This is a genomic window from Paenibacillus sp. FSL L8-0435 (assembly GCF_037965655.1).
Taxonomy (GTDB): Bacteria; Bacillota; Bacilli; order Paenibacillales; family Paenibacillaceae; genus Paenibacillus.
In genome coordinates, this window is sequence record NZ_CP150185.1 from 5,708,975 (window position 1) to 5,766,645 (window position 57,671).

The 57,671-nt window shown below is 46.3% G+C and carries 45 protein-coding genes (1 of these 45 cut by a window edge); 13 read left to right on the forward strand and 32 right to left on the reverse strand.

Translation table 11 applies throughout. From position 1 onward, the window contains the following. Both NST33_RS25410 and NST33_RS25415 read right to left on the reverse strand, forming a co-directional pair. Positions 1 to 612: the 5' portion of an SDR family oxidoreductase gene (locus tag NST33_RS25410; RefSeq protein ID WP_221820997.1), read on the reverse strand. The gene continues 162 nt to the left of window position 1, outside the view; the window shows 612 of its 774 coding nt (coding positions 1–612); the start codon lies at positions 610 to 612; the stop codon falls past the left edge of the window. Between the two features lie 56 nt (positions 613 to 668). After that, positions 669 to 1,127: a chemotaxis protein CheX gene (locus tag NST33_RS25415; RefSeq protein ID WP_211082998.1), complete on the reverse strand. Its 459-nt coding sequence runs from the start codon at positions 1,125 to 1,127 to the stop codon at positions 669 to 671. A 457-nt stretch (positions 1,128 to 1,584) separates the two neighbouring features. Between NST33_RS25415 and NST33_RS25420 the strand changes: the two genes are divergently transcribed. Both NST33_RS25420 and NST33_RS25425 read left to right on the forward strand, forming a co-directional pair. Further along, a complete protein-coding gene (locus NST33_RS25420; RefSeq protein WP_036605798.1) occupies positions 1,585 to 2,487 on the forward strand; it encodes a LysR family transcriptional regulator in 903 nt (300 codons plus the stop codon). 30 nt (positions 2,488 to 2,517) lie between these two features. Further along, a complete protein-coding gene (locus NST33_RS25425) occupies positions 2,518 to 3,327 on the forward strand; it encodes a histidinol-phosphatase (protein WP_221820998.1) in 810 nt (269 codons plus the stop codon). 445 nt (positions 3,328 to 3,772) lie between these two features. Here NST33_RS25425 and NST33_RS25430 read toward each other — a convergent pair whose 3' ends face one another. The 4 genes from NST33_RS25430 to sdhB form a co-directional block, all read right to left on the reverse strand. Beyond that, positions 3,773 to 4,405 (reverse strand): GNAT family N-acetyltransferase, encoded by a 633-nt coding sequence (locus tag NST33_RS25430; RefSeq protein WP_221820999.1) that lies wholly within the window; start codon positions 4,403 to 4,405, stop codon positions 3,773 to 3,775. A gap of 168 nt (positions 4,406 to 4,573) precedes the next feature. Next, on the reverse strand, positions 4,574 to 5,305 hold the full coding sequence (locus NST33_RS25435) for a metallophosphoesterase family protein (RefSeq protein WP_221821000.1): 732 nt from the start codon (positions 5,303 to 5,305) through the stop codon (positions 4,574 to 4,576). A 57-nt stretch (positions 5,306 to 5,362) separates the two neighbouring features. Beyond that, complete coding sequence (locus NST33_RS25440; protein ID WP_221821001.1) at positions 5,363 to 6,337, reverse strand: metallophosphoesterase; 975 nt, start codon at positions 6,335 to 6,337, stop codon at positions 5,363 to 5,365. A gap of 175 nt (positions 6,338 to 6,512) precedes the next feature. Further along, positions 6,513 to 7,277 (reverse strand): succinate dehydrogenase iron-sulfur subunit, encoded by a 765-nt coding sequence (gene sdhB, locus NST33_RS25445; protein WP_036605794.1) that lies wholly within the window; start codon positions 7,275 to 7,277, stop codon positions 6,513 to 6,515. Positions 7,278 to 7,281: 4 nt separating this feature from the next. Here sdhB and NST33_RS25450 point away from each other — a divergent pair, with 4 nt between their 5' ends. After that, positions 7,282 to 7,404: a hypothetical protein gene (locus NST33_RS25450; protein ID WP_260632727.1), complete on the forward strand. Its 123-nt coding sequence runs from the start codon at positions 7,282 to 7,284 to the stop codon at positions 7,402 to 7,404. A gap of 331 nt (positions 7,405 to 7,735) precedes the next feature. Here the strand turns inward: NST33_RS25450 and sdhA are convergent, their stop codons facing one another. Both sdhA and NST33_RS25460 read right to left on the reverse strand, forming a co-directional pair. Continuing rightward, positions 7,736 to 9,478, reverse strand: a complete 1,743-nt coding sequence (sdhA, locus tag NST33_RS25455; protein WP_221821002.1) for a succinate dehydrogenase flavoprotein subunit — start codon at positions 9,476 to 9,478, stop codon at positions 7,736 to 7,738. Between the two features lie 43 nt (positions 9,479 to 9,521). Then, positions 9,522 to 10,190, reverse strand: coding sequence for a succinate dehydrogenase cytochrome b558 subunit (locus tag NST33_RS25460; protein WP_036605792.1), 669 nt, complete (start codon positions 10,188 to 10,190; stop codon positions 9,522 to 9,524). Between the two features lie 295 nt (positions 10,191 to 10,485). Between NST33_RS25460 and NST33_RS25465 the strand changes: the two genes are divergently transcribed. Next, positions 10,486 to 11,409 carry a LysR family transcriptional regulator gene (locus NST33_RS25465; RefSeq protein ID WP_221821003.1) on the forward strand — a complete coding sequence of 308 codons (924 nt, stop codon included), beginning with the start codon at positions 10,486 to 10,488 and terminating at the stop codon, positions 11,407 to 11,409. A 61-nt stretch (positions 11,410 to 11,470) separates the two neighbouring features. Here NST33_RS25465 and NST33_RS25470 read toward each other — a convergent pair whose 3' ends face one another. Both NST33_RS25470 and NST33_RS25475 read right to left on the reverse strand, forming a co-directional pair. Beyond that, positions 11,471 to 12,142 (reverse strand): TrkA family potassium uptake protein, encoded by a 672-nt coding sequence (locus tag NST33_RS25470; RefSeq protein ID WP_017692455.1) that lies wholly within the window; start codon positions 12,140 to 12,142, stop codon positions 11,471 to 11,473. Positions 12,143 to 12,196: 54 nt separating this feature from the next. After that, on the reverse strand, positions 12,197 to 13,537 hold the full coding sequence (locus tag NST33_RS25475) for a TrkH family potassium uptake protein (protein WP_339179093.1): 1,341 nt from the start codon (positions 13,535 to 13,537) through the stop codon (positions 12,197 to 12,199). Between the two features lie 424 nt (positions 13,538 to 13,961). Here NST33_RS25475 and NST33_RS25480 point away from each other — a divergent pair, with 424 nt between their 5' ends. After that, a complete protein-coding gene (locus NST33_RS25480; RefSeq protein WP_221821004.1) occupies positions 13,962 to 15,659 on the forward strand; it encodes a type II CAAX endopeptidase family protein in 1,698 nt (565 codons plus the stop codon). Here NST33_RS25480 and uvrC read toward each other — a convergent pair. Further along, the gene (gene uvrC / locus NST33_RS25485) at positions 15,628 to 17,718 is read right to left on the reverse strand and encodes an excinuclease ABC subunit UvrC (RefSeq protein WP_339305538.1); all 2,091 of its coding nucleotides are present in this window, start codon (positions 17,716 to 17,718) and stop codon (positions 15,628 to 15,630) included. The genes NST33_RS25480 and uvrC overlap by 32 nt on opposite strands. 470 nt (positions 17,719 to 18,188) lie before the next feature. Next, positions 18,189 to 18,506 (reverse strand): thioredoxin, encoded by a 318-nt coding sequence (gene trxA, locus NST33_RS25490; RefSeq protein WP_017692451.1) that lies wholly within the window; start codon positions 18,504 to 18,506, stop codon positions 18,189 to 18,191. Positions 18,507 to 18,768: 262 nt separating this feature from the next. Here trxA and NST33_RS25495 point away from each other — a divergent pair, with 262 nt between their 5' ends. Beyond that, on the forward strand, positions 18,769 to 18,924 hold the full coding sequence (locus NST33_RS25495; RefSeq protein ID WP_017692450.1) for a hypothetical protein: 156 nt from the start codon (positions 18,769 to 18,771) through the stop codon (positions 18,922 to 18,924). Between the two features lie 128 nt (positions 18,925 to 19,052). On the opposite strand, the gene dnaI is transcribed toward NST33_RS25495, so the two are convergent. The 11 genes from dnaI to NST33_RS25550 form a co-directional block, all read right to left on the reverse strand. Further along, entirely contained in the window at positions 19,053 to 20,003 is a 951-nt protein-coding gene (gene dnaI / locus NST33_RS25500; protein WP_076319793.1) for a primosomal protein DnaI, read from the reverse strand. Positions 20,004 to 20,267: 264 nt separating this feature from the next. Beyond that, positions 20,268 to 23,051, reverse strand: coding sequence for an alpha-mannosidase (locus NST33_RS25505; protein ID WP_339305540.1), 2,784 nt, complete (start codon positions 23,049 to 23,051; stop codon positions 20,268 to 20,270). Then, positions 23,048 to 26,227: a beta-galactosidase gene (locus NST33_RS25510; protein WP_339305542.1), complete on the reverse strand. Its 3,180-nt coding sequence runs from the start codon at positions 26,225 to 26,227 to the stop codon at positions 23,048 to 23,050. Before NST33_RS25510 ends, NST33_RS25505 begins: the two co-directional genes overlap by 4 nt. Beyond that, complete coding sequence (locus NST33_RS25515; RefSeq protein ID WP_127547024.1) at positions 26,224 to 27,543, reverse strand: glycoside hydrolase family 125 protein; 1,320 nt, start codon at positions 27,541 to 27,543, stop codon at positions 26,224 to 26,226. The genes NST33_RS25510 and NST33_RS25515 overlap by 4 nt, the downstream gene beginning before the upstream one ends. A gap of 255 nt (positions 27,544 to 27,798) precedes the next feature. Beyond that, positions 27,799 to 31,014, reverse strand: coding sequence for an alpha-mannosidase (locus NST33_RS25520; protein WP_339305545.1), 3,216 nt, complete (start codon positions 31,012 to 31,014; stop codon positions 27,799 to 27,801). A 4-nt stretch (positions 31,015 to 31,018) separates the two neighbouring features. Beyond that, positions 31,019 to 33,373, reverse strand: a complete 2,355-nt coding sequence (locus NST33_RS25525; protein ID WP_221821043.1) for a glycoside hydrolase family 3 N-terminal domain-containing protein — start codon at positions 33,371 to 33,373, stop codon at positions 31,019 to 31,021. Between the two features lie 36 nt (positions 33,374 to 33,409). Further along, positions 33,410 to 34,330, reverse strand: a complete 921-nt coding sequence (locus NST33_RS25530; RefSeq protein ID WP_221821009.1) for a carbohydrate ABC transporter permease — start codon at positions 34,328 to 34,330, stop codon at positions 33,410 to 33,412. A gap of 23 nt (positions 34,331 to 34,353) precedes the next feature. Further along, the gene (locus NST33_RS25535) at positions 34,354 to 35,283 is read right to left on the reverse strand and encodes an ABC transporter permease subunit (RefSeq protein ID WP_036605780.1); all 930 of its coding nucleotides are present in this window, start codon (positions 35,281 to 35,283) and stop codon (positions 34,354 to 34,356) included. A gap of 77 nt (positions 35,284 to 35,360) precedes the next feature. Further along, positions 35,361 to 36,833 (reverse strand): ABC transporter substrate-binding protein, encoded by a 1,473-nt coding sequence (locus NST33_RS25540; protein ID WP_036605779.1) that lies wholly within the window; start codon positions 36,831 to 36,833, stop codon positions 35,361 to 35,363. A gap of 281 nt (positions 36,834 to 37,114) precedes the next feature. Beyond that, positions 37,115 to 38,629, reverse strand: a complete 1,515-nt coding sequence (locus NST33_RS25545; protein ID WP_221821010.1) for a response regulator transcription factor — start codon at positions 38,627 to 38,629, stop codon at positions 37,115 to 37,117. Position 38,630: 1 nt separating this feature from the next. Next, positions 38,631 to 40,418 carry a sensor histidine kinase gene (locus tag NST33_RS25550; protein WP_221821011.1) on the reverse strand — a complete coding sequence of 596 codons (1,788 nt, stop codon included), beginning with the start codon at positions 40,416 to 40,418 and terminating at the stop codon, positions 38,631 to 38,633. 482 nt (positions 40,419 to 40,900) lie between these two features. On the opposite strand from NST33_RS25550, the gene NST33_RS25555 reads away from it, so the two are divergent. After that, a complete protein-coding gene (locus NST33_RS25555) occupies positions 40,901 to 43,723 on the forward strand; it encodes an endo-beta-N-acetylglucosaminidase (protein ID WP_221821012.1) in 2,823 nt (940 codons plus the stop codon). A 321-nt stretch (positions 43,724 to 44,044) separates the two neighbouring features. Here the strand turns inward: NST33_RS25555 and NST33_RS25560 are convergent, their stop codons facing one another. Together NST33_RS25560 and NST33_RS25565 are read right to left on the reverse strand one after the other, a co-directional pair. Continuing rightward, positions 44,045 to 44,695 carry an MBL fold metallo-hydrolase gene (locus tag NST33_RS25560; RefSeq protein ID WP_339305547.1) on the reverse strand — a complete coding sequence of 217 codons (651 nt, stop codon included), beginning with the start codon at positions 44,693 to 44,695 and terminating at the stop codon, positions 44,045 to 44,047. After that, on the reverse strand, positions 44,685 to 45,368 hold the full coding sequence (locus NST33_RS25565) for an NAD(P)H-binding protein (RefSeq protein ID WP_339305549.1): 684 nt from the start codon (positions 45,366 to 45,368) through the stop codon (positions 44,685 to 44,687). The genes NST33_RS25560 and NST33_RS25565 overlap by 11 nt, the downstream gene beginning before the upstream one ends. Positions 45,369 to 45,661: 293 nt before the next feature. On the opposite strand from NST33_RS25565, the gene NST33_RS25570 reads away from it, so the two are divergent. After that, the gene (locus tag NST33_RS25570; protein ID WP_339305551.1) at positions 45,662 to 46,228 is read left to right on the forward strand and encodes a TetR/AcrR family transcriptional regulator; all 567 of its coding nucleotides are present in this window, start codon (positions 45,662 to 45,664) and stop codon (positions 46,226 to 46,228) included. Positions 46,229 to 46,850: 622 nt separating this feature from the next. After that, positions 46,851 to 47,756, forward strand: a complete 906-nt coding sequence (locus NST33_RS25575; RefSeq protein ID WP_339305553.1) for an NAD-dependent epimerase/dehydratase family protein — start codon at positions 46,851 to 46,853, stop codon at positions 47,754 to 47,756. Positions 47,757 to 48,091: 335 nt separating this feature from the next. On the opposite strand, the gene NST33_RS25580 is transcribed toward NST33_RS25575, so the two are convergent. Together NST33_RS25580 and NST33_RS25585 are read right to left on the reverse strand one after the other, a co-directional pair. Beyond that, the gene (locus NST33_RS25580; protein ID WP_221821017.1) at positions 48,092 to 48,757 is read right to left on the reverse strand and encodes a cyanophycinase; all 666 of its coding nucleotides are present in this window, start codon (positions 48,755 to 48,757) and stop codon (positions 48,092 to 48,094) included. A 173-nt stretch (positions 48,758 to 48,930) separates the two neighbouring features. After that, positions 48,931 to 49,275 carry a hypothetical protein gene (locus NST33_RS25585; RefSeq protein ID WP_339305555.1) on the reverse strand — a complete coding sequence of 115 codons (345 nt, stop codon included), beginning with the start codon at positions 49,273 to 49,275 and terminating at the stop codon, positions 48,931 to 48,933. Between the two features lie 195 nt (positions 49,276 to 49,470). Here NST33_RS25585 and NST33_RS25590 point away from each other — a divergent pair, with 195 nt between their 5' ends. Then, complete coding sequence (locus NST33_RS25590) at positions 49,471 to 50,301, forward strand: hypothetical protein (protein WP_339305557.1); 831 nt, start codon at positions 49,471 to 49,473, stop codon at positions 50,299 to 50,301. Between the two features lie 106 nt (positions 50,302 to 50,407). Here NST33_RS25590 and NST33_RS25595 read toward each other — a convergent pair whose 3' ends face one another. Both NST33_RS25595 and NST33_RS25600 read right to left on the reverse strand, forming a co-directional pair. Then, entirely contained in the window at positions 50,408 to 51,943 is a 1,536-nt protein-coding gene (locus NST33_RS25595; protein WP_339305559.1) for a helicase DnaB, read from the reverse strand. Positions 51,944 to 52,329: 386 nt separating this feature from the next. Then, complete coding sequence (locus tag NST33_RS25600) at positions 52,330 to 52,623, reverse strand: YuiB family protein (RefSeq protein WP_221821020.1); 294 nt, start codon at positions 52,621 to 52,623, stop codon at positions 52,330 to 52,332. 274 nt (positions 52,624 to 52,897) lie between these two features. On the opposite strand from NST33_RS25600, the gene hemQ reads away from it, so the two are divergent. Continuing rightward, positions 52,898 to 53,644, forward strand: coding sequence for a hydrogen peroxide-dependent heme synthase (hemQ, locus tag NST33_RS25605; protein ID WP_036605768.1), 747 nt, complete (start codon positions 52,898 to 52,900; stop codon positions 53,642 to 53,644). Between the two features lie 332 nt (positions 53,645 to 53,976). Here hemQ and NST33_RS25610 read toward each other — a convergent pair whose 3' ends face one another. Then, positions 53,977 to 54,231 carry a hypothetical protein gene (locus tag NST33_RS25610; RefSeq protein ID WP_017692433.1) on the reverse strand — a complete coding sequence of 85 codons (255 nt, stop codon included), beginning with the start codon at positions 54,229 to 54,231 and terminating at the stop codon, positions 53,977 to 53,979. Further along, positions 54,228 to 55,421 carry an NAD(P)/FAD-dependent oxidoreductase gene (locus NST33_RS25615; RefSeq protein WP_221821021.1) on the reverse strand — a complete coding sequence of 398 codons (1,194 nt, stop codon included), beginning with the start codon at positions 55,419 to 55,421 and terminating at the stop codon, positions 54,228 to 54,230. Before NST33_RS25615 ends, NST33_RS25610 begins: the two co-directional genes overlap by 4 nt. Positions 55,422 to 55,945: 524 nt before the next feature. Between NST33_RS25615 and NST33_RS25620 the strand changes: the two genes are divergently transcribed. Then, positions 55,946 to 56,947 (forward strand): NAD(P)/FAD-dependent oxidoreductase, encoded by a 1,002-nt coding sequence (locus tag NST33_RS25620; RefSeq protein ID WP_036673343.1) that lies wholly within the window; start codon positions 55,946 to 55,948, stop codon positions 56,945 to 56,947. 76 nt (positions 56,948 to 57,023) lie between these two features. Beyond that, the gene (locus tag NST33_RS25625) at positions 57,024 to 57,275 is read left to right on the forward strand and encodes a hypothetical protein (protein ID WP_074096361.1); all 252 of its coding nucleotides are present in this window, start codon (positions 57,024 to 57,026) and stop codon (positions 57,273 to 57,275) included. A gap of 21 nt (positions 57,276 to 57,296) precedes the next feature. On the opposite strand, the gene NST33_RS25630 is transcribed toward NST33_RS25625, so the two are convergent. Continuing rightward, positions 57,297 to 57,440 (reverse strand): sporulation histidine kinase inhibitor Sda, encoded by a 144-nt coding sequence (locus NST33_RS25630; RefSeq protein WP_017692430.1) that lies wholly within the window; start codon positions 57,438 to 57,440, stop codon positions 57,297 to 57,299. Positions 57,441 to 57,671: the final 231 nt, after the last annotated feature.

Genomic DNA, 57,671 nt, shown 5'->3' on the forward strand with positions numbered 1-57,671 from the left:
CATCCAGCGTACATTATTCACATAATTGCCAGAAGGGTCAGCCCGATGGAAAAATGGTGTATCAATCGGACCTGGATTAATCGTTGTCACCATGACGCCAGTCTTGCGAAGCTCTTGACGCAGCGCATTACTAAATCCGAGTACAGCATGTTTCGTAGCTGTATAGGAAGCGGATTTGGCGGTACCAATTTTGCCAGCCATGGAGGCCACGTTCACAATCTGACCTTTGCCACGTTCCAGCATTTGTGGAAGCACTGCTTTGGTGCAGCGGACAATGCCCATGTAATTAACGTTCATCATCTCATCGAATTCCTGTACAGACATCTCAGTCATCGCTGCGAATTTCCCGTAACCTGCGTTGTTCAGCAAAATGTCGATTCGTCCGTATTTATGCAATATCGCATCCACAGCTGCCTGAACCTGCTCACTATCCGTAACATCAAGTGTGAGTAATTCATGCTGCCCTTTCAGCGAGGCACCAATCTCTTCCAGCTTGTCCCGTGAACGGGCAGCCAGAATTGGGATGGCTCCTTCTTCTATCAGCATCTGCGCACACAGCGCACCGATACCACTCGATGCACCTGTGATAAACACTACCTTATCTTTCAGCATCCGTGATGTCCTCCCGTATTGAACACATATTGCCTTTTGAGGCGTATGGTTCTATTCTACGAGATCATGACCTGAATATCCATCTCACCAATGCCGTCCATCAGCAAAGGAATGCTCAGTGCTTTCGTTGCACTAAATGCAGTCAGGTGTTCGGACTTCATTACTTGTGGAGGTGTAATATCGACCACAACCCCCTGATTCGACAGGATGGTGCTGGCATTACCACTGATCATATTACCCAGTTCGGAAATCGCACTTTTGCTCATTTCATCCATTTCTGTAATGACAAAACCACCCATCATCGCAGATACAATTTTCAATGCAACTTGTTCATTGATTCCAAATACAATGTTTCCGCTAAGTTGTCCGGTCATTCCGATCACGATCCAGACATGGTCTGCAATGTACTCTACGTTTTTCACGCCAAGACTCCCGGTGGAAGGCGAAACCTGGATGAGCTGTTCGAATACGTTCCGTGCCGATTCCAGGAAAGGATTAATCACTTCCGCTTTCACTGTCTATGTCCCCCTCACACTGGGTTATTGGTCACACACCAAAAGTCCCATATTCATTAAATTTATTATACTTTATCACGTACAAGAATTCATTAAGAATTCGTTAAACCATGTGTACTATAATTTATCGTCATCCGTGGGGCAAATGTTTATAGCTGATTCTAGCGAATAAACAGAGCTTTTTACTTCTTTTGAAGAAAGATTTTCGTTCATTGTGCGTGGTAAAAGGCATTTAGGACTTTATTACTGTTTTCTCACAACTGTTAAAAAAATCAAATTCTTGTATTCGCGTTTTTTTCACAGTCTCTTGAACTACTTTTGATCCTGAGAATTACCTTCATTGCTCTGCTGTCCTGAATCACCTATAATTTAAGATAACGGAACAATAACCAGTTACGGGATTACATCGCACCAAACACTACATAATCAAGTTATTTTGCCTGCAAGGAGGTCACCTATGAACATAAGCCAACTGGAGACACTAATTACCATTTCCAAAACGATGAGCTTTCGCAAAGCGGGAGAACTTCTGAACCTGACCCAGCCTGCCGTCTCAGCCCAGATCAAAAGTCTGGAGGACGAATTCAGCACCGTTCTTGTAGATCGGAACCAACCCGTTACCCTGACAGACCGTGGACAGGTATTCCTGGAGCACGCTGAACGGATGCTCGACATCGTTGATGAGTTGAAACAAAAATTGTCCGATCTCGATGAAACGCCTCAGGGACGTATCGTATTAGGCACAACAACTTCCATTGCGATTCAGATCTTGCCAAGGGTGTTATCCTATTTCCAAGATCAATTCCCGCTGATCAAAACCAGTATCCAATCCCTTCCTTCATCACAGATCTATACCCAGGTCGAGAATGGTCTGGTTGATATTGGTATCGGTTATCTCACGGAGCGTAATCCCAACCTGAATACATCTGTGCTGTACTATGACACATTTGAACTCGTTGTATCGCCTTCCCATCCGCTGGCGAAGAAAAAACATGCTGCAGTGGATGTGCTCCGCAGTACACCATTGATTCTGCTGTCCCCTGACACAGTAGGCCGACGGTTTACGGAAACCATCTTCAAGAAACATAACATTGAACCTAATATTGTAATGGAGTTGTCTAGCAGCGAAGAAGTGAAACGGATGGTCGAGATTGATCTCGGAGCAGCTGTCATCTCCAAACAATCTGTTGCGCATGAGTTGCGTCAAGGTACATTGCGAATGATACCCTTAAGTGAGTTGGAGGTCAGTCATCCTGTTGGTGTCATCTATAAGTCCAGTCGGTACCTTAATTCAGCGATGCAGCAATTCATAAGTGACCTCAAAGGTATGCCGGAAACTCAATTCATCAGTTCAGAATGACTATGAGCCATGAGAAAGGAAGGATTCCATATGAAATTTGATCTTCATACACATCATTTTCGTTGTGGTCACGCAGACGGCAACATCCGCGATTATATAGAGGCAGGTATTAAGGCAGGACTTCAGGCCATCGGTATCTCGGATCATACGCCATACTTTGGCAGTGAGCTTGAGCAGGCATTTCCCCGGATCGCAATGGGCAAGTCGGAATTGCAGCATTATGTGGAAGAAGTCCTTGCTTTGAAAGAAGAGTACGCTGGTAAAATCGATGTACTGCTCGGCATTGAATCCGACTACTTCCCTGCTTATGCAGAATTGTACCGTACCACACTGGGACAGTATCCTTTTGACTATATTATCGGTTCAGTTCATCATACCGAGGATGTGAGTATCTTCAACAAAACCCGGTGGAAAGGACTGAGCGATGCTCGCAAAGTTGAAGTGAAAGAGAGTTATTATTCATTGATCCGGCAATCGGCTCAGAGTGGTATGTTCCAGATTCTTGGACACATTGATGCAATGAAAGGAAATTATCCACCTTTCTCCGAAATTATCGCTGATCAGGCTATTGATGAAACGTTGCAGGTCATTGCAGAATCCAACGTAGCGATCGAGATTAACACATCTGGCAAAACCAAACTCAGCGGAGGCTGGTACCCTTCAGATGCCATTTTGGAACGCGCCCATCATTATGGAGTGAAGGTGACATTTGGATCGGACGCTCATAAACCACAGCGCGTTGCAGACGAGCTGGATGACGTTCGTACACGTCTCAAGGAGATCGGATTCACCGACTGGGTATACTTCAAGCAGAAACAGATGCAGGTTGTATCACTGTAAAATATAGGACCACATAGAAACCCCCACAGCGTTAACAAGCGCAGTGGGGGTTTTGGGTTTAATTCTAAATAAAAAATATTATATAAAGTTAAACTACATATTTACACGATAACGGAGAGGACAGAAATAACCAGAAGAAACGAAGTGTTCGCGTTTATCCCCGGATTTACCCTTTTCAAAAGGGAATCAAAGAATCTGGGGATAACAGCGATCGAAGGGTTATTCTGTCATCGGAGTGGCCAGTGTAAATACTTCACAGTTAACTTATATGGGCAAAAAAAATGAACCCGCTCGCGCGGGTCCCAACAGCATTATCTATTATCAAAAAGGGGGTCATGAGATAAGTTTACCCCCTGTCTGTTAGAGTTCAATTGCAGCTATATTTCAATTGTGTAACAAATGATTGAAGTTCGATTCATTCACGTTTGACTACTCTTACTCTATGTCATTGCGGCTTGTCAGATACCAGGGTTTGCAGGTCTTTTTCCTGAAGAGGGCGGGCGTATTGTTCCCGGTACATACTGTACACTTTAACATCCATCAGGGATTCTGATCCTTCGTCATCCTCATCATGCAGTCCAAACGAGGGAAGAGACCGCTCATAAGACATCCCTATTTTGCTTAGCACCCGTTGTGAAGATACATTGGCCTCATAACAACGTGCTTCCACCCTCCCCAGATGAAGATCGTCAAATCCAAACTGCAGCAGCCGCTGTACCGCCTCGGTAGCCACACCCTTGCCCCAACAGGACCTGTTCAGGATATAACCAATCTGTGCGGTACCATTCTGATCATTCCAGTGCTGGAATGAGGTGATCCCAATCACCTGTTCCTTGCCTCTCCAGCAGATCCCATAATGTAACGAATCCAGCTTGGCACTACTGCTCCGTATCTGGTTCAATAACCGTCTCGCCCTGATTGGCGTGGGCTGGCTTCCCCTATTCACATATCTTATGACCTGAGGATCGGAAAAGAGTTCCGATAATGTGCTGTAATCACTTTGACGTAATGATCGCAGGACAAGACGCTCTGTCCACAAAACCGGCAGACCTTGAACCAGCATTTTTCGGGTAAGCATGACAATCGCTCCTTTTGCCTAAACGGGCTCTAGTCCGGTAAGACAAGCATGCTCTGAAGATGATCCGGCGTAATACCATTTGAACTGATCCACGAACTTTAGTATTCGCATTTTAGTATTAATATATTGCATCATTCAATTTCTCACGCTAAAAGGTCCAGATGCTGACTACTCCTGCAGCCCACGATAGATACCCGTACGAATCTCACGAATATAGAAATCCAATGCAGGAACATTCGCCGACTGCGCAACCTGTACTTCTCGCTCAATATCATAAGGCACCCGCACAAATTGAACATTGAATGGGGTGTTGTTATCGTTGCAGTCTTCACCCTCCAGAATACAGTAGGAAGCTTGGGGAAGATCGAGTGGATTACCAACACTGCCTGCATTAAACAGTAACTTGCCGTTCATATACTGCAAGTATGCGTTATGCACATCCCCATAACCTACAACATCTGCAACACCTTGCTCAGGCTCATCAGCCGGAGGATCAAACATTGCCAACCTCTTTTCCATCGCGTCCCACGGCTGTACACGATGGTATACACTTTGAGGTGAAGCATGAACCAGACGGATGGTGCGACCACTCAGTTGAAATTGATGACTGAAGGGTAGGCCCGCCAAGTAAGCCAATCGTTCCTCACCCAGCCGCTCTGCTTGCCACGTAAAGTTCTCGTTGTCTTGGTTAACCGCAACCAGTTCATCCCAATTGCCACGGATAACAAGTTCACACGTCGCTCTCACCTGATCCACAACCTGTACTGGTTCTGGCCCCTTGCCCACGAGGTCACCAAGACAAAAGATTCGCTCCACGCCACGACTTCGGATATCTCCTAACACTGCTTCCCAGGCAGTCATGTTGCCATGAATGTCGGATACAATCGCAATTCGTTCCATCTGGATAACCTCCATTCATGTTAAATCCTTTATGTTTTACATTCATCTTATATTCTTTTATGTGGTTAATCCTTTAAGCTCAAACACCGTTAATTCTGGTCTGCACAGAAAACGAATGGGCAGTTGAGTCATGCCAAAACCACGATTCACATACACTGGCATCTGTGTCTGGGTGGTGTAATATACCCCCTGAACATCCGTGTAATACAACCCTTGAACATACTTGTGTGAACCTCGCGGAGTTGTCAGTGCCCCGATCCAGGGGAAACGTACCTGTCCACCATGACTATGACCGGAAAGTTGTAATCCGAAACCATAGGGAGTGGCAATATCGGCATAATCCGGTTCATGCATAAGTAACAATTTCCACACATCATGATCCAATCCCTTGATGGCTTGCGCAGGATCAGGCCTGCCTGTAAGTGCGTCATCCAGACCAGCTATGGCCAGACGTTCGCCCCCTTGTTTAATCACCACATGTTCGTTCCGTAACAAAGTGAATCCGGCTTCACGAAACATGGTTGTCACTTCATTCTGCTGTCCGCCCCGATAATCATGATTCCCCAAAACAGCAAATTTGCCATACTTGGCTTGCATGGAGGCGAGTATCGGAATACATTCACGCATCGGCTCTGCTTCCCTCTCGACGATGTCTCCGGTAAAACAAATCAAGTCTGGTTGCAACTGCTCCATCGTTGCTGCCAGCTTCTTCATCTCTTTCACCCCAGTATGAAAACCAAGATGAGCATCACTGAACTGAACTACACGCAAACCGTCAAATGCCTTTGGAAACTTCGGAAGTTTCAGTTCCACTTGCTTGATTTCCAGACGACGCGGCTCCCAAAGCCAGGCATAACCTCCTGTGAGCAAACTGGCACCTGCTGTCATCAAAACCATACGCAATAAGAAACTTCGGCGAGAGGGATCATGATCCTTTTCTTCTCCAGGAAACACAGACTCTTCTGCACCTGGTGCTTTGTGCGAGCGCTGGGACGGCGAGTTGTTGCTGCCCTGACGCGGTGTCTCTGCCATATCTCCCCCTCCTTCTACGCTCTTAATCCATCCCCTTAGTATACCATATTCTGCATGGATAGCCCGGTTCCTCTGCTTCATCACAAAAAGAAGCCGGGATCTCCGGCATGTTGCTGCACGGGATCACGACTTCTTCTAAGTTGCAGATTACACTTCTGCACATGTTATGACGAGATTAAACTCCCAACCAGCGTTTGAACATATGCTTGGTCGTTTGTTTGTTCATTTCGGCAATGGAGGTTGTCAGTGGAATGCCTTTTGGACAGGATTGCACGCAGTTCTGTGAGTTACCACAGCCCTCAATGCCTCCGTCTTCCATCAATGCTTCCAGACGATCGTCGGCGTTCATCTCTCCTGTAGGGTGAGCATTGAACAGACGCACTTGGGACAGTGCTGCTGGACCGATAAAGTCTGTTTTCTCATTGACGTTCGGACATGCTTCCAGACATACACCACATGTCATGCATTTGGACAGCTCGTATGCCCACTGACGCTTCTTCTCAGGCATCCGTGGACCTGGACCAAGGTCATAGGTACCATCGATCGGAATCCATGCTTTTACGCGTTTCAGGGCGCTAAACATCCGGCTACGGTCGATGACCAAGTCACGAACCACCGGGAATGTCTTCATCGGTTCGATACGAACGGGCTGTTCGAGCTTGTCGATCAAGGCTGCACATGCTTGACGTGGCTTGCCGTTGATGACCATAGAGCAGGCACCGCAGACTTCTTCGAGACAGTTGGAATCCCAGCACACGGGAGCAATGGATTTGCCATCTGTATTGACGGGGTTCCGCTGAATCTCCATCAGGGCGCTGATCACATTCATGTTGGGACGGTACGGAAGCTCAAATTCTTCGTTGTACGAAGATGACTCCGGGCTATCCTGACGGGTGATGATAAACTTGACGGTTTTGTTGGCTGTAGCTTGTTCCGCCATATCGTTGTCCCCTCCTCTGGTGACGATGATTGGTGTTGCTGATGCGCAAAGTTACTGGTTTGGTGCCCGGGAGACGCTTCGTCAGCGGAATGCCCCTCTGATCGCTGTTATCCCCGGATTTTTTTGATCAACCCTTCCCAGGGTTAAAATCCGGTGATAAAGGCGAAGAGTATGCTTTCGAAGTAGCTTTCTTTCAGAAAGCTTTCAGCTTCGCTTCTTCTGGGCATTTCCGCTTCCTCCGCTACGTCGTGCATACAGGGTCACTTTGCTGGAAACTGCTCTCCAATTCATTGTGGATGGCAGTATTGAAGTTCTGAACCATCGCTAAGCGCTTGCTTCTTCTGGGCATTTCCCTCACGTTGATGGCAGTAACTTTGAAAAAGCTCTGCTTCTTCAAAGTTCTCCTGCCTCTCCGTTCAGGTGTTTAACTATTCATTACATGAATAGTGTGATACTTCTTAATCCTTGGAGTAATCCCGGATACGTGGTGGGATCAGAGATACGTCTACTTCCTCGTACGAGATTTTCGGGCCTTCCTTCGACCAGCTCGCAATTGTCGTTTTCAGGAACTCTTCGTCATTACGTTCCGTGAATTCCGGTTTGTAATGCGCGCCGCGGCTTTCATTACGCAGCAGTGCGCCGAGAGTCATTGCTTCTGCCAATTCAATCATGTTCCACAGTTGGCGAGTGAATGCTGCGCTCGGGTTATTCCAACCGGAGCTGTCATACATGTTGATTTTGCCATAACGCTCTTTCAATTCCTTGATCTTGCCAATCGTGGCTTCAAGCTTGTCGTTGTAACGTACAACCGTCATGTTGGCTGTCATCCACTCGCCAAGCTCTTTATGAATGACATAGGCATTCTCCGTGCCCTGCATTTTCAAGATGCCTTCGTATTTGTCGCTTTGTTGTTTGGTGTGTTTCTCAAATACGGAAGATGGGATATCGGCGGACGATTTTTTTAGTCCTTTGATATATTCAGCCGCTTTTGGTCCTGCCACCATACCACCATAGATCGCAGATACCAGTGAGTTTGCACCCAGACGGTTCGCACCATGGTATTGATATTCACATTCACCAGCTGCGAACAGCCCCGGAATGTTAGTCATTTGGTTGTAATCTACCCACATACCGCCCATGGAATAGTGGACTGCCGGGAAAATTTTCATTGGGATTTTACGCGGGTCATCACCCATGAACTTCTCATAGATCTCAATGATTCCGCCGAGTTTTACATCCAGTTCCTTCGGATCTTTGTGCGACAGATCGAGATAAACCATGTTCTCACCGTTCACACCCAGACCCATGTCTACGCAGACACTGAAGATTTCACGAGTCGCGATATCACGTGGAACCAGGTTACCGTAGGATGGATATTTTTCTTCAAGGAAGTACCAAGGTTTGCCGTCTTTGTACGTCCAGATCCGTCCACCTTCACCACGCGCGGATTCAGACATGAGACGTAGCTTGTCATCCCCTGGAATGGCTGTTGGGTGAATCTGAATGAACTCCCCGTTGGCGTAGTTTACACCTTGCTGATACACCGCACTTGCCGCTGTACCTGTGTTAATTACAGAGTTGGTCGTTTTACCGAAGATGATACCCGGACCACCACTCGCCAGAATAACCGCTTCTGCCGGGAAGGTCTGTACCTTCATCGTTTTCAGATCCTGAGCCACGATCCCGCGACATACGCCTTCATCATCCAAAACCGCCTGCAGGAACTCCCAGTTCTCATATTTCGTAACCAGTCCGGCTGCTTCCCAGCGACGTACCTGCTCGTCTAATGCATAGAGCAATTGTTGTCCTGTTGTCGCTCCGGCAAACGCCGTACGGTGATGCTTCGTTCCCCCGAAACGACGGAAATCAAGCAAACCTTCTGGTGTTCGGTTGAACATTACGCCCATACGGTCCATCAAGTGAATGATGCCAGGTGCTGCTTCGCACATCGCTTTAACAGGAGGTTGGTTCGCAAGGAAGTCACCGCCGTATACCGTATCGTCAAAGTGTACCCATGGGGAGTCACCCTCACCCTTAGTATTTACCGCTCCGTTAATGCCGCCTTGTGCGCATACAGAGTGGGATCGTTTAACAGGAACCAGTGAAAATAAATGAACATGGACTCCGGCTTCAGCCGATTTGATCGCCGCCATCAAGCCTGCGAGACCGCCGCCCACAATAATTACATTCGTTGATGCCATTGCTGTTCACTCCCTTATAAGTCAGCATTTATACGCTAAATGCTTAAATTAGAACTGTTTTTACTGCGTCAATCATCGAAGTAGCTGTCTGGAAATCAATGCTCCGGAAAGCAAATAGTGAAGCAATAAACATGATGGAAACAATAGCGAACAAGCTCATACATACGTAAGAGGATACACGCTGCGCACGCGGACCAACTGTGATTCCCCAGCTAACGAGGAACGACCACAGACCATTGGCAAAGTGATATGACGCCGCAACCACACTGATCATATATATCGCAAAGGTTATCGGATTCGTTACCGCATCATGTATAACGCCGCCAATCTCTTCATGGGATACATTACCCAGCGCAATCTGTACTCGCGTCTCCCATACGTGCCAGATGACAAATACAAACGTAATAATACCGCTTACCCTCTGTAACGTGTAGCGCCAGTTGCGCTCATTACCGTAACGCCCAACGTTAGGCTTGGCCTGATAGGCAATGTAAAGACCATAAACACCGTGATAGAACAACGGCAGCCAGATAAGTAATGCCTCAATTACAATAACAAGAGGCAAACCGTTCAGAAATGCAACGGCACCGTAAAAAGCTTCTTTGCCGCCTTCAACTGCCGTGAAGTTCGTCACCAAATGCTCAACAAAAAACAGACTGAGCGGAATGACGCCAAGCAAGGAGTGCAGCTTTCTGGAGTAAAACCCTTTCATAAAATGTCGATCCCCTTTCGCTAAATACAACGTTTTCATAAATGATTTCACTTATCATGACACGAATCCTTTTCCCTGAAAAGGTTCGACAAATTGTTCCGTTTTCCCCAGGTGTGAACAACTTGTGTCACGGTTCATGTTACTCCTTTTTTTCTTATAATGGAATTGCAATATAATTATTAAATGTTATAACCTATAGGTATAAGCAGTGAAACATTGGGTTTACAGGCCATACAACATGGAAAACGATTAAACAAGGGCAAGAATCACATTCATGGAAAAGAGGTTATTGTTCATGTTTGAGGAGTTAAATGCATTTGCAGCGGTCGTGGAGCAGTCCAGCCTGAACCGTGCATCCAAGTTACTGAACTTGTCCCAACCCGCACTCTCACGTAAAATTGCCAAATTGGAGGATGAACTCGGGGTTGCACTGTTCCACCGCCGTGGCAAACGGCTGGAGTTAACGAGTGTGGGCCAGTTCACCTATACCTACGCTGTAGAACAGAAGCAGCAGCAACAGAAGTTCCTCACCATGCTGGCCCAGTATAAAGACGAAGAACAGAGCGCCATTACACTCGGAGCCAGTCTGACGACGCTTCAAACTACGTTACCACCTCTCGTCAATGCCTTTATGGAGAAACATCCAAATGCCGAACTGAAACTGTTGACGGGTAAAACACATGAGATTGTCTCGTTTGTGCGTGACAAAAAAGCCGATGTGGGCATTGTCGCCTCCTCCATCAGCGAAGTGGGGCTGAACTGCGTACCGCTATTTGATGATCATCTGGAGCTGGTTGTACCGCTCACGCACCCCTTATCCGGCAAGGAAGCCGGGATGGAGCATTTGCAGGATCTGCCGATGATCACGTTCTCCAAAGGTACCTGGTACCGCAAATTAACGGACGATCTCTTCCAGCGCTGTGCCGTGATGCCGGATATTCGCATGGAGATTGATTCCTTTGAAGCGATCATCCGACTTCTGCCTTCCGCCAAAGCAGCTGCTCTATTGCCCAAGTCATATCTTCGTCCACAATTGCTCGCGGACAATGATCTGGTTTCTGTTCATTTGCCTCAATTACAGCAGACCCGCAGAACAACTTGCATGATATATGGGGAAAAAGAGGACCTCAGCGAGACCTCCAGACAATGGGTCAAGGAGACGGCTGCACTCTTTACAGCTAAGGCGCCATTGCCCTCACGGAGGACTACGACGCCTTAGCTTTGATCTGAATCAGCCAGGCTCTAACGCCTGGCTCTTCCATTTTAACTTATGATAATTATCAGCTCTCCTGGCTGATAACCTCTTCTTCAAATCGGTCGATATCTGCATTATTACCAATGATGACCATGATATCCCCCATTTGAAGCGAGTCCAATGCCGTCGGAGCGATAATGACCCCGGCTTCTTTCTGTAACGCCACAATGCTGCAACCAAAACGTACGCGTGCATTCAGGGTTGAAAGGGTTTTGTTGTGCAGACAGGCGGGAACCTTCATCTCAACAATACTGTAATCATTGGATAATTCAATGTAATCCAGCAAGTTCGGGGTAACCAGCTGGTGGGCAACCCGAATGCCCATATCCCGCTCAGGATAAACGACACGATCGATGCCCAGCTTGTCGAGTGCCCGTCCGTGAAGAACGGAGATCGCCTTGGCAACGACCGTCTTGACACCCAGCTCTTTCAGCAGGATGGCAGTGAGAATGCTCGTCTGAATATCATCCCCGATGGCTACGATGCAACAGTCGAAATTTCGAATACCCAGGGAGCGCAGCACTTCCTCATCTGTGGCATCAGCTACAACGGCATGGGTGACCAGTTCACTTATGTCTTCGACGACTTCTTCATTTTTATCGATCCCGAGCACCTCGTAGCCGAGTTCCATTAATTCCTGCGCCAGACTGGAGCCAAACCGCCCAAGCCCAATCACCGCAAACTGCTGTGTTTTCATTGTTCTTCACGAACCCCTTATCCAGATCAATTTCATAACTCACTAATAATAGATTTATCCAATAATCATTTTGCCTTCCGGATACCTGTATAACTCTTTACCCTTTTTCTGCCCAAGTGCATACGCTAATGTGATCGGTCCAAGCCTTCCTGCAAACATCGTAAAACAGATCAGAAGTTTGCCCAAAGTAGTCAGCTTCAGCGTCAGTCCGAGCGATAATCCGACAGTACCAAAAGCTGATGTCGTTTCAAATAAGATCATCATAAAACTGGCGTCTTCTGTGGTACTCAGTGCCATCGTTACAGCTATGATGAACAAAAGCGCCAGCAATGTAATGGTAAGCGCCTTGAAAATCCGTTCCTGTACGAGCCGATAGCGGAAAAACACGATATCTTCACGTCCACGCATCATGGCGATGACCGCTCCAGCCATAATCATAAATGTCGTTGTTTTGATCCCGCCTCCGGTAGAACCCGGCGAAGCACCAATGAACATCAGAATGATCATAAAGAACTGTGTTGCCTGTCTCAGCCCCGCAATATCTACCGTATTGGCTCCTGCTGTTCGCGGCGTAATGGATTGGAAGAATGAACCGAGAATTTTGCCACCCCAGTTCAGGCCACCCAATGTCCGTGGATTGCTGAATTCAAATACGAAAATGACAAGTGCACCAAACACAATCAACAATCCAGTTGTTAACAGTACAACTTTGGAGTGCAGAGACAGCTTTCGCGTTTTGCGGTAATCTACCAGGTCTGACAACACCACAAAACCGATACCGCCAGAGACAATGAGGAACATTGCTGTAAAATTAACCAACGGGTCATACACATAACCGGTCAGACTGCGGAAATCGCCAAACATATCAAAGCCCGCATTGTTGAACATGGAGATCGCATGCCAATAGCCATAATAGATCGCCTGTCCGACCGGCATGTCGAACGACCAGCGGATGGCAAACAGTGTGCCACATATGCCTTCAATAATGAGTGAGTAGATCACAACTTTCCGAATCAGCCGGACGATGCCCTCCATCGTGCTCTGATTCATCGCTTCCTGTAGAATCAACCGTTCTCTAAGCGAAATCCGCCGTTTGAACGCAATGGCAACCAATGTGGACATTGTCATGAAGCCCAGTCCACCAATCTGAATCAGAATCGCAATCACAACCTGACCCAGCATCGAGAAATGAGTCCCTGTATCCACCACTACCAAACCGGTGACACAAACAGCCGAAGTTGCTGTAAAGAGCGCATCAATAAATGCAAGACTGTCACCGTTACGGTTGGATGCCGGAAGCATTAACAATAGTGTACCTACCAATATGATGCCAGCAAATCCTAACACAAGAATACGGGGTGGCGATAATCGCATCCATTGAACATTCAGTTTCACTTGAGTATCTTCCACCTCTTCTAAAATGAAAATAACTCCACACCCGTGGAGCCTTCTTCATTTGAAATGCTGTTGCCAAACGTTAAACAAGTATGATTCAGATTAATACGACATATATAATGAAGTTGGAATATATTCTATTCGTTCCCTTGTTGGGCGAAAGACATGCGAATCATTGCACATTTGCTTCAAAATTATAAGCGCTGCGACGTTTGTAGACAAAACGTTTTTTGTGTAAATAGCATCGAATTCCGCCAAAAAGGGAAGAACTCAGATATGGCGACGGATGGATCAGATTCTTTCGGTCCTTTTCATTCATTTTCAAGGATTTACACCTGTTTTCGTTACATCATTGGCATTCGGTGCTTGCCCTGTGCTATGTTAACTTTAATATCCATATTAGATTAAGGAGGAACACCATTACATGAATCCCTTAGGGCAGCCTTTGCTACTCAAGGCTAACTTCAAGCGGCTGGGGTTGCTTGCGGCGATTGGCCTGATTCTATTTTTTGTATTTCAGATCTTTCCAGCTACCTCATCACAAACGACAGAAATTCCGTCCACCTCCTTCATAACCAAGGAGCAGGCGAAGCAATCCGCACGATCATTCGCAGCTTCTGTGAATGACTATTCACTGCCAAATGATGATGAAAAAACTCTGGTAACCTACCAGACACATTCCGATATCTACGGGTATATGGCCAAAACCAAACAACTTGATACCTATAACCAGAAATGGGAAACTAGCTATCCTTACGATGTATTCCGCGTTCGTTTGCCTGATCAACACAAAGGCGGTTATCTTAATGTTGACGTACATATGAAAACAGGAAAAGTAGTCGGCTTCAAACGGGAACTGCCTTCTTCCCTCTATACCGCCATTGAGGCGGAGCAGGTTAGTGGACGAGTGACCACATCGCAAGTACTTGCTGAAGGCAATATATCTCTGGACGAGAAACAACAGCTCGCGGCTGGCGTTCTGACCGAATTCGGTTATGAAGTGCCTACACTTCAACTGGAGACTCGCGATGGTGAAGCGGGACTGAAGTATACAGATTCTGCAAAAGCCATCGGAGACTCCAAGCTTGAACTGAACTTTACGTTTGAAGAGGGTGCGGTACGATCGTTCGATCCTGGCTTCTCGGTCCCTGAATCCCATACCGATTATGTGAAAGATCAAACACGTCAGGCCAATTGGATGACTTATGGCGGCTATGCATTCCTGACCTTTGTTCTGGGCGTGCTGGCAATCATCTATAGCATTCTGACCCGAGCACATACATCTTTCAAACGCGGAATCATTCTCTCGCTGGTGTATTTCGCAGCTTCAGTAATTGGTACACTGAACATGATTCCACTCTTTCAGGCACAAGGACTTTCCAGCTTCATGTTAGCGTTCCTGATGTTAATGCAGGCAGGAATTACACTGGTTATGAGTGCAACCATCTATCTGTCTCTCGTTGCTGGTGACGGCATGTGGCGTAAAATAGGTCTGAACCCATGGCCTCGTGCCAAGGAACCCGGATATGGAAAATATGTACTTCACAGCATGGTTGCTGGTTACCTGTGGGCGTTCATTCTACTGGGTGTTCAATCCATCCTGTTCTTCATTCTGGAGCGAAGCATCGGCACATGGTCAACGACGTCAGCAGATCAATCTACATTTAATATGACCTATGCCTGGCTCTTCCCGATCATGGCCTGGATGGCCGGTATTGGTGAAGAAACTGTTTATCGACTGTTCGGCATTCGCATGATGCAAAAGATTGTGCGTAACACGTTTATTGCCTGTCTGATCCCAACCATCATTTGGGCACTTGGACACACATTGTATCCGATCTATCCAGTAATCACTCGTCCCATTGAACTGATGGTGATTGGATTGCTGTTCAGTCTGATCATGCTGCGTCACGGCTTCATTGCCGTTGTATTTGCCCATGTGATCTTCGACAGCTTGCTGATGGGACTCAGCTTGGTCTTTATGGGCGATGCCCTGAATATGGCTGCCGGACTCTTCTGGATTGTACTGCCGGCCATCGTTGGATATGTGGTCTACAAATTCAATCCAAAACAAAAAGAGAAGCCGTATGTTACGACTCCTCATCACGAAGTGCTGCAATAATCTGATTTGCCAGTTTGTCACCAATAGATAGAGGCCGGAAATCTTCGACGCTGGCCTCTTTTATTTTGCGCAAAGAGCCAAAATGCTTCAACAGCAACTTACGCCGCTTCTCTCCAATACCCGGAATGGCATCCAAACGTGATGTCACCATCGATTTGCCACGTTGTTCCCGGTGGAACGAGATCGCAAAACGGTGGACCTCTTCCTGTATCCGCTGCAACAGGTAGAATTCCTGACTATCCCGAGGCAGGGAGATGACTTCTGGTGGATTACCGATCATCAACTGTGAAGTCTTATGCTTCGCATCCTTCACCAGACCACATACCGGAATAAACAGCCCCAGCTCATTTTCCAAAATATCGACCGCAGCCGAGATCTGTCCCTTACCACCATCGACCACGATCAGGTCAGGCTGGGTCAGGTTTTCTTTTAATACCCGCTCGTAACGGCGACGGATGACTTCTCGCATGGTTTCATAATCATCCGGCCCTTCCACCGACCGGACCTTGTACTTCCGATATTCCTTCTTATCCGGTTTACCATCGGTAAATACAATCATGGCAGATACCGGGTTTGTACCCTGGATGTTCGAGTTATCAAACGCTTCAATACGGTGAAGCTGATCCAATCCAATAAAACGTCCCAGCCCTTCGGCAGCTTTGGATGTCCGTTCTTCATTTCGCTCAATCAAACGGAACTTCTCTTCCAATGCCACACGTGCGTTATCCACGGCCATAGTGATCATCTGGCGTTTCAATCCACGTTGCGGAATGAGCACTTTGATCTCCAACCACTCCTGTAAAGCAGCAGCAACCTGAGTTGGGTCTTCCAGTCCTGATGGAAGCTTTTCAGTAGAAGCAGTTGTATCCGTTATTGGAGCATCCTCTTGCATACTGTCAGGTTGTTCACCTTCTGCCTCAGCGGAACCTCCGTAAGCTGCACGAGTCTCAGCAACCAGTAGTGGCTGGGAAGCGTTACTGTGCTCCCCTTGTCCCGTCTGCTCGAACTCTACCGTAACTGCGGCAGGCACAGATCCATCAGCAACAGACCCCGTATCCAAACTATCGTTATCTGTTGCAAGATCCTTGGGCATTTCCGGCAACAAAATCTCTTGTGGCAATGCCGGATTATCGCTGTAATACTGTGTTACATAGGACATGAAATCACTGTACGCCTCACCGTAAAACGGGAAGGTTGATACGTGACGTTCAATCATTTTACCCTGACGCATATATAGAATCTGGACACACATCCAGCCTTTATCAATGGCAAAACCAAATACATCACGGTCTCTGGCATCGGCCATCGTAATTTTCTGTTTTTCCATCATCGCATCGATGGCGATTACCTGGTCGCGCAGTTCCTTGGCCCGTTCAAAATAAAGATCCTCCGCAGCCTCTTGCATCTTACGCTGCAAATCCTTCTTAATCTCTTCGTGACCACCGCTTAGGAATGAACCAATCTCTTGTGAAATCTGGTCGTACTGTTCCTTCTCCACTTCTTTCACACAAGGGGCAAGACACTGTCCCATGTGATAATACAGGCACACTTCTTTGGGCATTACACCACATTTGCGCAGTGGATACATGCGATCAAGCAATTTTTTCGTTTGGTGTGCCGCATACGAGTTCGGATAAGGTCCGAAGTATTTGGCTTTATCTTTCAGCACACGCCGGGTTACTTCCAGCCGGGGGTGCTTTTCATTTGTAATTTTAAGATATGGGAATGTCTTATCATCCTTGAGCAACACGTTATACCGCGGCATATGTTTTTTGATCAGGTTACACTCCAGAATGAGTGCTTCCATGTTACTGCCCGTCACGATATATTCAAAATCACGGATTTCAGACACCAGACGCTGAGTCTTTCCATTATGACTGCCGATAAAATAAGAGCGTACGCGGTTCTTCAGCACTTTAGCCTTACCTACATAGATAATGGTGCCTTCACTGTTCTTCATCAGGTAACAACCAGACATGTCTGGCAGCAAAGCGAGCTTGTGGCGAATCTGCTCCAATGCCTTCTCCTGATCCTGCAAATCATTCATGAATTGATCCATAATTCGGTGAATCCTCCTTCCCGAAAAAAGTATAAATAAAAGGTTACACTAAGCCATTCTGATTACAGTACCGTCTTCCAATCCGTTATCGTATTGTCTCTGAGTCACCTTTTTCTATAAGAAGAAACTAAAGATAATTCACACTGACACTACGATGACAGAACAACCTTCCAATCCCTGTTATCCCCAGATTTTTTTCATTCCCTTTTCTCAAGGGAAAAATCTGTTGATAAAGGGGAACGCTTCGCTTCTTCAGGTTTTTTCTGTCCTCTCCGTTACTGTGTAAATACATAGTTCCAACTATATCAGAGATGAATCCGGGATAAACGCGAGCACTTCGCTTCTCCAGATCGGTTCTGTACTCTACATTCAAGTGTAAAAAATATATACTTTATATTGTCCTCTATAAAGGTATTCGACGCAAAACGCCCCCGGCATGTAAACCGGAGGCGTATGTGTAAGCCTGTGAATTATTGGTGTTTTGCAATGATGCCTTTGAGCGCATCTTTCGAGTTCAGACCAACCACTTTATCTACCGGTTGACCGTCTTTGAAGAAGATCAAAGTTGGAATGCTCATTACGCCAAAGCGGGAAGCAGATTCCGGATTTTCATCCACGTTAACTTTAGCAATTTTCACTGCATCGCCAACTTCTGTGGACAGCTCTTCCAGGATTGGAGCGAGCATTTTACAAGGACCACACCAAGGCGCCCAGAAATCAACAAGAACCGTTCCTTCGCCTTCTACTTCAGCGTTGAAGGATTGATCGGATACGTTAACAATAGCCATGAAATTGTCCTCCTTATATATACTTACGGTTTATTTTAACCTGTAACGTCGTGAACGACACTTCCAGTATAACACAGGTACGTCAAACTTGTGAATTGAACGCTGCAATGTTCATCTTCCCAACATCAAATCTTCACAATTACAGGATGTGGCATACCAACTGCAAAATCTTTACAAACGCTTTCTTTTCCAAGTATACTAAAATTACTCCGGGTTTCAGCCCCCATACGGGCAAGCTGTTTCCCCATAAGGAGGCAATAACATGGATGCAAATGTGCGGATCAGCGACCCGCGTGAACATGTGAACGAGGAACCCCGCAACGATCTATTTGATCTGATCGCGGGTGTTGCCGGCATGGCCGGTCTCATGACAGTGATTTTTTTCGGTATGGTTATCTTCAAATTCCTCACCGAATAGGACACTCACAGGTCTCACGCAGGACCAGAAAAGCCCGGTTTTCGCAACAATGCGAAAGCCAGGCTTTTTTTGGGACTACTTATCGTTTAAGAAGAACATTTTGTAAATCAGACCAAAAGCTAACCGGTTTAACGTTTGCCACGCTGATTCTCACCCCGAACGGAGATAACATCCACGAATGGACGAATCCGGTCCATCAAACGTTGACCTTTATTCATTTCCTCGCCATCCCGATTGGTGAAACTCAGGTGTTTTTCAAGCCCATCCAGATTGTAATTGGACGTATAGAACGTTGGTTTGCGATTCATCCGATAGTTCAGAATGGACCCCATCACATGATCCCGAACCCAAGGGTTCAGATTCTCTGCCCCAATATCATCAAAGATGAGCAGATCACAGCTTTTCAAAATATCCGTCATTTCCTTCAGCTTCTGCCCTTCACTAATCATGGATTTCAGATCCTCCACAAAGTCAGGCATATAGATAATGACACCCGTGTGCCCTGCAACCGCCAGTTCATGCAGCAGATAACACATCAGGAACGTCTTACCCGTCCCGAAAGTTCCCTCAAGAAACAGTCCTTGCGGAGATAATCCGTTCTCCTTGGTCTCCCTAATATACCGAAGCACCTGATTCACTGCCGGAGCACGCATCCGATCCTTGCCCATAATCTCCACGTCGTTGTATCCAGCACTGAGCGCACGCTCGTCCACATAGAAACTGCGAATGCGTTGCTTAATGATATGTTCATTTTGCCGGGCGATATGTTTGGAACAAGGCGCTTTTATATCTATGATTTCGGGTTTACCGTTAAAATGTTCTACTTCCAGTTTGCAAAAGTGGCCCTGAAAATCGTTAGGACAGTTGTCGAGTCCCGGACAATTCGCACAGTTCTTAGAGTCTTTGGCGTACTGAAACAGCTTGCTCAGATCGGTCATGAGCTGTGCATCTTGCAGTTCAGGATGACCTGCGCGGAATTCGCGTACGTACGGATTTTCCATCAATTCCGCCGCAATCCGCCGCGATTGCTCACGAAAGGCAGGGTTCAGCTGCTGAAGCAGTCCTCCCAAGGATTCCATGGCTTCAAGCCCCCTTAATGTTTCAATATAGAATGAACAATTGAAGTGTACCCATAGCCATCTTGATGGCATAGGAACTTTCGATCATTAGCAATTCTACTGTTCATTCTATAGAAAAACAACCAATAACTCAACAGATACATCTGGTAAATAGCGTAACCCTTCCACCACCGTACGTAATGCCTAGTTTAGAGCACACTTGCAGTCCGGTACCTTTTAGTGCGTGGTCAAAAGTCTGTTTTTCGGCCTTTTGAACAACCTTTATTAGAGCCGTAAGCCAACAGTGATGATCTCGCATGAACCTGTCTCTATGTTCCATTCCTTGCTGGCAAATGATAATGTCGATGCCTCTTCTATGCTGTGAGAATGGAGCATTTTGCCCTCTTCCTCCAAGATGTTGCTCTTGTATGCCGTTTCGAATGGCTGTGGATTCGCCTGTGATGCAGCAAGATTTAACGTGGCAGAGTTGGTGGTCATATTGAACCAGCGTAGCATCACATCACCGGAATCCTCATTTACCTTGAGTGAAGAAAACGCCAATCCGTCTCCTTGCCATGCAAATGGTGTGTTACTAGGTGTCAGATAACCCGGGTGTACTTCGGTTTGTGCCAGCGTCCAAGGAACCTGGAACTGATAGGCCTCGATATATGCACCTGATGCTGCACCATTTCCATCATGCGGAATGATCTCGATCTGAAATGTATGTTCACCAAGGCATTGTGCTTCCGGTGTAGGGAACAAACCCCAGTCTCCGAGTTCGCCAACCGCACGAAGCAGCGTTACGGCAACCGTGTTACGTCCATCTTGAAGGACTTCATATTCATTCAGGCCCAGATTGGCAACGACCAATCCGACGTCTTGTTCACTTACATCTACAAAATTCTGTTGATGCTGTGTATTGCTTGGATTTTGCCACTCCGGTGCAGGCTTGTTATCACGTGTTGCAATTTCGAACATGGAATCCACATGATGAACAGCAGATACAAGATCCGTTGGGAAAAGAGCACGCACCCGATGATCCTTCGCCTGATTGTTGAAGGTTGTCTCCACCTGGACACCTTTTCCACTACGACTAAGCGATATCACTGTACGGATCTGAAGTGGAGTCATTTTCGCTGAACGCTGGGCTTTGCGATGTGGATAATAAATCAGTTCCCGCTGTTCCTGATCCAGCATCTCATCCGCAGACTCCGGTATTTCCCAATGATGGATCACTTCGAATGAGGCCAAGTATGATGTATTCTCAAGGACCCGAATCTCTGCCTGAAGCTCGCGTGTTGTTCGCGCCACTTCGTTCTCTGGCTGCTTGAACATGTATTCATTGCCGATATCGCCCACATTTTCGTACACGCCGAGCTCTTTAAAAGTCCGACCTGTTCGTTTATCTGTGAGTGTGAATGAACCATTGTCTGCAATCGTGACGATCATATGTTGATTTTCCATGCCACGTTCACCACGCAACAGCGTAGTCGTTTTCGACGGAGTACCACTCTTAGCATCATCCGCAACGTTGACCAACGCATAGGTTTTCAGGCCAAATGCGGCTACATTTTCTGTTTCAAAACGAATACGAACGCGCCGACAGCTATACGGCTGACGGAAGCGATCATCTGGCAGATCATAGCCAAATTGCAGACCCAGATCCTCCACCGTACATGGAATGTGATTACCATCTTCATCTACCAGTATGCGATCTGACAGGTCAACGGCTTTCATCTGTGCCGCCATTTCCTCCAATGTATATCCATCCCGGAAATACAACCGAGCCGCGTCCAGTTCCATCTGAACTACACCGCTGCGTTCCCACCCCGTTGTATTAAATACCACGACAGGCCGGGCACCTTCGCCGTAGCGCTCAAATATGGAGGTATCGACAGCTGTAGCAATCTGGCTGGTGCTCTCTTCAATTAAAGCCTCTGCCACATGACGGCTCTTATCAAACCGTGTCACCATCTCGCGATGCACCTCATCCACACTGCATCCACAGATGCTGTCATGCGGATGATTTTGCATCAGCGTTTTCCAGGCATATGTCAGTTGATCATGTGGATAAGCATGACCAAGCAGATAGGCATAGGATGCCAGGGGTTCGGCCACTTTTTCCAGCATGGTCTGGCCCAGCTGGTTCATCTGTTTCAGATACACACGAGCCGAGGCGGTATTCACCAGAGTTCCCCAGCCATCGGTACGTTGGCTGCGCAGTTCGCCTTTGACCGTGGACAACTCATGTTCAGACGATGCTCTCAAAGCTTCCAGATAATCTGGAAAGTTGGAGTGAATGAACTCGATATCGGGATATAATTGCTCAGCCATACGGATGGCTTCTGGCAGGTCTCGTTGAATCGGCTGGTGATCACATCCGTTCATGTACAACAACTCATTCGTTGATGCATATTTCTCAGCGTCTGCAAGCTTGGTTTCCCAGAACTTGCGGGCCGATTCCTCGTCTACCGGAACTTCATTTCCGTTGGAGTACCAGTTGGCAAACAATACACCGAGTACTTTTGATCCGTCTGGTCCTTCCCACATCAGCTCCGAGAAGCTTGATTCATATCCGGCATCCGACACCGTATTATTAAATCCCGTAGGCTTCACACCACGACCAAAGAACACATTATCAATGCCTGATTGCTGCATCAGCTGCGGAGTCTGTCCGACCAATCCAAATGTATCGGGAAAATAACCAATTTTCGAAGGTGTGCCGTAACGTTTAGCGTCCTTATGTCCAACCTGCATGTTGCGCACATTGGCTTCTCCACTCGTCAGAAACGCATCCTGCAAAATGTACCATGGTCCAATCACAATCCGCCCATTGCGGATATGTTTCTCCAGTCGTTCCTTCTGCTCCGGGCGAACCTGAAGATAGTCTTCGATGATAATCGTTTGTCCATCTAAATAAAAGCTTTTGTAGTCCGATCCCTCATCAAGCTGATCCAACAGTGAATCGACAAGCTGAATGAGTCGCATATGATGCTTCTCATACGGCAAGTACCATTCCCGATCCCAGTGGGTATGCGAAATAATATGTGCTCTCTTTTTCTTGGTCATTGTGTTATCCCACCTCTTTCGTCTTGTTGTACAATCTCAACCTCATCCGGGCGATACACCGCAGTCAGCTTTCCGGAAGCATCCGTGGCAAACAGCACGGAACGATTTTTTTCCAATTGGAACGAGTACGATACACCTGTACGTTGATCTCTCACATGAACTTCATGGTTCAAGACAAACTCCGATACAAATACATACAGATTTCCTTTTGAAAAACTAAGCTTCCGGCCGTAGATCCCAGCGATATCCCCACCGGATATCCATTCCAACTCCTGTTCGATGCCCGAAATTTCAGTTGCATAACGATACAATTCAGCAAGTGGCTCGTCCCGTCCATTTAACTCGAGCGGCAGTGGAGTCCAGATTAATTTCCCTTTGCCCAAAGGCAGAACGTGTACTTCATCTGCTGTACCATTATCCCCATGAAGCAACGTCTCCTTTGCCACCTCGGCGATCCGACGCCGTCCATAGGTCACCCGGTGGTTCACGCCATTAATATTCAGCAATTCTTCCCGCTGCACGTTGCCCAGACTGCGTTTGCCTACAATATGATCTGCCCGGTCAGTTGCCTTCCAGTACGCATCCAGCCCCAGTGGTCCAGTGATGAGCAGGCTCGTGCCTTCGTTCTCCGCGAACTTGAGCAATTGTTGCAGTGCATCGCTGTCCATATTGTGTGGACTCGGCACGATAATCAGCTTGGGTGGCTGCTGCTGCAGTGCTTCCAGATGATATTCGGATAACGCACGGAACGGCAGTTTCAGATCATAAGACATCACGCGAGTAAGCTTTGTTGTGGCATCATAGGCCAAGGCACGGTTGGAGAAGTCATTGGAATACGGGAACACCACTGCAATATCCTCAAGCTCGCGGTCTTCAAAGAGATCACGAATGCCATGCATGAATCGGCCAAAATCATAAGACACATCCGCCTCTGGCTTCTCCGTACCATCTGCACGAAGGGCTCCGATATGAGACTCATTGGCATTATCCATATAGAAGTTGGTGTTCCAGATCCATTGCACCGCTCCTGCGCCGCCTGTTGAGAACGCATAGGCGTACTTGCGTTCGAGAATGCCACGAAGCTCTTCTTCCGTACGTTTGGCTCGTCCATCCGGGGTTTCCACATACATGATGCCCGTCTCCTGAATGAGATTTGGCTTATGTGGCGTTTTAGCGAAAATGCCATCCCAGATCAGATCATCGTTTAACCACCAGGAATGCACCGTTGTATAGTCCACTTCACGTTCATAGAAGAATGGTGAAGGACGCTGCGAACCAAGGGCTTCGTCCTGTCCCACGGTGACCAGATGATTCGGCACCAGATCCTTGATCGTACCTACAAGCTCTCTAGCCCATACATTGTGCATTTCCATGGAGAAAAGACAATAATCAAGCCAGCGTGTTCCTTTTTTGGCCTTGTGCATGTCCTGTACATCAAAGTTAATCTCTTCCGCCTCCGGGATCACCGCGGCTGCAAAGTTCGGAAGCTGCTTCGGTGACATGTTCCATGCCTCCTGCAACGCTTCAATCGTCTCATGACGTTGTTCAAGCCAAGTGATATAAGCCTGCTGTTCATATGAATCCCTCGCCGAGCGTGGGCCAGCTGAGAAGATACGCACCGGATCAAACATGGATGGCTCATTAATCAGATCCCAGTCCACATGGGTTGTATGCGTGTGACGACTGACGATGCTTCGGATGAAACGTTTCTGTGCTTCGACACTCTGCGGGTCCAAATACGGATTCGTGCCTTCCCATGTCTCCGGTGTAAAGGAGAAGAAAGTGAACGTGACCTGTAAGCCGTGGCGCTTCGCCGTTAAAATAAATGCATCAATGGCACGAAGCACATCCTCTGCCATATGTCCGTCCACCTGCATCATGTTGCGATAGGCGGTCCAGATTCCCGTCCGAATCCAGTTGATTCCTGCTTTCGCCATCTGAGCCATGTCTCGATCCCAAACATCCGCATTTGGCAGAAACAGAAATTTCCTTGCCACATCGGAGGTCATGTAGGTCATGCCCACAACAGGCAGAGGACGTCCGTCTTTTACAAAATAATCTCTGCTGCGGCTAATCACTTCTCCTTCTGCCAGCAGTGCTGCATCTTGTCCCCAGAAGCCTTGACGCAAGGTCCGAACTTCCCCGTCAGGTGCCTGCGCGTGGCATATGATCCGATACAGCCCACTTTCAATGGAAACCGGGAGAAGTATGCGTTCAAACCGCTGCTCACCGGAAAGTTTCATCTCCAGTCGATGGTTCCATACCTTCTCTGTCATGCCACTTGTGCGATCCTCATGCTCGACCGTAATGTCAAACGTCCACAGCTCGGACTCGATAAGTCTATTGCCTGCTCGCTGTAAAATCTGGCCTTGCAGTGTGAGTACAGCCCGCTCATCTGGTTCGTACGAAGCATAATTTGTTTTCAGGGATAACTCGGTTACACCTTGCGCACAGAATTGCGCCCACTTCACAATCTCATCAGCGCCATCCTGCGTCCAGAATGAGGTGGTCAGCGGCAGATGCACAAACATCCAGCGTGAACCAACGAAAGTCCCGCGGGAATTCTCCCACAGAACGACCGGAGCGGCGACACTGCGTCCATCCTTACTCATGCCACGAAGTAATGGGTAAATCTGCGTACTCATCGGGCCGGATGATCCCATCTGATGAGGCAGATCACTTGTTTTGGTTGTATGTGGAACCAGATTCCATGTATCTGCCTTCTCAAACAGTCCTTCTTTCCCAGTGAGAAGCGGGATCTGTTCGGATGACGTGTACGATTGCACATTGGCAGAAGATACGTTCAGTGCCTCATGAATATAGAGTTCCTGGTGATATGCGGTCTGCTCCGACTCTACGACCCATGCCCCATTCTCATATCGAACCGGACGTTTAAAGGGCGCACCACCAACACTGATCAGGCTTCCGCCCTGATGCAAGTAAGCTGCAATCTCCGTCCAGGCGGATTTTGGGAAATAGGGTGCATGCAGATTCACCAGACATCCTTCACCTGCTGTAGTCTTCAAAGTCTCTGCGAGTTCTTCGGCGTTTACAACGGTGATCTCTTCAACTGCTTTCCATGTATTCAGAGCCTCATGAGTTGGAGAAGCACCTTCCATCGGAAACGCAGGATCAGCGAAGATAATCAGCTTTTTATCATTAGGTTGGATACTCATAACAGGCCATCCTTCATCGATCTATAGACCAACTGGGAGAACAGGCTGTTGGACCATGCAAACCATTTTCGTGTAAAAATCGTTGGATCATCGGCGTGGAAGCCTTCATGCATATAACCTGTATCTGCATCTGTCGCTTCGAGCATGCGAATAATCTCCAGTTTCTCCTCGGCAGACTGCGCAGTCAGTCCTTGCATGGACAATCCCATATGCCAGATGTAATCTGGTGGGGTGTGCGGACTTCCAATCCCTTTGGCAACCTTGCCTTCATAATAGAACGGGTTCTCTTTGCTCAGGGCAAAACGGCGCGTATTCTGGTAGATCGGATCATCCGCTGTGACGTAACCCAGATATGGAATGGACATAAGTCCCGGTGTACCCGCATCGTCCATGAGACAGTGGTTGCCATAACCGTCCGTCTCGTACGCATAGATCGGTCCAAATTCCGGATGACGATAAATCCCGTACAACTGAATGCCGTGATCCACGTCCTGCTCCAGATCCTTCAATTCCTGCAAAAGTTCCATATCCCGGAACACCCACTCGGCAAACTCCTGCATCTGGCGCAGAGCTACAACCGCGAACATGTTGCCAGGGATATTGTAGTGGAAATCACACGCATCATCACTGGAACGGAAGCCGGACCAGATCATACCGGTGTAATTGACTGGCATACCCTTTCCATGATTGCGCAGGGAATCTGTTGGGATACCGTTATTGCGAGTGAAGCGATATGGAGATTGTTCCATGTGATGCTGTTCGACTTTGAACAGGTCCACGATTTTACGCATCGCTGCCTTGAAGCTTGAATCGAAAATATCGGTTAGCTCGGTTTCCTTCCAATATAAATAGGCCAGGCGCACAACGAAACATAATGAATCAATCTCGAATTTGCGTTCCCACACCCAAGGTGACATCTCGGTCTCGTCCGTGGTGTTCCAGTGCCAATCGTTGGCCGTCTCATTGAAGGCATTAGCATATGGATCGATGTGTACATACTGGATATGACGTTTGATCAGCCCGCCAATAATGCGTTGCAGGTCCTCGTCTTCTTTTGCAAACGGAATGTAATGTACCACCTGCTCCACGGAATCACGCAGCCAGGAAGCTGGAATATCTCCTGTGATCACAAAAGTCGTACCGTCCTCCATCAACTTGGTTGTTGTTTCGATAGTGTTGGGGAAGCAGTTTTTGAATAATTGAAGTAGCTTTGGTCGGTGAGCCAGTTTCTGTTCTGCTTCTTCGAGCACAGCCTGAATAGATTGTGGCAAGCCAACAGGCGGCATGGGTATTTTGGGTAATCTGAACTGTTCCATGGATGAGTGCAACTCCTTAAACAAATTGAATGGTGTAGCTATACAGGATGAAACAAAAAATTTACACGGGACCACTGCGCGGTCAGAAATATCCTCCGATCGCTGTTATCCCCAGATTTTTTTGATTCCCTTTTCTAGAGGGTAAAATCTGGGGATAAAGGCGAACGCTTCGCTTCTTCGAATTCTTTCTGTCCTCTCCGTTATCGTGTAAATTTTTAGTTGAACATGTATAGCTCAAAAATATTTCAAAAAGGTTTACCGCAGTAGCACGGTTTGTATTTCATAAGGTTTAAAAGATAGTGTAATCTGGCCATTGGTATGGGCCAGTGGTTGAACCGGTTCTTCGAGTGCGTTGGAGTGATGGGCTTGCTCAAAGGCATGTGGCCATTGCAATGTGATGTCTTCGCGTTTGCCTGAGGATTCATAGAAACGCAGCACGGTGCCTTGTCCATCCTCTGCCATTTTGACGGTATCCAGAATAACATGGTTACTATTAAAGTTAATCCAGGAGCCTGTTGCTGGACGTACAGGTGCCGCAATTGCAGTTGCATCTGCAATTGGATCAACTCCAGTCCCTGTGCTTTGCTGTACTTCTTCCCTCTGCTGTACCTGCTCTATCTGTTGCTCTTGTTGTATCTGACCCTTTTGGTTCACCTGCTGTACCGTCACCTCATGATTCAGCTCAGCTGCCTGACGTACGGTGTGTGCAGTTCTCCAGTCTCCGTCGTGCGGATATAGGGAATACGTGAATTCATGTTCTCCCAGATCGGCTGTGCGATCCGGCCATTTGGGTGCACGCAGTAGGGACAAACGAATAGTGCTTCCCTGCACGTCGTACCCGTACTTGCAGTCATTGAGGAGGCTCACGCCGTATCCATATTCGGACACATCTGCGAAGCGATGTCCACAGACTTCATACTGCGCTTGTTCCCAGCTTGTGTTGCGATGTGTTGGACGTTCCAGTGCGCCAAATGGAATTTCAAATGTGGCCTTGGAGGTCACCACATCAATCGGGAAGCCAACTTTCAGAAGTTTGTGATTTTCGTTCCAGTTCACCTGTGTTTGAAAATCAATTCGCCGTGAGTCATGATAAAAGACGATATCTTGTGTGATTTCCGATTGATGGAGATTCCAGCGGAAACGCAGGATATCCTTCGTTGTACCCGCCAGCACCAGCTTTTTCTCCAACAGTTCCACTTCGCCAGCAATCTGTTCCTCATAACGACTGTCGATATCCCATGCATCCCATAGGGTTGGACGATCGTGGAAGAAGTGAAGCTGATTGCCTCGTTCACCCGGCTTCAACATCTCACGCTCCGCGGTCTTATCCCACAGACGGGTGATCTCCCCACGTTCATTGAATTGCACATGATAAAAGGCGGTATCCCATGTATCATTAAAGGTTGGTTGTGCGGCAAGGGTCGTCATTTCCCGTACATTCGTTTCCCTTGTATTTTCCGGTACCAGCCAAATCGTCTTATATCCAAACGCCGGAATGTCTGTCACGAGAATAGACATGCTGCCATCCTCCCGATCCATCCGCAAGCGCTGACCTTCTTCATCGATGCCGTAGCGATCCAAGCTATCCTGCACAGCCAATTGAACAACTGCACTCCGTTTCCAGCCCAGGCTGTTGAATACAACATAGGCTAATGAACCTTCCGGTCCCTCTGTGTTGATACCCGTAGTCAATGCTGCAATGCCTTGATCCAGTCCGGTTCTGCCCAATTCAAATACCTGTACATATTCTTCATTCGAAGTGACGTAGGATTCCGTAATCGCCGATCCCGGAATAATATCGTGGAATTGATTCAGCAAAATTAATTTCCAGCCGTCATGCAGATTTGAACGCACTTCAGCTTCTGCATCTGCCTCCATATCTGGAAGAGCAAGTGTATTCCACAGCTCGGCTTCACGATACAGAACCTCCGCTTTCCGATTGTTACGCTTATTGCGCGCATGGGTCGTGTAGGTTCCCCGATGTAACTCCAGATACAGATCCCCATGCCACTTCGGCAGTACAGGTTGCTCCTTTTCAATCCCGGCAAAGAAAGCTCCAGCTGTGCTATATCGGCTCGCAGGCTGTCCAACCATCAGGTCTGCGCGATTCACATACTCCAGCATCTCGCGTGTTACGCCACCGCCGCCATCTCCGTGTCCGTATAGAAGCATATGCTCCGGATGAGCCGCTTTCTCACGGTAGGACTGCCAGTGATCATGAATGTCCTTCGGCAACGTATGCTCGTTAACACCATGATTGAGGTAAGACAGGATCGGTGTGCCGTCAATGCCCACCCAGTGGAAGAGATCGTATGGAAACACATTTGTGTCGTTCCATCCGAGCTTTGTTGTCATGAAATATTCCACATTGCCATGCTTCAAAATCTGTGGCAGGGAGGCACAATACCCGAATGTATCCGGCAGCCATTCAATCTGTGATGTCTTGCCAAACTCCTCCATATAGAAACGCTGACCATACAACATCTGGCGAATGAGGGACTCCCCGCTCGGGATGTTCAGATCCGGCTCAACCCACATGCCGCCCACCAGTTCCCAGCGGCCTTCTACAATCCGCTGCTTCACCCGCGCGTACAGCTCGGGATCATGCTTCTTCAGAAACGCATATAGTAAGGGTTGGCTCTGGGAATAAACATAGTCCGGATATTCATTCATGAGTGCATCTACAGTGGAGAAGGTACGGCTCGTTTTGCGTACCGTCTCACGTACAGGCCACAGCCAGGCAATATCAATATGGGACTGTCCCACCATATGCTCCAGACCTTCCGCGTTTCCGCCAATCTCACGCACATGATGCTTCAGATTATTCTCAATCTGACAAATACCCTCTCCCTGCTCAATCTCTTCTGCTGACTTGCCTACAAATTGATCCATCGCACGATATACCAGTTCTAACAGGCGAACCCGCCGAAAGTCACTTTCCGGTAACAACACAGCCGAATCACGCACAATAATGACGGTATACATCAGACTACGAACCGCTTCATTGGGTCTCACCAGCAGGCTCGTAATTGATGTGATCGGTGGCTGAATAACCGCCTGTTGATTCAACGGGTCTATAGGTTCAGGTACCGGATCAAACATCTCGATCTCCAGTTCGGGATTGGTTCCAACTTTGGATGGATCAAGCGTGACGTAGGTATGATTGCGGTCCAGACCCTGATAAGAGTGCCCATTTACCCGAAGCAAGCCTTCTCCGCCTGTCTCAAATACAAGCCCATAAGTTGCTTGCTGCCATGTAGCAGGGATCTCCAAACGTGTTCTGAAAAAATAAGTCGTTCCCTGTTTGCTCGGAAAACGCTCAAAATCTTTCCCTTCGGGGTACTCACCCTGATCCTCATACTGTCCTGGCACATTATAATAAGCGCGGGTAATATCCCAGCTGCGCAGCTGTAATTGCTCCAGCCACTGATGTTCGGACAACTCGCGAATAAATCGTCTGATACGTTCCAACGTCTTACGCCTCCCTTACGGTCAGTTCGGCTATTTGCGTATCGTTAACGCTGCTGCCGATATGAATATGGAATTGTCCCGGTTCAACGACAGGCTTCAAATCACGACCAATATACTGCAGTTGCTCGGCTCCGATTCGGAATTCCACGGTCTGTGTCTCTCCTGGCTCCAGGTTCACTTTTGCAAACCCCTTCAGTTCCTTGGCCGGACGAGTTAGTGAGCTGACCACGTCAGAGATATACATCTGTACAACTTCTGCACCTGCATAACGGCCGGTGTTGGTCACATTCACCGATACCTTAACTGAATCATCAGTTGTCATGGACGAAGAACTCAGCTTCGGTTCGCTGTACTCATATGTGGTATAACTCAGTCCGTATCCAAATGCATAACGTGGCTCCAAATCCTCTTCCAAATACCTTTTGCCTCGGGACCGTTTGCCGTTATAATAGATCGGTAACTGACCGACATGCTTCGGAATGGAGATCGTCAATTTACCCGATGGATTCACATCACCGAATAAAATATCTGCAATGGCATGCCCGCCCTCTTGGCCCGGATACCACGCCTCCAGAATTGCATCGGCATGTTCATCCACCCAAGGTTCAGTGATGGGACGACCATTAATGTAAACAACGACAAGTTTTTTGCCGAGCTTGTGAATCTCCTGAATGAGTTCCAACTGTACTCCGGCAAGACCCAACGTCATCCGGTCGATCCCTTCGCCACACTCCATATCATTCCAGGAGTTATCGGACACATTGGAAGCTCCCGTTTTCAGATCGATCGTTCCTTCTCCAAAGTCACGTGCACTGGAGCCACCAACCACCATAATGACTGTATCTGCCTGGCTGGCAACTTCAAGGGCACGCTCGAATCCTTCTTTCGAATCACCTTTGATCCGGCAGCCTGGTGCATAAAGAACCTGATCTGTACTGCTGTCACCAGTCAAAGCACCAACAGAACTCTTCTCCGTTTGCCCATCCACATGATTAGCCAGCTTACTGCGAATCCCATCCAGTACCGTTGCCACTTTCGACTTCGGTTGCGGAGATGTGTAATCGCCCAGTTGATTGTAAGCCTGGTCTGCATTAGGACCAATCACGGCAATCTGGCCCACATCTGCTATCGATAGAGGTAGCGTGTCAGCCTCATTTTTGAGAAGTACAACACCTTCCGCTGCCAACTGGCGTGCCAGCTCAACATGAGTTTCACTGCCAATCACTTCTGCTGCACGATCTGCATCCACATAAGGCTGTTCGAATAAGCCCAGTCTGAACTTCAACGCCAGCACGCGAGAAGCAGCCTGATCCAGAACCTGCACATCAAGCTTGCCTTCTGCCACCGCCTGCACCAGATATTGCCCAAACATCTCACCGGACATCTCCATATCGATGCCTGCCTCAATCGCCTGTACGGAAGCTTCCATTCCATCTGCCGCGACATCATGCCCACTTGCCAGCATGTTGATCGCACCACAATCCGTAATGACCAGACCGTCAAAGCCCCAATCCTTACGCAGTACATCTTCCAGCAATTCCGTATTCACGGTGCAAGGCGTGCCATCAATTTCGTTGTACGCTGGCATGATCGACGCAGCGCCAGCTTCCACCGCTTTGCGGAATGGATAGAGATCCACTTCCAGCAGTTCGCGCCAGCCCATATGTACAGGCCCTGCATTACGTCCACCTTCCGAGCTGCCATAACCAACAAAATGTTTCAGCGTTGCCGCTACTGTATCTCCACGGTCAAGACTTTCACCCTGAAGCCCTTCTACGGAAGCAACTGCCAGCTCTCCAATGAGAAACGGATCTTCACCGAAACATTCCTCCGTACGTCCCCAGCGCGGATCACGCACAACATCCAGTACCGGAGAATAGGTGACCGCACCACCTTGAGCACGTGTCTCCCGTGCTACTGCCCGGCACATCTCCCGATACAAATCCACATTCCAGGTGCTCCCCAATAAAAGAGGAACTGGATAGACCGTTCCGTCAATAGCCATATGACCATGCGAGCACTCTTCCCCGATCAGAATGGGAATCCCCAGTCTGGAATGTTCTATTGCATAACGTTGAATCAGATTGACCGCCTCAGCACCTTCTCTGGCAGACAGTCCATTTTCCAGTGTAACGCCAGTCCAGGGATCTGCCCGAAGCGCACCGTAAAGGGAGCCGATGCCCCCATTTTCCACTTGCTGTTTAAAGGATTCGTTTAACGTGATGTTCCCTTGATCATTCGTATATGTTTGCCAGCCAAATGGCTGCGTAAGTTGGCCTACCTTTTCTTCCGTAGTCATCAGGCTAAGCAGGTGTTGTACCCGTTCCTCTACGGATTTGCTTTGGTCCTTGTAAGTCATCAATCTGCATCTCTCCAATCCTATAACGTGATCCGGTTATTCTTTGACCGCGCCCACCGTCAGACCCTGTACGAAATAACGCTGGAAGAACGGATAAGCGAATATAATCGGCAACGTAGCAAGCACAACCATCGCCATTCGGGACGTATCCTGCGGAATGGACTGCATGGCTGCCAGACTCATCGAACTGTTAGCAGAGTTCTGCTGGATAAACTGGATACTCGACTCGATACGCATCAGCATGGATTGCAGCGGTACCAGATTCGGATTATCGATATATAATAACGCATTGAACCAATCATTCCAGTAACCGAGTGTACTGAACAACCCGATGGTTGCCAGTCCCGGCAAGGAAAGTGGAACCACGATTTTCATAAAGGTATAGAACTCACCAGCGCCATCAATTTTCGCCGATTCAATGACTGCATCCGGTACACTAGTCGAGTAGAATGTACGCAGAATCATAATATAGAAGGCATTCATCGCCAGCGGCAGAATCAGTGCCCATAACGTATCTTTCAATCCAAGCAGCTGGGATACGACCATATAGGTTGGAATCATCCCGCCGTTGAACAGCATGGTCAGAATTGCAAAGATGGAGAAAAATCTCCGATACCTGAAGCTCTTGCGGGAGATCGCATACGCATACAGCGACATGAGAATCAGACTGATGATGGTACCAAGTACCGTCACCAGAATGGTAACTCCATACGCCCGCAGCAGCGTGTCCCCACTCTGCCAGACAAACTGATATGCCGCGAGACTCCATTCTGCCGGAATCAGACGATACCCATCACGGGCCAGTGCTTTCTCGTCTGTAAACGAGATGATAACTACAAATATAAAAGGAAATACACAGATCAGAGCAAATAGACCGGCGATGATGTTCATGATCACGTTCCATCCGTTGGATACGTGGTGGAAGTCGCGTTTTTTAACGAGCCTTGCTTGAGCCATAGTGGTTCACTCCTTTCCCTGTCCTAGAATAGGCTACTGTCTTTATCTACTTTGCGAACAACATAATTGGAGATAATAACAAGCACAAAGCCCACCACGGATTGATACAATCCCGCTGCTGTACTCATGCCGATCTCACCACTAGTTTTTAAACCTCGATATACATACGTATCAATAACATTGGTCACGGAGTATAACGTTCCCGAATCCCTTGGGACTTGATAGAACAGTCCAAAGTCGGCATAGAAAATGCGGCCTACTGCCAGCAAGGTCATAATCGTGATGATGGGTGACAGCAACGGAATCGTAATATTACGAATCTGCTGCCATTTGCTTGCTCCATCAATCATGGCTGCTTCATAGAGTGATTTATCAATCCCCAGTATGGAAGCCAGATAGACAACGCTGCTATACCCGATGGTTTTCCATAACGCTACGAATACCAGAATATACGGCCAATATTTTGCCTCAGAGTACCACTGAATCGGTTCCATCCCAAACCAGCCGATAATCTGATTCAACATCCCGCGGTCCATGCTCAAGAAGCTGAAAGCGAAGTAACCAACGATAACCCAGGATAGAAAATACGGCAGAAACATGCCGGTTTGATACAGTTTGGCGAGTCGTTTATTCACTAGTTCCGAGAGCAGGATTGCCAATGCCACAGCAAATACCAGTCCCAGGAAGATAATGGCGATGTTATAAAAGAGGGTGTTGCGTGTAATGAGCCATGCGTCACTTGTGCTGAACAGGAATTTGAAATTGTCCCAACCAACCCATTCACTCTTCATCAGACTTGCCCAGAACCCTTCACGGCTGAATCGATATTCTTTGAAAGCAGCCACTGTGCCCACAAGTGGCAAGTAGGAGAAGAAGAAGAACCAGATGGCGCCTGGCAGCACCATGAGCAGCATGACTCGGTTTCTAATCAGGTTTTTCAAAAATGTAGTCATTGTGGATATCCTCCTTCAGGCTTGAATGAAAAAGGACCGGACGCGATAAGCAGCCGCCCGATCCTTACGATGTACTGTTACTTGTTTTCCGCTCTCCAGGCATCCAGCTGGCTTTGGGCTTCAGCCATTACTTTCTCCAGTCCGGCTTGATTGAACTTCTCAATCACTTGATCCAGATTGGCTGCCGGGTCCAGTGTACCTGTCATCAGTGCTGCCCAATATTGCTCTTTCACGTTCTGTACCGCTGTCAGTTCGGACGATACATTGCTTGCATCAAAGTTAAAGCTGAGGATCGGGGAATTGACACCTTCAGCGTTAAACTTCTTGAACTCATCCCATTTGTTATCCGGGTCATTGCTGTTCAGATAGAGCAGCATGTTGTTCCCAAGGGAGTATGAAGGCATATCGTAGTTTTTCGATTCAGGCAGATTTTCCATATGTGTGTCATCCACTTTTTTGTAGTGTGTGCCCTCAATACCGGAGTCCACCATATTACGCAGCACAGGATCTGTATTGAGCAGGTTCAGGAATTCCATCGCTTTCTCCGGATATTCCGAGTTCGCCGAGATGGCCATGATGGAACCTTGTACAGATGTATTTGTTATAATTGCTTCACTTGCAGGTGTGGAAACGACTTGATAACCGTAACTTGCAGACCATTGATTGTCCGCGAGCGGCTGAGTCTGTGCACGATCCAGGAACCAGTTACCCGATGTTGTCAGGTCGTTCGTGGAACCTGTTGTTGCCGCTTCTGCCGACACATAACCAGCCTTGTAGTATTTGTGCATCGTGGTAAGTGCTTCTTTCATTTCAGGTGTTTCCAGTATGTTTACAAGCTTATAGTCTGTTGTATCCAGCTTGATTGCCATCGGCAGATTCTGAATGACATAGTCATAAGGCACGTAAGGAACATAGTTTTTATCCATGGCAAATGGTGTTACACTTGCCTCGTTTTCCTTAATTGTTTTGAGCAGAGGCTCCAGACTGTCTAACGTACGAACGCCCGAGATATCCAGCTTGTATTTATCAACCAACATTTGGTTAAAGCGCCATACCTCTTGTTGTGGCAGCTCTTTGTTGGCTGGAATTCCGTAATTGTGTCCATCTACCTTGGAACCGCTGAGGAATGCAGGATCAATGGTCTTGGTAAGATCCTGACCGTATTCAGCAAGCAGGTCATCCAGTTCGAGGAATGCACCTTTTCTGGCATTTTGTACATAATCGAATCCACCAGAAGAAGTGAACAGAATGTCCATTGGCTCACCGGATGCTACGTTAACCTGCATCTTCTGCGGGTAGTCACCCCAGTCAACCATCTTCATCGTTACCGTGGCATTAATTTTCTCTTTGGTATACTTGCTCACTTCTTCCATCACTTTATTGACGTCTTTCTGAGGGGTACCGATGGTATACCAGATCAACTCTACCGCGTCATCTCCAGCTCCCCCGGATTCTGAAGCATCTTTGCTTCCTCCACAGGCACTAAGAACAAGTGTAACGGCCATTAACAATGCAAGAACGAGTGAGAAGCGTTTTCTTTGTTTACTCATTTCTTTGATCCTCCCTTTTCGTGTTCCCTTAGGCTCTACTTACTAACTGCTTTAACCTTATCGAATGAAAGCATTTACAAAAAGAAGATAAACTTAAGTTTTCGAGGTACAAATTAAAGAGAAATCGTCCTTGGGCATCTATTTTGTACCTATTTAAATAAATCGCTTACATGAAAGAGACATGCCGGGTAACGTATGCCATGATTTTCATCCATGCCATTCCTGTTCCCGATATGTCTCTTGGCTCTCTGTCCGCATGGTTGGATCTACCCGTCACCGAATTAACCAAACACCTTGAAATCAGTCGGTGAAATCCCTACATATTTGCGGAACTGTTTATAGAAATACCCCGTCTCCCAATACCCTACATTTCGGGCGATCTCATGTACCTTCAGATTGGAATTACGTAGTTGCTCCTTCGCACGTTCAATCCGGTATTTGTTGATATATTCGGCAAATGTCTCCCCGGTCTCCTTATGGAACAATTGTCCCAAATACACCGGATGAAGATGATAATGGGCACCCAGCAGCTTCAGGGAAAGCTCTTCTGCGTAGTGTTTGTCGATATGCTGAAGCACCTGGTTCACAATCGGATTCTTCAGATCCTGCAATAGGGATTGGATCGTCTGCGACCCAACCTGCTGAAGTGCCCGCACGAGTTCATCAAAAGTGCCACTGTCCAGTACAAGTTGAAGCCCTTGTTGGTATATGGCAGACTCATCCGAGTGTTTGATGCTCTCCAGTTCCATTTTGAAGCGAATCACAACTTCCAATGCGGTATTCTGTAACTCCCCAGGTGTAAGCCCATCGCGATGCTGTTCAAAATCCATGCGAATCCGGTCGGCAAGTTGTTCTGTATTGCGGGATAGAATGAGTTTGGCATACTCCCTCCATTCAATGAAAAAGGTCGCCGTTGAATTTCCGCACCTTTCCAGCATGGCATGGTCGATGACTTTAAGGTCGGGATAAATCATCACATACTGGAGTGCTTTTTTGGCCTCCGCATAACTGGTCGGCGCATGGTATAACCCTTTCATCAATCTGCCTGCTCCAATGCGTGCCGCCGGATGGGTTAGGGTTATCGCATCAGATAATGCCTGAAGGCCATCCATTAGCTCCTGTTCCTCGTCACTCGTACCCTGAATATTGGCAATAATGACGATGTCTCCATCGATATCATGAAATACGTTCAAATGGCGTTTGTCTCTCAGCATTTCCTCAACGCGTTCAAACATGCCAGCTGTCTGCCCTTTGTCCCGCAAGACAGCCACAGCAACGTAAGGTGCATCTAGCGAAAGGTTCATAAACTGGGCACGTTCTTCAAATTCGGTAGCTGCAATCTGTCCCGTAAGCCATCGATGAAGAATGTTATCTTTTAGAATCTGGATACCATACGCATCATCGGCTTGAGGTGATAACGTATGATCCAGCTTGGACGCCGTGTTGCTCAGCGTGGATTCCAGTTCCTCCACATTAATCGGTTTGAGCAGATAGTTTTCGATCCCCAGCTGCATGCCTTCCTTCAGATATTCGAACTCATTAAAACCACTCAGGATAATGACCTTGATCTCAGGTTGCACTCGCCTTGCTTCCCGAATCAGGTCAAGACCATTCATGAGTGGCATGGATATATCCGTGATCAGAATGTCCACAGGCTGAGTGGAGAGCGCTTGTAACGCTGCCTGCCCATTACCTGCATGGCTCACAATTTCCATACCAAATGAAGACCAATCCACAATATCGTATAAACCTTCAATGATGAATGGCTCATCGTCCACAATAAACACCTTGTACATATTACACACCTGTCCCTTCTGTATGTGGATAACGCACCCTGATTCGTGTTCCTTCTCCGAGGGTGCTCTCTATGGTGATACCGAACTCTGGTCCATACAGGAAGCGCAATCGACTATGGACACTGCGCAGCCCGAACATCTGACCAGACTCTTCAGGACGTTCCAGTTCTTCAAGGATTTCCGACAGGCGTGCCGGATCAATGCCTTTGCCATTATCTTTCACTTCCACTTGCACCACATCATCTGTCTCTTCCACAACAATCGATAATCGGTTATCCGAACGTTCTGTCTGAATGCCGTGTACAACATAATTCTCAATGATAGGTTGCAGCGAAAGTTTGACCACAGGGTGCTGATAATAAGCAGCGTCGATCTGGATCGTGTATATAAAAATATCCTTGTAGCGGATTCGGAATAACTCCAGATACAATCGACAAGCTTCCATCTCATCCTTCAGCGTATAATTTTTCTTCTGCTGTACCAGGCTCTTGAACAATACGGATAGACTATAGATCATCTCGCCAACATCTCTCGCCCCTTGGGATATCGCCCTCATCCGAATCACTTCAAGCGTATTGTAGAGAAAATGAGGGTTGATGCGCGCCTGTAATGCGACCAGCTCGGTCTCCTTCTGTTTGATCTCGGCTTTGTAGACCCGTTCAATATACAGATTCAGCTCATCCAGCATGTCGTTGAAGCTATGTGAGATCTGCCCCAGTTCATCATCACGTGCGTCGTCGATGCGAGCCGTCAAGTTGCCATATTTCACTTTTTGCGTAAAGCGAATAATTCGACGGGTTCGTTTGGCAAAGTTAATAATGAAAAACGCCGGAACCAGCACGGCAAACAGAATACACACAATACTGATCGAGATGATGGTATTGCGAATGCCCGCATAGGTTTCAGCCATCTCTTCCACCGGAACGGTACCAATGACCACATAACCCTGATCCGCGGAGACAAACTTGTTCACGTACATGTTCTGCTCCTTTTTCATTGAATCCATATCCGTCTGATCAAACAGCGAATCGGCCACATTCACGTAGGGGTACTTCTTCCCGTAATAATGATTGTTGGAGTCAAATAACACTGTCCCCTTCGCCGATAACACCACGATTTCTCCCTTGAGATTACTCTCGTAGTTATCCAGAGCGTTACCGATTCCTTCTGAGTCAAAGAAAACAAGAAATTGGCCCAGATTCCGAAGAGTCTGTGTATTGTTAATTGGTACGCGGATGGAATAGAGCGCAGGGTCCCATTGATTAATCTCTTTGCGAATCCAGTAATTGGGTGCACTGATATTGGGTGTTTCCATCGCCATCACGTCCGGAATATAGGAATGAGCCACATTCGCGTCCAGCTTGCGGAACTGCTTGTGTTGATTAAAGGTAGACAGATCCTGCTGCTCGGCGCTATACAACATGAGTTGATTAATCTGCGAATTGCGATCCATAATGTTCTGAAAATGTTTCAATACATCGGCCGAATAGTCGTCCTGGTTGGCGTAATATCCATTGGTCATGTGCTGAACATATTCAGCGTACGAATGATTCATCAGGTAAGTAATGTTGGCGGAAAGCGCCTCATTCTGATGCATGTCCCTCACCATGTTTTGTACCGATTCATACTGCTGATGAATGTATCGATCCACATGTTCCATCGCCGCTTTCTGGATCGCCAGTTCCCGGCGAATCGTGGAGTCGGACACCGACAGGAAGATGATATAAGATAACGTAATGATCGTGACAATAGATATCATCGAAAAGATCAGGAGCATTTTCATAAACATATTATTTTTGAAGAAATTATTGTAAACGCTAACAATTTTCAATTCGCATGTTCCCTCCGATGCTGTTTTCCTGACTATATAAGTTGAACTAAAGATTACTTACACTGACACTACGATGACAGAATAACCTTCCAATCGCTGTTATCCCCAGATTTTTTCGATTCCCTTTTCTTAAGGGAAAATCCGGTGATAGCGTATGCTTCCGATGCAGCTTTCTTTCAGAAAGCTTTTAGGCGAACGCTTCGCTTTTTCAGGTTTCTTCTGTCCTCTCCGTTATCGTGTAAATGATTAGTTCAACTTATATTGAATTATATCACCAGGCTTCTGACATTAACTTGTCACCTGGAACTTTTCTTTAGTTTATATCTGTGTTTCTTTAATTTCACCCTATTTAAAAACGCTTTCATCCACTATCGTTAACCATAAGTTTAGCTTTGTGTAAAAGAATACCTTACATTCATTCCACTTGAAGGAGGAACAGCATGACACGCAAACTCAAACCAAAAGGCCTCATTCCCAAGGTCACTGCCATGGTCCTGACCACGGCTCTGCTTGGACAAGTTGTTGCATCATCCGTTTATGCCGGAGACACGCTCCCTTACACCGGTGAAAGTGCCAAAGGGGTTAATCAGCCCTATCAACACGGATACACCTCGGCCCAGATTCTGAACTGGACACCCGAAAGTGATATCCATGGCGATTTACTTCGTGCCCATGTTCCCTTGCAGCCCCGTAATGAAGCCTTCGCCGCCACCCAAGCTTATCCCGAGCTTAGCCCGGACACCCAACTGTTCACAATGAGTGGTGATTACGGCAATGCATTTTTCGATAGCACACCTTATACCAATGAATTCAGCCAGTATCTATTTAATTATTGGCAATATACAGATTACTACAGCTATTGGCACGGCATGGCCTCTGCGGGAGTACCTGAGGAGCTGTACGATCCGAGTAAAGAGTGGACGGAGAAATACTTCGAGTTTGGCATTTTGAACATTCCGAATCCGGCCTACACCAATGCAGCCCACAAGAACGGCGTTAAGTCCATTGCTAACATCTTTTTCTCGGACAATGACCGTGGACCACAAACCTATAAACAAATGCTGATCCAGGATGAAAACGGTAACTTCCCTGTGGCCGAGAAACTGGCCGAGATGGCAGAATACTACAACTACGATGGATATTTCTTCAATCAGGAAGAGGTTGCCCGGGGTGTAGCCCCTGAGGATATCGCTTCCTACAAGAAATTCATGAAATATCTAAGAAATAAAGGCCTGTACGTTCAGTGGTATGATTCCACCATCAATACAACAGGCAAAATTCAATACCAGAACCAATTCAATGGGCTCAACAGCCCCTTTGTACAAGATTCCGTTCTCGGCAGAGTCTCGGATTCCATCTTCCTGAATTATGTATGGAACCACAAGATGCTCCGCGATTCCCGTGATCATGCCCTTAGTCTGGGACTGGATCCATTGGAAACCGTATTTGCTGGTGTCGAAGGTGGACATGACAAGTTCGGCCGCTGGAAGCAATCCTATGACCTGCGCCATAACCTGGATGAGAACGGTCAACCCATGAACAGCATCGCGACATTGGGTGCCGACTTCACCCACAACGCCCTGGATGAAGAGATGGGCGACGGCAGCACCAATCACAGAGCTGAGGATGAGTACCAGTGGATGACCTTTGTGCGCGATCGTGCGTGGTGGTCTGGTCCAAATCAAGATCCGACAGATGCACGTCGTAATGCGTCTGCCGATCTGTCGGATGTGTATGCTTCCGGTGCAAATTGGGATGGAATCGCTGCGTATCTGACCGAACGCTCCGTTATCAACGGCTCTAATTTTGCGACCAGCTTCAATACGGGCCACGGTCTGAAATATTATGAAGACGGCGCTGTCTCGAACGATAAAGAATGGTCGAACATCAACATTCAGGATATCCCTGTCACTTGGCAATGGTGGATGGATAGTAAAGGTGACAAGCTCAGTGTTGATTTTGACTATGGTCCCTCTTATGAGAAAGGCGCAAGGTACAACTATGACTCCATTGGCGCGTTTAATGGCGGCAGCTCTCTCGTGGTGAACGGCACACTGAACGCGGAGAACTTCCTGCGCCTGTACAAGACCGACCTGTCCGTCAACGGACAATCGAAACTGGAACTGACGTATAACAAACCGTCGACTAGTGACGCTTCCTCCCTGCATGTTGGGTTGATCTTCGAAGATGATCCATCCAACGTGGTCAACGTAAATGTGCCTAATGCAGGCCAGCATACAGAAGGCTGGAAGACAACTTCGCTGGATTTGAGTGCCTATCAAGGCAAAACCATTGCCGCTATGGGATTATCTTTTGACCCGAATGGCAAAGCAATTGAGAATTACCAGATGAACATTGGCGAGATCCGCATTTCCGACGGTTCAGCGGCTGTACCGGATGCACCGACCGGATTCCATATTGCCAAAGCACTGACCAACACCGACGAACTGGTTGTTGCATGGGACATGAAGGACTATTCAGAGGTCAAGCAATACAATTTATATGAAAATGGCGCCTATGTAGGCGGCGTGTATGATTCCACTTTTTATATCAAATCGCTAAAACAGCCGTCTGGTGAACTGTCTATACGTGCGGTGGGTGCAGATGGTACCGAGAGTGAAGCAACCGTCCTGCCTTACGATCTGAATGCAGCCGTTCAGAATATGGATGTGAAATTCAAAAAGAATGGCGATGCCATCGTAAGCTGGAAAAACCCGAAAAAAGCAAAAGATTCGGGCAAAGACAAAGATAAGAATACCGGTAAAGACAAGGATAAAAATAAAGACAAAGGTAAAGGCAATGAGTCTATTCAACTCACACTACAAGCCGAATACACAAAAGAACCTTTCACCAAGTCACTTCAGGTTAAAAAAGGAAAACAGTCTGCCGTCTTGACCGGACTTCCGACCAACGGTGAGCATTACGTGCTGAACATCGCCATTGGCGGGCAGAACCCGGTAACCCATACCGGACAGCTGGCAGATCTTCAGATTACACCATACGCCAAGGAAAAGGTCACGGTAAAAGATGGAAAGTACACATTAGCCCTCCCGGATCTGGAGGACTGGTATAAGATCTATGTATATGAAAATGGGGTGGCACGCGAGTTCGGAGTCACTTACGTATCGCAAAAATTCCCGTATATCATTCGGGGAAGAACAAAGCTGAGTGAACTGACCTTCACGCCATCATCCAGCAACAGCTCTTTGAAGCTGGTTATTGAGGATTATGCGGGCAATCAGGCCGCTACGATTTTGAGGTAACACTACAAGGTATTTTCGCGCCCGCCTGCATAACAAAAAAGAAACGTACAGCCCTTCACTTCCCAAAGGAAGTTGAAGGGCTGTATTGGTTGATCTCGAGTATGTTAGCGACTGAGATTTAACGCATGAGTTTACCAAAGTTGCCGTAACCTACATTCTAGCTTAATTGGCATCATCATTCTCGTCCCGAAATGTATACAAAAAGATCGTTCGGATTTTTGCAACGATCCGTATTGTCAGTCCGCTAGTTGAAATCAGCAGCTAATCACTTTGATGCCATTTTAAGTTTTGTTCAACTAACGTTCCCCGTAACAATAAACTCTATCGCAAAGGATCAAAACATACAGACAGCCAATTAGATCCCCCCCATCTCTCAAGATGGCTGCCTACTCCGAGAGGGACAAGAAACTTTCTTACTTTGTTTCTTAATTTCTTGATTGCTCGATAATCTAGATGATCATAGTGATCGTGTGATATAAGTACAGCATCAATTTCTGGAAGTTCCTCAATTCCGATTGGCATTTGTTCACTATAACGCCTGCCACCAAATCTAAAGGGAGAGGTATAGTCCGTAAATACCGGGTCTAACAATAATAATTTGCCATCCAGTTGGATTAATGAGGTAGAGTGTCCGAACCATGTAACCGATGCATTATCCATGCTTCTTGAGAAAAAAGATTTTGTTATCCTTTTAACTTGAAGCGGTTCTTTAGGTCGCGCATTAGGATTTCCTTTCGCGATTTCACAGAGTAGTGGTAGTAACACCTTTAGTCTATAGTCGACACGCGATTCAATAGGATATTTAAACTTCCCTTTTACGAAGTTCTTGGATTGTTGGAATTGGCTTTTCCTCTTTCTGGTCAGTCTTGCTCCAAAAACGGGCAAAGAGTTCAAAAGAACAATACTTAGAAATATCAAAATAAGAATAACGAAAACTAACGTTCCGTTTAAGACAACCCCATTATCGCCCAACGTTAACGATCTTCCTGACCCAGGTTGGCTCATTCGTCGCCGCCCTTACGAGGCAGTCGGCGCAGTCAGCGAAGGAAAGTGGCCGGAGCGGAGAAATGCGGATCGAGGGGCCTGCCGTATATTTCGAAGTGGCGGCTACGTCGCTAAGAGCTGGCGGTCGTACAATGATCCAATCTAATTCGCTCCGTTGTACTGCACGCTCGGCAATGGCCTTGTCCTCAACCGCCTTCGTGAAAATACGACCCGAAATATTTATGGCTAAACGATTTAGTGCTGAAAGTTCTTTTCCATCGCTCAGACCAATGCCGCTCTGCATGACGAAGTGCTTAACTCCGGCGCTCTGACAGGCTGCCAGGATGTTTGTAATGCCCACCGACATGATGGTTCCTGGCGAAAAGTTTTTGCGGATGTTCGAGATCCCCTCCGATATGACGGTACCCTGCGAAAAGTTTCCGCTAGGACCTATGCAACTAATTACCACATCTGTATCGGCCAAGGCCTTGGCAATGCTCGGCATATCAAGTACATCTCCCTGTCGGACGCTGAGGCGCACTGTGGGGGCGATGACTTCCGGCCGGCGAGCCACGGCTACAACCTCGTGCCCCAAATCAAGTGCTCGCTCTATCACTTTCCTGCCAGTCGCACCCGTCGCCCCTATTACTGTTACCTTCATTAAGTAGTTCCCCCTTCGAATGTGATAATTATTACTTCTATTCATAGCTGCTTTAATAGACAGCACCGGTGGCTGCCAAAGCTTTGACGCATCTTGCCAACCGCGAAGAAGATCGGCTCCTACTGGTTAATATCCACAGAAAAAAATGCACACTGGAGTATTAGGTAACAACTGTGTATAATCATAAACAGAAAAATAATGAATCAGCAATTACCAAATAACCGTAATTCGTGCATTTATTCACAAATCATTTGAAGTTGTGTAATTTATTTCAGAAAGCATGGTGACTCATAGTGTCTAAGGTGGATAGAAGAATAATCAAATCTCAAGAAGCGATAAAAAAAGCTCTGATTGAACTGATGATTGAAAAAAAAATCGACCAAATTACTATACAAGAAATTTCCGATAGGGCAAATGTTAGCCGAAGAACCATCTATCTTCACTACATAGATAAATTTGATCTTCTAGATAAGCTAATGGAAGAACATATTAACGAACTACGGAAACTCTGTGAATTAGCAGCTAATAATACCGTTTTTTATGATGCGGTATTGTTATGGTTCGAGTACTTTGAGAGTCATTATTTATTTTTTTCAACGATGTTGGCGAATCAAGGAGGTCCTTTTTTTCACAGTCGGTTCCTTGAGTTTGTCCTCCAAGAGTTAAAGAATGTAGAAAACATAACCGAAGTAGATTCTCAAGGATTAAGTGACGGTGACGGTGACGCTGAAGATGTATTTATTCAATTTTTTGGAGCTGCTATCGTAGGGGTAGTGGAATGGTGGTTCAAGAATGGAAAGCCCTCCCCCCCTCACTATATGGCACAACGAGTGGGGGCGTTGTTAGAAAGGAATTTATAATCGATCTTGAATCAACACACTTTATTTCGCTATACTGCCCGTTAGTTGAATAAAAGCAGCCGATCACATGGATCAGTTGCTTTCTTAGTTAAATTGAGCTATCGTTTCTTCGTTAGTTCAATATCCTTTACTGCTAGGAGGTCAGCAATCACTTCATTTTTTCAAAAGGAAACCGAAGTAGATATTTATTGAAATAATATGCAGAGGATTTCCTAATGTTGATAGCTTCATCGGCCGAGCTGAGATAATTGCAGAACGGAAAACCGGATGCTCGTTGTTAAAAAAATTTGGCACGAGAACGATATAAAGCTAACAAAGAAATTGCGAACAGCTTTGAAGGTTTATGTCGGTTTAGGCGAGCCAGGTACTTGACATATGTAATCCGTAGCCCTAAAATGAGCTAAGTCAGTCGATTATGGACTCGATGAGTCGATAATAGGAGCGCAAATGAATTATTCTTAACTCGACTTTGTATGAATGCAAGCTGAATCACGCACCTTTTTTTTACCCCTATTACAGACATAAAATATCCATAATATCTTATTATTAATGTAAGTATAGGAGGCAGTGACAGATCGTATCACTTTACTTTTAAGAACTTAGATTAGGGAGATGACGAACGATGAAAATATTTATGACAGGCGTTACCGGATATATTGGAAGTTCTGTGGCTAAAGTATTGCTCGATGCAGGGCATTCTATCTATGGTCTGACACGGAACACCAGCCAAATAAACGAGTTGAAAGAGCTTGGAGTGGAGCCTGTCGTGGGCACACTTGGAGATACGGAAATACTGGCTGATTACGCAAAACGGAGCGATGGAGTGATTCATACAGCTGACGTTGCTCACCGCAAGGCTATTGAGACGTTTATTAGCGCTTTGCGCGGTACAGGAAAGCCATTAATTCACACATCCGGTTCAGGCAACTTTGGGGATGATGCCAAAGGCGAATTCCAGAGCGAGCAAATCTATAACGAAGAAACACCTGTAACAAGGGACTTGGAATCGATTCGAGTCAATGAGCTGGTGCGTAAAGCAGGGGTCGATCAAGGAGTGCGAGGCATTGTCATCGTACCTTCCATGGTATATGGAACGTCTCTCGGACTTCCAAGAGACAGCATTCAGCTTCCATTGATTGTACAGAAATCGAAAGAAATGAAGGCCGGAGTATATATTGGCAAAGGTCTGAACAGATGGTCGAACGTCCATATTCGTGACTTGGCCCAATTGTATCTTCTTGCGCTAGACAAAGCGCCATCCTCCTCTTACTTTTTCGCAGAAAATGGCGAGGAATCGTTCCGTGATCTAAGCCGTTACGTGAGTGAGGCGCTTGGATATGAGGGACGCACGGTGAGCTGGTCTCTGGAAGAAGCGGTTGCTGAATTTGGCCTTCTGGCTCAATATACACTTGCGACGAATTGCCGAATTCGCTCTGTGCATGCTCGAAACTTGCTTGGCTGGAAGCCTGAAGCCGAATCCGTGCAAACTTGGCTTGCCATGGGTATTAACAACGCTTTCAGTCAATAAAAATTACACCTCTTATTCGCAAGATGGCATTGAGTTAACCTGCCCGTTAGCTTAATGAGGAGCTCATCATCCTAATATCATATTGTTCCTGTTCTCTACTTTCTATAAAGGTATACAAAAAAGGAGCGTCACCATTTCTGCAACGCTCCTATTGTCCGTCCGCTAGTTGAAAACAGCAGATGATCACTTTGATACCCTGCCGACTATAGGTCCTAGGAATGTTAAGATTGCATCTGTTTACAAACAGTATTCCACTCATAGAGAGGTTGCTGTAAGTCATGATTTTATACATCAAAAGGAATTACTTATGTAAGGTCCCCAGCCACTCACCCTAATTAGAACGTCTCAACCAACTTCTGAATCTTTGAGTGGGAAATTAAATATACTGGTCCCATTATTTCTATTTTGCCGTCCTCGACACGTATAGCGCTCTCCTGTTCTGCCGCATAAATATCAATTTCTTCAGACAAGGGGAACAGGTAGCCTTGAACAAACGTTGCGTAATCGCGTTGAGAATGAGATTCGTAGGCAAAATGATCAAAGCCAATACCATCATAAATAGTACTTGTTTCAACTTCATCCGTGTTATTCAAGCTTAACCATTTTGCAGCCATGTTTAACGCACCGGCGCTGGCACCCATTATAATGGCATTGCTATTCTTAATAACATCCGATAATTCATATTCCACCAAAAAATCGTTCTGCAAAACAGGATATCCACCACATAAAAAAATGACAGAAGCGTTCTGAATGAATCGCTGAGCATCTTCTTTCTGCATACGGTAATCGATGAAATGATATTCATCAAAAATAATGTTAGCCTGATTCAACCATGTCCATTCAGAAATATCATCAAAGTTAACTTGCTCATCTGTATAACCAGACGGATCAGCACTAATCATAACAAGCGATTTTCTGTCTTGTATATCCTCCTGCAAACAATGGACCAGCTTCTCAGGAAAAAAATGATTAAACCAACTGAAATAGTAGTGAGTTTTCAAACTTAATTACCTCCATATGTATTATTTACATTCATCCATAGGATTCATAAAAAACCTCTTTTTATATGCATTATACAAAATAATCCAATTAATTGATAGTACATTTAACATAACTATAACCCCGTTAAAAAAAGCCCGGTTCTTCCCCCGGGCAACATACATTTTTGTATGGGTTACTTACTTATAAACTCTACCATCTTCTGATGCAATTCCTTCTCGGAACATTGAAAGATACCATTAAAATCCTCAGGGTTACGGATCAATGTGTTTAACTGGTCTATTCCATATTGTTGAACAACAAACTCCACAAATAGGAACGAAAACTGAAAACCTTTCATCGTTTCGAAATCCCAGGTATCATTATCTAATTGTTCGAACGTTGGGATCTCTAAATTGTGAATAGCCTCTTCTGTTGTACCTTCAATAAAGTCCTGAGTCATCAGCTTGGCTTCATATCCACCAATTCCTTGCCTTATCCATTTCGGAGACTTCGGATTGATTTCACTTATTAGCCACATGTTGAACAAGTGAACCGTACCTTTAAGAATCAGGTTTGTTACTTACAGGACTAATCACCCTTTTTTGAAATCCCACTTCATATCATCTCTATGATTTCATATCTTTACAAATTAATAATGATAAGCAAAGATTGGAGTAGTTCTGGAGGGAATTACATCATATAACCGACTTCCCAAAATGAAGGAGAGATAATAATGAAATACACCAATGTTTTATTTGTTTTATTATCAAACGTCATTGTTTTAGGTAGCTTAAGCACGTTATCAACTGCATCATCTTCATTTCATACTTCAGATAAAATAGCACACATTGCTGCTGACTCAACATCTGTGAACTCTTCGACATACCAGAGTATATCTAAGTTTGAAAAAACAATAGGCTCAAACAAAATTGTCTGGAGAGGTGACAACACCTCTATAACTGCAAATACCTTAAAGCAAGATGCTGCTGCCGATTTTGAACAAAACATCATTGACACCATTGTAGTTACTCATGGTAAAGAAAAGTACACCCTACAAACAGGAGATTTTGAAGTTAAATTATTGGATATAACTAGTGTTGCTGAATCTCCATCGAATGAATGGATTACTATCCAAGTAGAAAAAAGTGCTGGCAGCAACCTCATTCTCATGAACCTTAAAACAGGAAAGTACACGATTATAAACGAACGTCTTGAAAAAGCAGGTAAACAAAATGTAGAAACCATTTCATCATATAATTGGTCACCAAAAGAAGACAGCATTGCATTTTCTTATGGAAGTACGGATAAAAGCACGTTAGCAATATACGACACTAAGAAAGACAGTGTTGTTTATCTCCCTCGGGCAACCAACTATATTAGCACAGGTCTAATTTTATGGCATAAGAACGGAAAAAATATTGATTATATTAGTGAGTATCCTTCAGATCAATGGGTTCTTTTCAGATACGATACAGGAAGCAAAAAAGTTAAGCCTGTAAAAAAAATCACAAAAAAAGAATTTCAGCAGTGGTTCAAATTAGATAAATATCCTACAAAACAATAAAAAATTGGATTGAACGTAAAATACGTTGCTTCAGTTCAACTTATATAGCAAAAAGGCGAGTCTCCATTAATCGGAGGACTCGTCTTTTTGGTTTTATTATAAATATTTAAGAAGTTCCTTTTTGCTTACTCGCCTGCATCTGCTGTGCAAACCGCATCATCTCTTCGAACTCTTCCTCGGATACGGCGTCTTCATCGGTGCTTATGTCTTGTACAATCGGAATTTCGGGCTTGGCTTTGGTTCCTTTGCCGTATGTACGGGTACGGGTTCCAGCTGCACCAGCAGCCTGTTTGCCTTTGACCTTGGCCTGATCGCGAATATATTGAACAGCTTTCTCATATGAGTTTACCTGTTTAAGTAGCATGTTGGAGGCGATTGCCTCAACAAAGTTACGGTTAATCCGCTGCTCTCCGCCGGATACAAGCAATGCCATCAAATAATGAATCAATACATTGATGACTTCACCAGGCAACTTGTAGCTCAGATCAATTTTCTCAAATATATCGATCAGATTGTCTGGTACTGCACCTGGGAAGAACGTCTGCAGCAGACGCGTATACGGCTCATTCCGCAACATCATATTGTATTGATGAATATCACACTTCGTCATAAATTGTGGAGGTACTTCGACGTAATATTCCATCTGTACCCCATGCTCAACAGGTGGTTCACCGGAGTCTTCTTTCCGCTCTGGCTCCTCCATATGCTGTCTCAGTGCCACGACCTTGGCCGCCTGTACAGTCTGTTGCTCATGGCGCTTCTTCGTCTGTCTGAACTGCATGCTCGCCTTATGCTGGAGATCATCCAGAATCAGCTGGCCCTGCGGACTGAAAATATCATCTTCGTCCAACAGACGGCATACATCCTGCACACTGAGGTTGAATTTGTTCACTACATAATTTACAATGCCTAGTTGTTCGTGATCAAATCGCAACTGTTCCACATGACGACGATTGACCGACTCCCGCGGGAAACGCAAAATAATGTCGGCATAGTTCAAACTGTTTTCTTCCGCTGCATCATTCGTGCCTGTCCGCTGGGCCGTAGTTGATACTTCCGACAAAGCCTGCTCCAACTCGTAATCAATCACGTGGGTATTCAATTCAAATATATCGTAAAAGGGAACGGAAATATTCTCTTTATTGGCTGCCGGATAAGGCGCGTCCCCATTTTCCACTGCCGAGAAACCGGAACGCAGGGAAAGGACGGCGAATTTACCTATCTTGTCACGAAGCAGCAGTGTCAAATGCTGTGTCCGGAAAAACTCTGCCGGAGAGAGCGGCGGTTGCAGCTCATATTCGTAGATGTAATCATCATTTTCCGGTATATATAGGCGTGATGTCTGAAGTAGCCCCACTGCCTCAAGCTTGGATGTCTGCTCTAACAAATATTTGCGCCCTTTCTCACTTGGCTCCAAGCCAAGCGTCATGAACAGCCTCCGTTGCTGTTCAAGCGGCGAATAACCGACCTGTTCACCGGGAAGATGCTGAAACAACAGCCGATACAAGCCAACCGCAAAAGCACCTACCATGGGCTGATATGCTCCTGTAAGCATACGGTCATCCAGGGCGCTAAGTCCAAACTCCCTGTATACGCAGTAGCGATGATGTTCAGTATAATGGTGCAGATTCTTCATGCGCATAGCCTGATCTCCTTCTCCCCAAAAGTATGTTTATCTATTCTATCATAAATGTCTGATCATCAAATGCTCAAAAACAGGTAAAAAGATGGCCTGTTCTCGCTCCGTTTCGTCCTAGGTCGACATCATTCACGTTTTCGCCGAATTTAGCAAATTTCTAAAATAAAAATGTCGAGAGCCGCTAGAATACTATAAAAGCTGTAGCCGCAGAATACAAGGGAATATCTAAAGAGAATGTTCTCCAGATGTATATGAAGTACAAGTCTACAATAATCCTTCTAATAAAAATGAACAGCAAAAAAGCCTTCCCTTTGTACTCGTAAGCGTTTACGACAAAGACAAGACTTTTCACGCGATTACAGTGGCATGTGTTACCTCTTTCCATCAATCTAAAACATTCTGTACCCACCCAAACGTAACTTCTGAATCGTCCAGCCACTGATTACCGCACCAGCCAGTCCAGCGATGCCCGTCATATAGTCTACAATCTGGAAAGAACCCAGATGTGACATCAGAGATGACGACTGATCCCATAGAGAGTACACAACAATAGGTAGAATTACAATAATGAACAGATAGGAAGGAAACCAGGTTGTCTTCATCAGCATGTTCAGAATGAAACCGATACCAAACATCATAACGAAAAATAATACCATCAATACCAACACAGGTATAAATTGCATCGGACGACATTCACCTCTTCTTTCACACATTCAGGTTTCACTTCTGGATAGTAGTTAGTGTACCGCAAAAAATGTGGCGAAGCAACGAACTTTCTGGACAAATTTCCCTATATTTATACTCTGTTCATTTGCCCTTCTGCTTCATGTTGGGATACAATGTAAACGATAAAGCAATCACCCGTCCCTTATAGTGCGTGTTCAAAATCAAAAGCGGACTTTTTGAACAACCTCTTATAGGGATTTGGAAATATACCTTGCAGGAGGAACACAACCAATGAACGAAGCCGCATCAACACTGGAGGGCTGGTATGCCCTGCATGATTTTCGCTCGATTAACTGGGCCGCCTGGAAAGCAGCAGATGATGAAGAACGCGCTGTAGCACTGGACGAGCTTCAGGAATTCTGGAAAGAATGGAAAGAAGTCGAGGATTCATCCAAAGGAAGTACCGTTGTATATACGGTTGTAGGTCAAAAAGCAGACCTCGTCATGATGCACCTGCGTGAAACGCTGGAAGATCTGAAGGCTGTTGAGAACGCGTTTAACAAAACGATGTTTGCCCAATACACAACCAAATCGTATTCCTACGTCAGTGTAGTGGAGCTGAGCAACTATCTTGGCAAAGAAGGCGAAGACCCGATGCAAAATCCGGATATTATCGCCCGTCTGAAACCTGTTCTGCCACAACGACAATACATCTGCTTCTATCCGATGAACAAAAAACGTGAGCTGAATGACAACTGGTACATGCTTTCCATGGACGAGCGTCGCACCATGATGCGCAGTCACGGCATGATTGGCCGCAGCTATGCGGGTAAAGTGAAACAGATCATTACCGGCTCTGTCGGTTTCGACGACTGGGAATGGGGCGTTACGTTATTTGCGGATGATGCACTTCAGTTCAAGAAACTCGTCTATGAGATGCGTTTCGATGAAGTTAGCGCCCGTTATGGCGAATTCGGTTCGTTCTATGTGGGAAGTCTGTTGAACGAAGGAACACTGGAAGACATGCTTAAGCTGTAAAAATAGCACAAAGCACAATAAAGCACCGCGACATCTCCTATTAAGGATATTGTCTGCGGTGCTTTATTATCTATCAATATTCTACTACCTCAAGCTTGATTTAGATCTATATTGTTTGAACTATTTATTTACATAAAAACGGAAAGGACAGAAAAAACCTAAAAAAGTGAAGCTATAAGCTTTCTGAAAGAAAGCTACTTCGAAAGCATCCACTTCGCCTAAAAGCTTTCTGAAAGAAAGCTGCATCGGAAGCATACGCTATCACCGGATTTTCCCTTTAACAAAAGGGAATCAAAAAATCTGGGGATAACAGCGATTGGAAGGTTATGTCTCTAATCCTCGTCCTCTTCATCTACCGCTTTCAGCGACTCGAGGAACTCGGCTGTGGCCCGGTCACGGTCACGTCCCTTCTCTTTAAGCCGCTCAATCGCAGGCATAATGAGAATATCCACTTCTTTCTGCACAATGTAGGCCAGATCATATTGATCCTGTTCCTCCAGATAACCACCGACCTGCATCAGGGCGTTGTAACGATCCAGCTCTTCACGTGTTAATAGTCCCCGGACCTGAACACTGCAATGTCTCATCCAAAAAACCGCCCTTTCTTCAGGACTAACGGAATACCACCAATGATGAACAGATAACGCAGATCAACCAGCTTCTTCAACTGAGCTGCTTTCCAGCCTTTGTATTTCTTGCCGCCTACAACGGCAATAGCTTCACCTTTACCCAATGAGGCAACCGTGCCTTTGCTCGTAAATACAAAAGGTTGTTGCTGTTTCTTGCGAATGGATGCCACGACGTTCTTGGCGCAGTTCACACCCTGCTGCATCGCAATCTGGGCTGTTGGTGGATAAGGCCGTCCTTCAGCGTTGAAGACAAGTGAATTATCACCAATGACATAGACATGCTCATGCCCTGGAGCACGCAAGTAGTCGTCTACTTTCACACGTCCTCGCATCACTTCAAGACCTGCCTGTTCAAGCAGTGAGTTACCGCGAATACCGCCGGTCCATACGACTGTAGCCGCATCGAGTTTTTCACCCTCACCCACAATAACCCCGTCCGGGAGACATTGCTTGATTGGAACACCAATTTTGAAAGTAACGCCCTTCTTCTTGAGCACATTCATCGCATGTTCTACCAGTTCCGGATCAAATCCAGGCAAGGCCGAAGGCGCTGCCTCTACATTATAGATGTGCACATGTTTTGGATTCACGTCGAACTCCTTGCACAGCTGTGGAATACGATCTGCAAGTTCAGCTACGAATTCAACACCACTGAAACCCGCTCCACCTACGACAAACCGAATACGATTTCGTTTATTATCGTTTTTGTACATCGCAAATTGATATTCGATGTGTTCTCGAATCAGTCTGACCGAGTTAATGCTGCGGATTGTCATGGCGTGATCGAGCATCCCCGGAATACCGAAGGTCTCAGGCTCACCGCCTAGTCCAATAATCAGATAATCATAGGATAACGTACCATCCTCCAGAATAATCTTCCGATCCTGCAGACGAATCTCCTTCACGGAAGACTTGACCAGATCAATCTTGAACTCATCAATCAGCTTGGAAATGGGCACTCTTGCATGCTCAATGGTATCCGTGCCGGCTGCCGGCATATGTAGATGTGTAGTAATATAATGATAATCATGCCGGTTCACCAATGTGACATCGGCCTCGTTATAGTTCAATTCCTTCTGCAGCCGCTGGGCTGTCAGAATCCCGCCATAGCCCGCGCCGAGGATGACGATTTTGGGAATACTGCTCATGTCTATACCCCTTCCGGTTTCACTTGCATCAGCCCGATCTTGGGTGAGATGCAAAATGCACATACTTACAAATATTGATGAGGTCTTGCCCATTATGACGACAAATGTTAACTTCGCGAATTTATTTAAACGTTTGCATCAAAATTGATCCGTTTGTATGCAAGTTATCGTTTTAAGTTGTGAAATTAACCACAAGATTCTACAAAACACGGGATCTCTCTTCTTATTACATATTGACTCTAAATTAGACAAAAAAACACATAGTACAGGTCAAGGATATCTGTATTTCAAGTAAAGATCAAGGTTTTTTTTGTTATTTTTCATAACCTTTCATTTCCAATTTCATCCTATTCTCATCTGATCTTCATCAATTATTCTCTGATTCGTGATGTAGCTAACTTTGCAACCCTGAGTACACCGTTTATAATAGGAAAGACAGTTCAGCACCCATGCCGGTTACGATCCGTAGCCTGCACATTCTTTCTGTTAACTACCTATTAAAATATGAAAGGTGTTGTTGATTCTTGACTGCACAAAATTCCAGTCATGATATGACTGATTTACTTATTATCGGTGGAGGCCCTGCGGGTCTGTTCGCCGCGTTTTATGGTGGGATGCGTCAGGCATCCGTTACACTGGTTGAAAGCATGCCACAGCTTGGCGGACAACTTGCCGCTCTTTACCCGGAGAAATACATCTATGATGTAGCCGGATTCCCGAAAGTAACAGCTCAGGAACTGGTGAATAACCTCGTTGAGCAAATGAATCATTTTAACCCGAACATCCGCCTTGAAGAAAAGGTTGTATCGGTGGAGAAAAAGGATGAACAACATTTCATCGTGAAGACGGATGAGAATGAATATCATGCCAAAGCCGTCATTATTACAGCTGGTGTAGGTGCATTCGAACCACGTCGCCTGGAGCTTGAAGGTGCTGCCAAGTTCGAGAAGAGCAACCTGCACTACTTCATCAGTGATCTGAATGCCTTCGCTGGCAAAAAGGTACTGATCAGTGGCGGCGGTGACTCCGCGGTAGACTGGGCACTCATGCTGGAGCCTATCGCTGAGCAAGTGACGCTGATCCATCGCCGGGACAAGTTCCGTGCGCATGAGCACAGTGTCGAAAACCTGATGAATTCCAAGGTAAATGTCGTTACACCGACCGAAATCACGGAACTTCACGGAGATGACACGATTACCAAAGTAACCCTTTCCCATGTTAAAACCAAAGAAACTCAGGAAATCGAAGTAGATGATGTGATCGTTAACTTCGGATTTGTCTCTTCTCTCGGACCAATTGCCGAGTGGGGAATCGAAATTGATAGTAACTCCATCGTTGTTGATTCCCGCATGGAAACATCCATTCCAGGAATCTTCGCTGCCGGTGATATCACAACATACCCGGGTAAACTGAAACTGATCGCTGTCGGATTCGGCGAAGCTCCAACAGCTGTCAACAATGCGAAGGTATACTTCGATCCGGATGCCAAGTTGTCCCCAGGACACAGCAGTAACATGAAACGCTAGTTTTGCTGAAATAACATATATTGATACAAAAAAGGGTATCTTACTCCTGAGTGAATCCATATCAGGAGGGATACCCTTGTCTTATATATGCCCGCTGTGTAACGGTCTGGTTGTACCGGAGCAGGCTTGCCCCCACTGCCTTCAGGGACTGTTAGAATGCGGCAAATTGGATGATTACACCGGACCATACAGCCCCTACGTATTCCAACCTTCCTCTGACACGGCAGACGAAGTCGAAAACGTTTGCAATCATGTGATGTACTGTCACCATTGTCAGACGAGCACGCCATGGCCTGTCTCACTATGGGACTTGTCCGGAAACCTGTAACATTGCCTGCAATGAGGATCTCTAGTGAAGAATGGCAGATACGTCGGTACCCAGTTTGCGCTTATGGATTTCTGCCAACAGCAGTGCGATGAAATCTCGTTCGAGATTCAACTCAATCGCTTTATGGTAGGAATCCAACAACATCTCATCGGATAACATAGCCATTTCCCGCCACAACCTTTCCTTTTTTTTCCTCAAAACTATCATATCAGAGATTCATATAGAGAACAAGCGTTCTTGTTATCCACAACGATATGTGGAAATCCTGTGCATAGTTTGTTGATAAATGGAAAATATATAGAGTAATCAACGTGTATAGTGTGGACAATATTTATGCACAGGAAGTTTGTACTACTGTCAGAACGTTTATCAGCGTATTTTTTTTGGAATAAATTC

What these genes read in the sequence shown, in the direction of transcription:
- NST33_RS25420 (WP_036605798.1), top strand. Translation starts at nt 1,585, where the DNA reads ATGAACATAAGCCAACTGGAGACACTAATTACCATTTCCAAAACGATG.
- NST33_RS25425 (WP_221820998.1), top strand. Translation starts at nt 2,518, where the DNA reads ATGAAATTTGATCTTCATACACATCATTTTCGTTGTGGTCACGCAGAC.
- NST33_RS25430 (WP_221820999.1), bottom strand. Translation starts at nt 4,405, where the DNA reads ATGCTTACCCGAAAAATGCTGGTTCAAGGTCTGCCGGTTTTGTGGACA.
- NST33_RS25435 (WP_221821000.1), bottom strand. Translation starts at nt 5,305, where the DNA reads ATGGAACGAATTGCGATTGTATCCGACATTCATGGCAACATGACTGCC.
- NST33_RS25440 (WP_221821001.1), bottom strand. Translation starts at nt 6,337, where the DNA reads ATGGCAGAGACACCGCGTCAGGGCAGCAACAACTCGCCGTCCCAGCGC.
- sdhB (WP_036605794.1), bottom strand. Translation starts at nt 7,277, where the DNA reads ATGGCGGAACAAGCTACAGCCAACAAAACCGTCAAGTTTATCATCACC.
- sdhA (WP_221821002.1), bottom strand. Translation starts at nt 9,478, where the DNA reads ATGGCATCAACGAATGTAATTATTGTGGGCGGCGGTCTCGCAGGCTTG.
- NST33_RS25460 (WP_036605792.1), bottom strand. Translation starts at nt 10,190, where the DNA reads ATGAAAGGGTTTTACTCCAGAAAGCTGCACTCCTTGCTTGGCGTCATT.
- NST33_RS25465 (WP_221821003.1), top strand. Translation starts at nt 10,486, where the DNA reads ATGTTTGAGGAGTTAAATGCATTTGCAGCGGTCGTGGAGCAGTCCAGC.
- NST33_RS25470 (WP_017692455.1), bottom strand. Translation starts at nt 12,142, where the DNA reads ATGAAAACACAGCAGTTTGCGGTGATTGGGCTTGGGCGGTTTGGCTCC.
- NST33_RS25480 (WP_221821004.1), top strand. Translation starts at nt 13,962, where the DNA reads ATGAATCCCTTAGGGCAGCCTTTGCTACTCAAGGCTAACTTCAAGCGG.
- uvrC (WP_339305538.1), bottom strand. Translation starts at nt 17,718, where the DNA reads ATGGATCAATTCATGAATGATTTGCAGGATCAGGAGAAGGCATTGGAG.
- trxA (WP_017692451.1), bottom strand. Translation starts at nt 18,506, where the DNA reads ATGGCTATTGTTAACGTATCCGATCAATCCTTCAACGCTGAAGTAGAA.
- NST33_RS25495 (WP_017692450.1), top strand. Translation starts at nt 18,769, where the DNA reads ATGGATGCAAATGTGCGGATCAGCGACCCGCGTGAACATGTGAACGAG.
- dnaI (WP_076319793.1), bottom strand. Translation starts at nt 20,003, where the DNA reads ATGGAATCCTTGGGAGGACTGCTTCAGCAGCTGAACCCTGCCTTTCGT.
- NST33_RS25505 (WP_339305540.1), bottom strand. Translation starts at nt 23,051, where the DNA reads ATGACCAAGAAAAAGAGAGCACATATTATTTCGCATACCCACTGGGAT.
- NST33_RS25510 (WP_339305542.1), bottom strand. Translation starts at nt 26,227, where the DNA reads ATGAGTATCCAACCTAATGATAAAAAGCTGATTATCTTCGCTGATCCT.
- NST33_RS25515 (WP_127547024.1), bottom strand. Translation starts at nt 27,543, where the DNA reads ATGGAACAGTTCAGATTACCCAAAATACCCATGCCGCCTGTTGGCTTG.
- NST33_RS25525 (WP_221821043.1), bottom strand. Translation starts at nt 33,373, where the DNA reads ATGACTTACAAGGACCAAAGCAAATCCGTAGAGGAACGGGTACAACAC.
- NST33_RS25530 (WP_221821009.1), bottom strand. Translation starts at nt 34,330, where the DNA reads ATGGCTCAAGCAAGGCTCGTTAAAAAACGCGACTTCCACCACGTATCC.
- NST33_RS25535 (WP_036605780.1), bottom strand. Translation starts at nt 35,283, where the DNA reads ATGACTACATTTTTGAAAAACCTGATTAGAAACCGAGTCATGCTGCTC.
- NST33_RS25540 (WP_036605779.1), bottom strand. Translation starts at nt 36,833, where the DNA reads ATGAGTAAACAAAGAAAACGCTTCTCACTCGTTCTTGCATTGTTAATG.
- NST33_RS25545 (WP_221821010.1), bottom strand. Translation starts at nt 38,629, where the DNA reads ATGTACAAGGTGTTTATTGTGGACGATGAGCCATTCATCATTGAAGGT.
- NST33_RS25550 (WP_221821011.1), bottom strand. Translation starts at nt 40,418, where the DNA reads ATGTTTATGAAAATGCTCCTGATCTTTTCGATGATATCTATTGTCACG.
- NST33_RS25555 (WP_221821012.1), top strand. Translation starts at nt 40,901, where the DNA reads ATGACACGCAAACTCAAACCAAAAGGCCTCATTCCCAAGGTCACTGCC.
- NST33_RS25565 (WP_339305549.1), bottom strand. Translation starts at nt 45,368, where the DNA reads ATGAAGGTAACAGTAATAGGGGCGACGGGTGCGACTGGCAGGAAAGTG.
- NST33_RS25575 (WP_339305553.1), top strand. Translation starts at nt 46,851, where the DNA reads ATGAAAATATTTATGACAGGCGTTACCGGATATATTGGAAGTTCTGTG.
- NST33_RS25585 (WP_339305555.1), bottom strand. Translation starts at nt 49,275, where the DNA reads ATGTGGCTAATAAGTGAAATCAATCCGAAGTCTCCGAAATGGATAAGG.
- NST33_RS25590 (WP_339305557.1), top strand. Translation starts at nt 49,471, where the DNA reads ATGAAATACACCAATGTTTTATTTGTTTTATTATCAAACGTCATTGTT.
- NST33_RS25595 (WP_339305559.1), bottom strand. Translation starts at nt 51,943, where the DNA reads ATGCGCATGAAGAATCTGCACCATTATACTGAACATCATCGCTACTGC.
- NST33_RS25600 (WP_221821020.1), bottom strand. Translation starts at nt 52,623, where the DNA reads ATGCAATTTATACCTGTGTTGGTATTGATGGTATTATTTTTCGTTATG.
- hemQ (WP_036605768.1), top strand. Translation starts at nt 52,898, where the DNA reads ATGAACGAAGCCGCATCAACACTGGAGGGCTGGTATGCCCTGCATGAT.
- NST33_RS25610 (WP_017692433.1), bottom strand. Translation starts at nt 54,231, where the DNA reads ATGAGACATTGCAGTGTTCAGGTCCGGGGACTATTAACACGTGAAGAG.
- NST33_RS25615 (WP_221821021.1), bottom strand. Translation starts at nt 55,421, where the DNA reads ATGAGCAGTATTCCCAAAATCGTCATCCTCGGCGCGGGCTATGGCGGG.
- NST33_RS25630 (WP_017692430.1), bottom strand. Translation starts at nt 57,440, where the DNA reads ATGGCTATGTTATCCGATGAGATGTTGTTGGATTCCTACCATAAAGCG.